47 protein-coding genes (2 of these 47 running past the window's edge) are annotated in these 57,671 nt (G+C 63.6%); 12 read left to right on the top strand and 35 right to left on the bottom strand.

Going from position 1 to position 57,671, the window contains the following annotated elements; genetic code table 11:
* From H2O77_RS05645 to H2O77_RS05565, 16 genes are all read right to left on the bottom strand, one after another.
* Positions 1-242, bottom strand: the start of a protein-coding gene (locus H2O77_RS05645) for a cysteine desulfurase (RefSeq protein WP_153635361.1). It extends 1,003 nt beyond the left edge of the window; only the first 242 of its 1,245 coding nucleotides appear in the window; the start codon lies at positions 240-242; its stop codon lies off the left edge, out of view.
* On the bottom strand, positions 239-1,651 hold the full coding sequence (sufD, locus tag H2O77_RS05640; protein ID WP_131431594.1) for a Fe-S cluster assembly protein SufD: 1,413 nt from the start codon (positions 1,649-1,651) through the stop codon (positions 239-241). Before sufD ends, H2O77_RS05645 begins: the two co-directional genes overlap by 4 nt.
* The gene (gene sufC / locus H2O77_RS05635; protein ID WP_043335213.1) at positions 1,651-2,400 is read right to left on the bottom strand and encodes a Fe-S cluster assembly ATPase SufC; all 750 of its coding nucleotides are present in this window, start codon (positions 2,398-2,400) and stop codon (positions 1,651-1,653) included. The genes sufD and sufC overlap by 1 nt, the downstream gene beginning before the upstream one ends.
* 74 nt (positions 2,401-2,474) lie before the next feature.
* A complete protein-coding gene (gene sufB / locus H2O77_RS05630) occupies positions 2,475-3,917 on the bottom strand; it encodes a Fe-S cluster assembly protein SufB (protein WP_054557094.1) in 1,443 nt (480 codons plus the stop codon).
* Between the two features lie 135 nt (positions 3,918-4,052).
* On the bottom strand, positions 4,053-4,559 hold the full coding sequence (locus H2O77_RS05625) for an SUF system Fe-S cluster assembly regulator (protein WP_215824126.1): 507 nt from the start codon (positions 4,557-4,559) through the stop codon (positions 4,053-4,055).
* A gap of 350 nt (positions 4,560-4,909) precedes the next feature.
* Positions 4,910-6,205, bottom strand: a complete 1,296-nt coding sequence (locus H2O77_RS05620) for an adenylosuccinate synthase (RefSeq protein WP_043335209.1) — start codon at positions 6,203-6,205, stop codon at positions 4,910-4,912.
* Between the two features lie 188 nt (positions 6,206-6,393).
* Complete coding sequence (locus H2O77_RS05615) at positions 6,394-7,578, bottom strand: ATP phosphoribosyltransferase regulatory subunit (protein WP_131431591.1); 1,185 nt, start codon at positions 7,576-7,578, stop codon at positions 6,394-6,396.
* A 348-nt stretch (positions 7,579-7,926) separates the two neighbouring features.
* Positions 7,927-8,808 carry a protease modulator HflC gene (hflC, locus tag H2O77_RS05610; protein ID WP_043335206.1) on the bottom strand — a complete coding sequence of 294 codons (882 nt, stop codon included), beginning with the start codon at positions 8,806-8,808 and terminating at the stop codon, positions 7,927-7,929.
* Positions 8,808-10,028, bottom strand: coding sequence for an FtsH protease activity modulator HflK (gene hflK / locus H2O77_RS05605; protein WP_043335204.1), 1,221 nt, complete (start codon positions 10,026-10,028; stop codon positions 8,808-8,810). Before hflK ends, hflC begins: the two co-directional genes overlap by 1 nt.
* A gap of 387 nt (positions 10,029-10,415) precedes the next feature.
* Positions 10,416-11,786 carry a ribosome rescue GTPase HflX gene (hflX, locus tag H2O77_RS05600; protein WP_052384759.1) on the bottom strand — a complete coding sequence of 457 codons (1,371 nt, stop codon included), beginning with the start codon at positions 11,784-11,786 and terminating at the stop codon, positions 10,416-10,418.
* Between the two features lie 15 nt (positions 11,787-11,801).
* The gene (hfq, locus tag H2O77_RS05595) at positions 11,802-12,050 is read right to left on the bottom strand and encodes an RNA chaperone Hfq (protein ID WP_043335203.1); all 249 of its coding nucleotides are present in this window, start codon (positions 12,048-12,050) and stop codon (positions 11,802-11,804) included.
* Between the two features lie 114 nt (positions 12,051-12,164).
* Positions 12,165-13,148 (bottom strand): tRNA (adenosine(37)-N6)-dimethylallyltransferase MiaA, encoded by a 984-nt coding sequence (miaA, locus tag H2O77_RS05590; protein ID WP_082388890.1) that lies wholly within the window; start codon positions 13,146-13,148, stop codon positions 12,165-12,167.
* A gap of 60 nt (positions 13,149-13,208) precedes the next feature.
* Positions 13,209-15,569, bottom strand: a complete 2,361-nt coding sequence (mutL, locus tag H2O77_RS17855) for a DNA mismatch repair endonuclease MutL (RefSeq protein WP_240548724.1) — start codon at positions 15,567-15,569, stop codon at positions 13,209-13,211.
* Between the two features lie 163 nt (positions 15,570-15,732).
* A complete protein-coding gene (locus tag H2O77_RS05575) occupies positions 15,733-17,187 on the bottom strand; it encodes an N-acetylmuramoyl-L-alanine amidase (protein WP_215824125.1) in 1,455 nt (484 codons plus the stop codon).
* A gap of 121 nt (positions 17,188-17,308) precedes the next feature.
* A complete protein-coding gene (tsaE, locus tag H2O77_RS05570) occupies positions 17,309-17,794 on the bottom strand; it encodes a tRNA (adenosine(37)-N6)-threonylcarbamoyltransferase complex ATPase subunit type 1 TsaE (protein WP_043335197.1) in 486 nt (161 codons plus the stop codon).
* On the bottom strand, positions 17,775-19,580 hold the full coding sequence (locus H2O77_RS05565) for an NAD(P)H-hydrate dehydratase (protein WP_215824124.1): 1,806 nt from the start codon (positions 19,578-19,580) through the stop codon (positions 17,775-17,777). Before H2O77_RS05565 ends, tsaE begins: the two co-directional genes overlap by 20 nt.
* Positions 19,581-19,887: 307 nt before the next feature.
* On the opposite strand from H2O77_RS05565, the gene queG reads away from it, so the two are divergent.
* Positions 19,888-20,958 (top strand): tRNA epoxyqueuosine(34) reductase QueG, encoded by a 1,071-nt coding sequence (queG, locus tag H2O77_RS05560; RefSeq protein WP_225996436.1) that lies wholly within the window; start codon positions 19,888-19,890, stop codon positions 20,956-20,958.
* Positions 20,959-21,003: 45 nt separating this feature from the next.
* Here queG and orn read toward each other — a convergent pair whose 3' ends face one another.
* Positions 21,004-21,576 carry an oligoribonuclease gene (gene orn / locus H2O77_RS05555; RefSeq protein ID WP_107335235.1) on the bottom strand — a complete coding sequence of 191 codons (573 nt, stop codon included), beginning with the start codon at positions 21,574-21,576 and terminating at the stop codon, positions 21,004-21,006.
* Between the two features lie 183 nt (positions 21,577-21,759).
* Between orn and rsgA the strand changes: the two genes are divergently transcribed.
* Positions 21,760-22,770: a small ribosomal subunit biogenesis GTPase RsgA gene (gene rsgA, locus H2O77_RS05550; RefSeq protein WP_215824123.1), complete on the top strand. Its 1,011-nt coding sequence runs from the start codon at positions 21,760-21,762 to the stop codon at positions 22,768-22,770.
* 145 nt (positions 22,771-22,915) lie between these two features.
* On the opposite strand, the gene H2O77_RS05545 is transcribed toward rsgA, so the two are convergent.
* Positions 22,916-24,250, bottom strand: a complete 1,335-nt coding sequence (locus H2O77_RS05545; RefSeq protein ID WP_215824122.1) for an NCS2 family permease — start codon at positions 24,248-24,250, stop codon at positions 22,916-22,918.
* A 611-nt stretch (positions 24,251-24,861) separates the two neighbouring features.
* Here H2O77_RS05545 and H2O77_RS05540 point away from each other — a divergent pair.
* Together H2O77_RS05540 and asd are read left to right on the top strand one after the other, a co-directional pair.
* On the top strand, positions 24,862-25,725 hold the full coding sequence (locus tag H2O77_RS05540) for a rhodanese-like domain-containing protein (protein WP_215824121.1): 864 nt from the start codon (positions 24,862-24,864) through the stop codon (positions 25,723-25,725).
* A gap of 252 nt (positions 25,726-25,977) precedes the next feature.
* Positions 25,978-26,895, top strand: coding sequence for an archaetidylserine decarboxylase (gene asd / locus H2O77_RS05535; protein WP_215824120.1), 918 nt, complete (start codon positions 25,978-25,980; stop codon positions 26,893-26,895).
* Between the two features lie 487 nt (positions 26,896-27,382).
* Here the strand turns inward: asd and epmA are convergent, their stop codons facing one another.
* Positions 27,383-28,438 (bottom strand): EF-P lysine aminoacylase EpmA, encoded by a 1,056-nt coding sequence (gene epmA, locus H2O77_RS05530; protein WP_215824498.1) that lies wholly within the window; start codon positions 28,436-28,438, stop codon positions 27,383-27,385.
* 239 nt (positions 28,439-28,677) lie between these two features.
* Positions 28,678-29,244 (bottom strand): elongation factor P, encoded by a 567-nt coding sequence (gene efp / locus H2O77_RS05525; protein ID WP_175089738.1) that lies wholly within the window; start codon positions 29,242-29,244, stop codon positions 28,678-28,680.
* Between the two features lie 91 nt (positions 29,245-29,335).
* Between efp and epmB the strand changes: the two genes are divergently transcribed.
* Positions 29,336-30,568: an EF-P beta-lysylation protein EpmB gene (gene epmB, locus H2O77_RS05520; RefSeq protein WP_215824119.1), complete on the top strand. Its 1,233-nt coding sequence runs from the start codon at positions 29,336-29,338 to the stop codon at positions 30,566-30,568.
* A 125-nt stretch (positions 30,569-30,693) separates the two neighbouring features.
* Positions 30,694-31,053, top strand: coding sequence for a 5-carboxymethyl-2-hydroxymuconate Delta-isomerase (locus tag H2O77_RS05515; RefSeq protein WP_043335180.1), 360 nt, complete (start codon positions 30,694-30,696; stop codon positions 31,051-31,053).
* A gap of 109 nt (positions 31,054-31,162) precedes the next feature.
* On the opposite strand, the gene H2O77_RS05510 is transcribed toward H2O77_RS05515, so the two are convergent.
* The 6 genes from H2O77_RS05510 to pgi form a co-directional block, all read right to left on the bottom strand.
* The gene (locus H2O77_RS05510; protein ID WP_043335179.1) at positions 31,163-31,411 is read right to left on the bottom strand and encodes a TIGR02647 family protein; all 249 of its coding nucleotides are present in this window, start codon (positions 31,409-31,411) and stop codon (positions 31,163-31,165) included.
* Between the two features lie 239 nt (positions 31,412-31,650).
* Positions 31,651-32,862: a phosphoserine phosphatase SerB gene (gene serB / locus H2O77_RS05505; protein ID WP_131431580.1), complete on the bottom strand. Its 1,212-nt coding sequence runs from the start codon at positions 32,860-32,862 to the stop codon at positions 31,651-31,653.
* A 106-nt stretch (positions 32,863-32,968) separates the two neighbouring features.
* The gene (parC, locus tag H2O77_RS05500) at positions 32,969-35,245 is read right to left on the bottom strand and encodes a DNA topoisomerase IV subunit A (protein WP_215824118.1); all 2,277 of its coding nucleotides are present in this window, start codon (positions 35,243-35,245) and stop codon (positions 32,969-32,971) included.
* Between the two features lie 123 nt (positions 35,246-35,368).
* A complete protein-coding gene (gene parE / locus H2O77_RS05495) occupies positions 35,369-37,249 on the bottom strand; it encodes a DNA topoisomerase IV subunit B (RefSeq protein ID WP_215824117.1) in 1,881 nt (626 codons plus the stop codon).
* A 214-nt stretch (positions 37,250-37,463) separates the two neighbouring features.
* Complete coding sequence (locus tag H2O77_RS05490; RefSeq protein ID WP_240548723.1) at positions 37,464-38,216, bottom strand: YqiA/YcfP family alpha/beta fold hydrolase; 753 nt, start codon at positions 38,214-38,216, stop codon at positions 37,464-37,466.
* Between the two features lie 265 nt (positions 38,217-38,481).
* Positions 38,482-40,185, bottom strand: a complete 1,704-nt coding sequence (pgi, locus tag H2O77_RS05485) for a glucose-6-phosphate isomerase (RefSeq protein WP_215824116.1) — start codon at positions 40,183-40,185, stop codon at positions 38,482-38,484.
* Positions 40,186-40,389: 204 nt separating this feature from the next.
* Between pgi and cmoA the strand changes: the two genes are divergently transcribed.
* Both cmoA and cmoB read left to right on the top strand, forming a co-directional pair.
* On the top strand, positions 40,390-41,136 hold the full coding sequence (gene cmoA, locus H2O77_RS05480; protein WP_215824115.1) for a carboxy-S-adenosyl-L-methionine synthase CmoA: 747 nt from the start codon (positions 40,390-40,392) through the stop codon (positions 41,134-41,136).
* Between the two features lie 31 nt (positions 41,137-41,167).
* Entirely contained in the window at positions 41,168-42,196 is a 1,029-nt protein-coding gene (gene cmoB / locus H2O77_RS05475) for a tRNA 5-methoxyuridine(34)/uridine 5-oxyacetic acid(34) synthase CmoB (RefSeq protein WP_215824114.1), read from the top strand.
* A gap of 164 nt (positions 42,197-42,360) precedes the next feature.
* Here the strand turns inward: cmoB and norR are convergent, their stop codons facing one another.
* Entirely contained in the window at positions 42,361-44,142 is a 1,782-nt protein-coding gene (gene norR / locus H2O77_RS05470; protein WP_215824113.1) for a nitric oxide reductase transcriptional regulator NorR, read from the bottom strand.
* 193 nt (positions 44,143-44,335) lie between these two features.
* Between norR and H2O77_RS05465 the strand changes: the two genes are divergently transcribed.
* On the top strand, positions 44,336-45,553 hold the full coding sequence (locus H2O77_RS05465; RefSeq protein WP_215824112.1) for a globin domain-containing protein: 1,218 nt from the start codon (positions 44,336-44,338) through the stop codon (positions 45,551-45,553).
* 165 nt (positions 45,554-45,718) lie between these two features.
* Here the strand turns inward: H2O77_RS05465 and cysN are convergent, their stop codons facing one another.
* The 6 genes from cysN to H2O77_RS05435 form a co-directional block, all read right to left on the bottom strand.
* Positions 45,719-47,170 (bottom strand): sulfate adenylyltransferase subunit CysN, encoded by a 1,452-nt coding sequence (gene cysN / locus H2O77_RS05460; protein ID WP_054557075.1) that lies wholly within the window; start codon positions 47,168-47,170, stop codon positions 45,719-45,721.
* A 171-nt stretch (positions 47,171-47,341) separates the two neighbouring features.
* Positions 47,342-48,253 carry a sulfate adenylyltransferase subunit CysD gene (gene cysD, locus H2O77_RS05455; protein WP_054557074.1) on the bottom strand — a complete coding sequence of 304 codons (912 nt, stop codon included), beginning with the start codon at positions 48,251-48,253 and terminating at the stop codon, positions 47,342-47,344.
* Between the two features lie 316 nt (positions 48,254-48,569).
* Positions 48,570-49,316 (bottom strand): metallophosphoesterase, encoded by a 747-nt coding sequence (locus H2O77_RS05450; protein WP_192838500.1) that lies wholly within the window; start codon positions 49,314-49,316, stop codon positions 48,570-48,572.
* A gap of 120 nt (positions 49,317-49,436) precedes the next feature.
* The gene (locus H2O77_RS05445; protein WP_043337025.1) at positions 49,437-49,883 is read right to left on the bottom strand and encodes a DUF1249 domain-containing protein; all 447 of its coding nucleotides are present in this window, start codon (positions 49,881-49,883) and stop codon (positions 49,437-49,439) included.
* Positions 49,884-50,214: 331 nt separating this feature from the next.
* Complete coding sequence (locus H2O77_RS05440) at positions 50,215-50,853, bottom strand: NUDIX domain-containing protein (protein WP_043337028.1); 639 nt, start codon at positions 50,851-50,853, stop codon at positions 50,215-50,217.
* Positions 50,854-51,183: 330 nt separating this feature from the next.
* Positions 51,184-51,867, bottom strand: a complete 684-nt coding sequence (locus tag H2O77_RS05435; protein ID WP_215824111.1) for a hypothetical protein — start codon at positions 51,865-51,867, stop codon at positions 51,184-51,186.
* Between the two features lie 196 nt (positions 51,868-52,063).
* On the opposite strand from H2O77_RS05435, the gene H2O77_RS05430 reads away from it, so the two are divergent.
* Positions 52,064-52,603, top strand: a complete 540-nt coding sequence (locus H2O77_RS05430) for a GreA/GreB family elongation factor (protein ID WP_175088083.1) — start codon at positions 52,064-52,066, stop codon at positions 52,601-52,603.
* A 60-nt stretch (positions 52,604-52,663) separates the two neighbouring features.
* On the opposite strand, the gene H2O77_RS05425 is transcribed toward H2O77_RS05430, so the two are convergent.
* Complete coding sequence (locus H2O77_RS05425; protein ID WP_215824110.1) at positions 52,664-53,719, bottom strand: methyltransferase; 1,056 nt, start codon at positions 53,717-53,719, stop codon at positions 52,664-52,666.
* An 81-nt stretch (positions 53,720-53,800) separates the two neighbouring features.
* The gene (locus H2O77_RS05420; RefSeq protein WP_215824109.1) at positions 53,801-54,742 is read right to left on the bottom strand and encodes a methyltransferase domain-containing protein; all 942 of its coding nucleotides are present in this window, start codon (positions 54,740-54,742) and stop codon (positions 53,801-53,803) included.
* A 312-nt stretch (positions 54,743-55,054) separates the two neighbouring features.
* Between H2O77_RS05420 and H2O77_RS05415 the strand changes: the two genes are divergently transcribed.
* Positions 55,055-56,224, top strand: coding sequence for a glycosyltransferase (locus H2O77_RS05415; RefSeq protein ID WP_215824108.1), 1,170 nt, complete (start codon positions 55,055-55,057; stop codon positions 56,222-56,224).
* A 603-nt stretch (positions 56,225-56,827) separates the two neighbouring features.
* Positions 56,828-57,671, top strand: partial view of an ATP-binding protein gene (locus tag H2O77_RS05410; protein ID WP_215824107.1) — the 5' portion only. The gene runs 146 nt beyond the window's last position; only the first 844 of its 990 coding nucleotides appear in the window; the start codon lies at positions 56,828-56,830; the stop codon falls past the right edge of the window.

Genomic DNA, 57,671 nt, shown 5'->3' with positions numbered 1-57,671 from the left:
TCACGCGTACCTTCGAAGGCCGCCGTCGCCTCATCCGCCAGGGTATGCAGGCCGCGGTGGATGTTGGCATTTGTCTTGCGATAATAGTCGCTCATCGCGTCGATGACGGCGGTCGGCGTCTGGCTGGTGGCGGCGCTGTCCAGATAGATCAGCGGCACATCACCATGCACGCGACGCTCGAGGATCGGAAAATCCTCGCGTACCCGCACGACGTCGAGCATCAGGTTGTCGAGTGCGCTCATGCAAAGTCCTCATCACGTGCCACCGCCACGGCGCCACCGCCCAGCTCGACGCTGAGATCGACCAGCTCATCGAGGTGGAAGCGTGACGGCAGGCGTCCCGCGACACTGCGCTCGATGCGCTCGGCGATGGCGTCGATGCCCAGGCCCGTCATGACTTCGTTGGCGAAGGCCAGGGTCAAAAGGCCACGGGCGGTCTGCTCATCGATGCCACGGGCGCGCAACGCGAACACGGCGGTCTCGTCGAGCTGACCGGTCGTGGTGCCGTGGGAGCACTTGACGTCGTCGGCGTAGATCTCGAGTTCCGGCTTGGTGTTGATCTCGGCGCGGTCCGACAGCAGCAGGTTGGCGTTGTTCTGATGCGCCTCGATCTGCTGACTGTCGCGCTTGACCAGCACGCGGCCATTGAAGACGCCGCGGGCGCGGTCGGCCAGGATACCCTTGTAGTTCTCGTCGGAGAACGTCAGTGCCTCGTTGTGATTGACCAGCGAGTGGGTGTCCACGTGCTGGCGATCACGACCGAAGAACAGGCCATCGAGGCGTGCATGGGCGTTGTTGCCGTTCAGGTCGCAGACGATGTCGTTGCGCACCAGACCACCACCGGTGTTCAGGTTGATGGAGCGATACTGGCTGTCACGCGGCTGCTCGACCTGCAGCGAGGCGATATGCGTCTCGCCGATGGCGGCTTCGCCCAGCTTGTAGTGATTGAGCACGGCGCCGCGCTCCAGCATCACTTCGCTGACCATGTTGGTGAAGTTGGTCGCGCCGCTTTCACCGATGTGATGCTCGATCACGCTGGCTTCGGCGCGGCTGCCCAGCTGCACCAGCAGACGCGGGTGGCTCATGGTCACGGGCTGGCCTTCGACGGCGGCACGCGACAGGAACAGCACGTAGACCGGCTTGTCGAGCACCGTGCGCGGACCGACCTGAATCACCGCACCCTCTTCGGTGAAGGCGGAGTTCAGCGCCACGAACGGCGTGAAATCGATGCCGGTCAGGCGGTTCAGCGAGCCGCCGATGACTTCCGGCTGATTGACGATGGCGTCAGACAGCGGCACGACACGCACGGTGTCGGGCAGACCTGCCACATCGGAAAGCTCGGCATTGTAGAGGCCATCGACGAACACCAGACGGTAGGCGTCGACGTCGAGAGCCAGCGCATCCTTCACGGCCGGCGCGAGGCTTGCATCGTCGGCGAGACGATATTGCTGACGACCCAGTGCCTGGGTGTCGGTGTACTTCCAGGCCTCGACCTTGCGGGTCGGCAGGCCGAGGGCTTCAAAGCGGGCGATGCCGGCCTGACGGCGGGCGGCCATCCAGCTCGGATCGGCCGCAAAGCGAGCCTTGCGGGCAGCGAATTCGCTGGCGAAGGCTTCGCTGCCGGGGACGGACGCGGTAGCAAGTGCTGTCATTACGCGGTTTCCTCCTGCAGCCAGTCATAGCCCTGGGCTTCGAGTTCGAGTGCCAGCGACTTGTCACCGGACTTGACGATGCGGCCATCCATCAACACGTGGATCTGGTCCGGCACGATGTGCTCGAGCAGACGCTGGTAGTGGGTGACCATCAGCACGGCGCGGTCTTCGTTGCGCAGCGAGTTGACGCCCTTGGCGACGACCTTGAGGGCATCGATGTCGAGGCCGGAGTCGATCTCGTCGAGCATGGCGAGCTTCGGTTCCAGCACCAGCATCTGCAGGATCTCGTTGCGCTTCTTCTCACCGCCGGAGAAGCCTTCGTTGACGGCGCGCTGCAGGAAGCTGGCGTCCATCTGCATGAAGGCCAGTTTCTCGCGGATCAGCTTCATGAATTCCGGGGCCGGAATCTCGCCCAGGCCTTCGGCTTCACGCTTGGCATTCAGCGCCGCCTTGAGCAGGTAGACGTTCTTGACCCCCGGAATTTCCACCGGGTACTGGAAGCCCAGCAGCATGCCGGCACGCGCACGCTCTTCGACTTCCATCTCCAGCACATCCTCACCTTCATAGGTAATGGTGCCCGAGGTCACTTCATAGCCGTCCTTGCCGGCGATCACGGAAGACAGCGTGGACTTGCCTGCGCCGTTCGGGCCCATGATGGCGTGGACTTCACCCTTGTTGATGGTCAGATCGAGACCCTTGAGGATTTCCTTGCCTTCCACCGAAACGTGCAGATCTTTGACTACGAGCATGTTGATACCTTTTGCTGACAGGCCGCCCGCGAGCGGCCCTCAAGAATGGGGTGAATGCGAAGGGGACGGCGGGATCAGCCGACGGCGCCTTCAAGGGTGACGTTGAGCAGCGCCTCGGCCTCGACGGCGAACTCCATCGGCAGCTCCTGGAAAACGTCCTTGCAGAAGCCATTGACGATCATGTTGACCGCATCTTCCTCGCTGATGCCGCGCTGACGGCAGTAGAACAGCTGATCTTCGCCGATCTTGGAGGTCGTGGCCTCGTGCTCGACGGTGGCCGTCGCGTTGCCGATTTCCTGATACGGGAAGGTGTGCGCGCCACAGCGGTCGCCGATCAACAGCGAGTCACACTGAGTGAAGTTGCGCGCGCCCTTGGCCCGCGGGCCGATCTTGACCAGACCACGATAGGATTGCTCGGAGTTACCGGCCGAGATGCCCTTGGAGACGATGGTGGACTTGGTGCCCTCACCGATGTGGATCATCTTGGTGCCGGTGTCCGCCTGCTGCCGGCCATTGGTGACGGCGACGGAGTAGAACTCCCCGACACTGTCCTTGCCGCGCAGGATGCACGACGGGTACTTCCAGGTGATCGCGGAGCCGGTCTCGACCTGGGTCCAGGAGACCTTGGAGCGGTCACCACGGCAGTCGGCACGCTTGGTGACGAAGTTGTAGATGCCGCCCTTGCCGTCTTCATCGCCCGGATACCAGTTCTGGACGGTGGAGTACTTGATGTAGGCGTCTTCCAGGGCCACCAGCTCGACCACGGCGGCGTGCAGCTGGTTGTCATCACGCTGTGGCGCGGTACAGCCTTCCAGATACGAGACCTGAGCCTGCTTCTCGCAGATGATCAGGGTACGCTCGAACTGGCCGGTGTTGGCGGCGTTGATGCGGAAGTAGGTGGAAAGCTCCATCGGGCAGGTCACGCCTTCCGGCACGAACACGAAGGAGCCATCGGTGAAGACGGCCGCGTTCAGCGCGGTGAAGTAGTTGTCTGCCTTGGGCACCACGGTACCGAGATACTGCTTGATCAGCTCCGGGTAGTCCTGGATGGCTTCCGAGATGGAGCAGAAGATGACGCCCGCCTCGGACAGCTCCTTCTTGAAGGTGGTGGTCACGGACACGGAGTCGAAGACCGCGTCGACCGCGACACCGGCCAATGCGGCACGCTCGTGCAGCGGGATACCCAGCTTCTCGTAGGTCTCGAGCAGCTTGGGGTCGACCTCATCCAGACTCTGCGGGCGGTCTTCCGGCTTCTTCGGGGCGCTGAAGTAGGAAATCGCCTGGTAGTCGATCTCCGGATAATCCAGGTGGGCCCAGGACGGCGCCTTCATCTTCAGCCACTGCTGATACGCATCCAGACGCCACTCCAGCATCCACTCCGGCTCACCCTTCTTGGCCGAGATGAAGCGAATCACGCTTTCATCCAGTCCCGGCGGAATGGTGTCGCTCTCGATATCGGTCACGAAGCCCTGCTTGTACTCGCGCTGTACAAGCTGCTCCATCTCCTGGCTCGCCATGCTGGTCTCCTCTCCCGGAGAGCTCCGGGTCTGTTCAGATGCCTGATCACCCCGCCCGAATCGCAGCGAAGTTCGAATGTTCGTGTTGCCACGGCGACGTGTGTCGCGCGGCAACGGATTCAGCGTTTGCCGGTTCTAGCGTTTGCCAGTGCCGTTGGCTGCCGTGGCCACGGGGGGCGGTTCGTCATCCCCGTACAGGCTGATGGCCTGAATCGGCAGTTGCACCGGCATGCGCAGTGGCGCGGATGACGCCAGATGCGCCAGCGTCACGCTGCCCAGCAGCTCACTGATGGCGTACGAGACGCGCTGCCAGTTGTCGGCCACCCCGCAGGTGTTGACCAGCTCGCAATCGCCATCGGCGTGGCTGCACTCGGTCACGGCCACCGGGCCTTCGATGGCGCTGATGATGTCGCTGGCCGTGATCTGGCTGGCCGGGCGTGCCAGGCGATAACCGCCCAGCGCACCGCGCCGCGACTCAAGCAGCCCTGCCCGCACCAGCGCCTTGAGCGTCTTGCTCACGGTGGGATGCGGCAGCTGCACGCTTTCGGCCAGATCGATCGCCGCATGGGCCGAGTCCGGCTCGCGGGCGATGCGCGCCATCACGACAGCGGCATAATCGGTCATCTTGGAAAGCTTCAGCATGCTGGCCTCCACCACGGGAAGATTAATTGGGGACCATTTTAGTCCTGTATCAGAACGATGTGAAGCGGGGACCCCACCGAAAACGTCGAATTGCGACCTGGGCAACCAGTTTGCCGACAAGATAGCCGCCGATCACAACAAAAATAACAATCATTCCCATTTAAAATATCTACCAGCCACGCCCGAAGCCTCAGGCGCTCTGTACAACAATCCCGTGCGCGCCAGGTGATCGATGATGGCAGCCCCACCCTCTCTACAATGCAAGACACCCCGCCGGGAGAATCCCGACGGGGTGTCTTGGTCACGCCATCATGCCGTCATGCAAGTCTCATCTGAGCCATGCGTGATGATCAGCCGTGGAACGGGTTGCGCAGCACGATGGTCTCGTTGCGGTCCGGGCCAGTGGAGATGATGTCGATCGGCACGCCGACCTGCTCTTCCAGGAAGCTGATGTAAGCGCGGGCGTTGGCCGGCAGCTTGTCGACTTCGCGCACGCCGATGGTGGAATCGCTCCAGCCTGGCAGGTCCTGGTACAGCGGTTCGATGGCTTCGTAGCCTTCGGAATCCACCGGGTTGTCCAGCACGTCGCCATCCTTGCTGCGATAGCCAATGCAGACACGGATGTTCTCGAGACCATCCAGCACGTCCAGCTTGGTCAGGCAGATGCCGCTGACCGAGTTGATCTGCACGGCGTGACGCAGGGCGACGGCATCGAACCAACCGCAACGACGCGCACGACCGGTGGTGGCACCGAATTCGTGGCCACGCTCAGCCAGGTGACGGCCGAACTCATCGAACAGCTCGGTCGGGAACGGACCGGAGCCGACACGCGTGGTGTAGGCCTTGGTGATGCCCAGCACGTAGTCGAGATACAGCGGACCGACGCCGGAACCGGTGGCGGTGCCGCCGGCAGTGGTGTTGGAGCTGGTGACGTACGGGTAGGTACCGTGGTCGATGTCGAGCAGTGAGCCCTGAGCACCTTCGAAGAGGATGTTCTCGTTGGCCTTGCGCACGGAGTGGACCAGATCCACGGTGTCGCAGACCATCGGACGCAGCTCTTCGGCCATTTCCATGGCTTCGTCCAGCACCTGCTGGAAGTCGACCGGCGCTTCACCGTGATAGTGCTGCAGCACGAAGTTGTGGTAATCCAGCACTTCGCCCAGCTTGGAGGCGAAACGCTCACGGTGGAGCATGTCACCCAGACGCAGGCCACGACGCGCGACCTTGTCTTCGTAGGCCGGACCGATGCCGCGACCGGTAGTACCGATCTTGGCGACGCCACGGGCCTTCTCGCGCGCCTGGTCCAGACGCACGTGGTAGGACAGGATCAGCGGGCAGGCCGGCGACAGACGCAGGCGATCACGCACCGGCACGTCGTTGGCTTCAAGCTCACGGATTTCCTTGATCAGCGCTTCCGGAGACAGCACGACACCGTTGCCGATGACGCAGGTCTTGCCCGGGTGGAGGATGCCGGACGGGATCAGGTGGAGGACGGTCTTCTTGCCGTCCAGCACCAGGGTGTGACCCGCGTTGTGGCCACCCTGGAAACGCACGACGGCGCTGGCGGATTCGGTCAGCAGGTCGACGACCTTGCCCTTGCCTTCATCACCCCATTGGGTGCCGAGCACGACTACATTCTTGCCCATGGTTCCTATCTCTTTCGGTGAATAACCGTCGGTGAAAACCCACTCACAAGTGCAGCTGCCCTGTCGGCAGCTGCACCTCGGGACCCAGTGGCCCCAGCTGTTCTGCTATCTGTCACTCGCTGCCATCGCTCTCGGATCACCGAAGCTAAGTCATCCAAGCTCAGGCATCCAGGCTCAGCCATACAAGCTCAGGCATCGAGTGTGACGACCTGCCAGCCGCCGTCGCCATTGACCAGCTCACGATTGCAACGGTGTGCATCCGCGCCGGTGGTCTGGCCCGGCAGCGCTTCGATGACACGCTCGCCAGCGGCACGCAGCTGATCGACACACTCACGCAGCGCGCTGTCGTTGAGTGCCGGCGCCCAGATGCCGTCGCAGGCCGGAGCCTGCACGGCCAGCGAGGCCAGTTGCTTGAGGTCCATCGAGAAGCCGGTGGCAGGACGCGCACGACCGAAGGCACGTCCAGTATCGTCGTAGCGACCACCCTTGGCCAGCGCCTGACCGTAACCCGGGACGTAGGCCGCGAACACCATGCCGGTGTGATACTCGTAACCGCGCAGCTCGGCGAGATCGAAATAGAGCGTGACCTGCGGATGACGCTCGCGGACCGCGCAGCTCAGCGCCGTCAGCTGATCCAGAGCGCTGGCGACTGCCGCCGGTGCGCCGGCGAAGGCGGTACGCGCCTGGGCAAGAATCTCGTCATCACCGTGCAGGTGCGGCAGCGCCTTGAGCATGCCCGCCACTACCTTGTCACCCACCACGCGATCGATCAATGCATCGAGTGCGGAATACTGTTTGCGCTCGATGGCAGCGAACAGCTCACGCTCGTGCTCGTCATTCATGCCGGCTTCGGCGATCAAGGCACGATAGATGCCGATATGCCCCAGTGCCAGGTGCAATTCACCGGCGCCAGCCTGCTCGAGACTGGTCAGCGCCAGATGCAGGATCTCGTGGTCGGCCTCGAGGCCGGCGTGACCGAACAGCTCAGCACCGACCTGCACCGGGCTGCGACCGCCCTGGTGCTTGTCCGCCTTGGTGCGCAGCACGTTGGCGCAGTAGCACAGACGTACCGGGCCTTCGCGGTGCAGGGAGTGAGCATCCATGCGCGCCACCTGCGGGGTGACGTCGGCACTGGCGCCCATCATGCGACCGGTCATCTGGTCGGTCAGCTTGAAGGTCTGCAGATCAAGCTCTGTACCGGTGCCGGTCAGCAGCGAATCGAGAAATTCGACGGGTGGCGGCAGCACCAGGTCATAGCCGAAGCGATGATAGAGGTCGAGCAGCGCGCGGCGCAGCGCCTCCATACGGGTTGCCTGAGGGGGCAATACCTCATCCATGCCATCCGGGAGGAGCCAGCGATCTGCGATGGTCATTGCGCTATCCTGCGAGAGATTTATGACAAGGGGTGACTCGTGACGCGAGGAAATTCACCCGGCTGGCGTGCGTGACGAACGCGACGCCTGCGGGGGATTTCACCGCAGCCGACCGAGACCCGTGAAGCAAGGTCCTGCTCGACGCTTTCCTGTCGGCCTTGCGCCTGTGCATGAAAAGCGGCCACAAAAAAACCGGGCGGTGCCCGGTTGCAGGAGTCTAGCATGAATCCTTGTGGGATGAACCCCGCGAACCTCTCGAGCGAGGTTCATCCACTGCGCGGCCTCTGATGCTGCCAGAGGCCGCGCGCAACATCCCCGAAGGCGAGCCTTCGGGCTTGATGATGCTGCTTACTTGCTGCCACCCTGCGGGTCCTTGAAGAAGCGGAAGAACTCGCTGTCCGGCTGCATGACCATCATGTTGCCATCGCCCTTGAAGCTGTCGCGATAGGCCTGCAGTGAGCGGTAGAAGCGGAAGAACTCGGTATCCGCCCCGTACGCACCGGCATAGATGGCAGCGGCGGAGGCATCGCCCTCACCGCGCAGGGTCTGCGCCTGTTCTTCAGCCTGCGCGAGCAGGACGGAACGGCGACGATCGGCATTGGCCTGGATCTTCTCGGCCTGTTCCTGACCCTGGGCACGATACTCACGCGCCTCACGCTGACGCTCGGTCTTCATGCGCTCATAGACCGCCTGGGAGACTTCGTCCGGCAGGTCGATACGCTTGACGCGGATATCGAGAATCGACACCCCCAGTTCCTTGCGCATCACCTCGTCGAGCTCTTCGGTGGGCTTCTTCATCAGCGCGTCACGCTGCTCGGAGATGATCTGCACCAGTTCGAGCTTGCCGAACTCGTTACGCAGACTCTCGTCGACACGCGGCGCGATCAGGCGCTCGGCCATCTGCTCGTCGCCGGAGGTCGCTTCGTAGTAGCGCTTCGGATCGACGATCTTCCACTTGACGAAGGAGTCGACGATGACGGCCTTCTTCTCGCGGGTCAGATAACGGCTTGCCTGGGCATCCAGCGTCAACACGCGCGTATCGAAGGTACGGATCGTGTTGTAGACCGGCAGCTTGAAATGCAGACCGGGCTGGATGTTGTCTTCCACCACTTCACCAAACTTGAGCTTGATGGCGCGCTGGGTCTCATCAACCGTGTAGAGGCTGTTGCTACCAAGCCAGGCCACTACGGCCAGACCGGCGACGGCCATCAGTGAGCGATTGTTGATCATTAACGACCCTCCCGACGGATGCTGTTGCTGCTGTCAGTGCTCTGGCTGCGGCTCAGGGCATCACTCGCCTGTCGGGACACACGGTCCAGCTCGCTACGACTCATGCCACTGCTGTCTTCGGCGGCAGCACTGGACTTGTTGGCCAGCTTGTCCAACGGCAGGTACATGAGGGAGTTGCCGTTCTCGACATCCACCAGCACCTTGTTGGTCTTGCCGAGCACTTCACCCATGGTTTCCAGATACATGCGCTCGCGGATGATTTCCGGCGCCTTCTGGTACTCGGTCAGCAGGGACGTGAAGCGGTTGGCCTCACCCTGGGACTTCGCGACCACGGATTCCTTGTAACCCTCGGCTTCCTCGATGATGCGCTGCGCCTGACCCTGGGCTTCCGGGAGAATCGAGTTCTCGTAGGCCAGTGCCTGGTTGATCGTGCGCTGACGATCCTCACGCGCCTTGATGACGTCATCGAAGGAATCCTGGACCGCTGCCGGCGCAGAGGTGGACTCGACGTTGATGGTCTGCAGCGTCAGGCCGACACCGTAGTTGTCCAGATAGGACTGCAGGCGCGACTTGACGTTGCTGGCCAGCAGTTCACGACCGGAGGTCAGGATGTCGTTCATGTCGGCACTGCCGACTTCGTGACGCAGCGCAGAGTCCATGGCGTTCTCGAGACTGATCTCGGGCGCACGGACGTTGAGCAGGAAGTCACGCGGGTTGGACACCTGATACTGCACGGACATCTGGACTTCGACGATGTTCTCGTCCTGGGTCAGCATCGACTTGGTCTGGGAGAGCGAACGCACCTTGGTGACGTTGACCTCACGCACATCGTCGATGATCGGCGGATTCCAGTGCAGGCCCGGACCGACGATGTCGTTGTACTTGCCGAAACGCAGCACGACGCCACGCTCTGACTGATCGACCAGATAGAAACCGGAAGCCGCCCAGATGGCGACCAGGATGACACCGATGATACCCGGCAGTGCGAAGGCATTGGTGCTGCCACCGTTGCCGCCATTGCCACCGGCACCGCCACGACGCTTGCGGCCATTGCCGAGCATGCCGTTGAGCTTGTCCTGGAATTTCTTCAGCGCTTCGTCGAGGTCGGGCGGTCCACCATTGCCACCGCCGTTACCCCCGCCCCCCTTCTTGTCCCCGTTGCGACCACCGCCGCTCCACGGGTCATGCTGGTTGCCGCCACCCGGCTCATTCCAAGCCATACGTCGTCTCCACTCAGTCGATGTTCCGCTCGTCATTATGATGACGCCGCCCTGCCAGCTGCGACCGGTTCCGTGCCTTGAGCCTGATGGCCTCCGGCGACCGATTCTCTCGTACGGCATGGCGACGCGTCCCTTGCGGGAGAAGGCCATGGCCCTGCCCGACGGCCATCGTCCGTCGGACGGCATCCAGCCCATCCTGCTGAATGCCCGCTGCTCTGACGCGCAGGTCATGCCCTGCGCGAGGGCATCCATCGTCATTCGTGCGCGGCGATGGATGCCGGGTAGTGCTTGCCACTGCGTTGCGACAACGGTGCGCTGCTGCCTCGTGCGCCACTTCTCATCGAGTGCTGCGCAGCGCACCGGCGCAAGTCTCGCTACCAGACGGTATCAGGACTTGTGCGTGACCGACACGCGATGCTTTTCCGCGCGTTCGGCGGACAGCTCACGCTGCCAGGCTTCGCGGTCGTCATGTTCACCGCCGAGATAATCTTCAGGCGATTCACCAAGATGCGACAACAACTGCAGAAAGTCGCGTTTCTCGAGACGAATGTCCAGCAGCGCATTGCCCTGCTCGTCATATTGCTCGTCCTTGACCGCGTCCAGCTCATGCAGGCCTGCCCGCAGACGGGACTTGGCAGGCCCCAGCGTCAGCTGCATGGAGATGACGTTGTCCGACAGCAGCTCGGCGAAGGCCTGCATCAACAGATCCAGCCCCTTGCCGTCGCGTGCCGACAGCCACACCGCCAGCGGACGACCGAAGCCATCACGCTCGATGCGCGGCGCCATGTCGAGTCGGTCGATCTTGTTCATGACCAACAGACGCGGCACATCACCGGCATCGATCTCGCTCAGGACGTGATTGACCTGCTCGGTATTGCGGTCATTCTCCGGATCTGCGGCGTCGATGACATGTACCAGCAGATCCGCTTCCGCCGCTTCCTGCAGGGTCGCCTGGAAGGCTTCCACCAGCTTGTGCGGCAGATGACGAATGAAGCCGACGGTATCGGCCAGGACTGCCGGGCCGACATCCTCGAGTTCCAGACGACGCAGCGTCGGGTCCAGCGTCGCGAACAGCTGATCGGCGGCGTACACCTCGGAGGTGGTCAGCGCGTTGAACAGCGTCGACTTGCCGGCGTTGGTATAGCCGACCAGCGACAGACTCGGGATCTCGGCACGCGCACGGGCACGGCGGTTCTGATCGCGCTGCTTGTGCACCTTCTCGAGTCGCTTGTGGATCGACTTGATACGGGCCCGCAACAGGCGACGGTCAGTCTCGAGCTGGGTTTCCCCCGGGCCTCGCAGACCGATACCGCCTTTCTGACGCTCAAGGTGGGTCCAACCCCGCACCAGGCGGGTGGACATGTACTCGAGCTGTGCGAGTTCCACCTGCAGCTTGCCCTCATGGGTCCGCGCACGCTGGGCAAAGATGTCGAGAATCAGACCGGTACGGTCGATGACGCGACACTTGAGCGTGGCTTCGAGGTTACGCTGCTGGGAAGGACTCAATGAATGGTTGAAAATGACCAGCTCGGCTTCGTGCACGGCCAGGGCCTCTTGCACTTCCTCAAGCTTGCCTTCTCCGATGAACGTACGGGAGTCGGGGCGGGGCCGGCTACCCTCGATGAGGGTCGCCGGCACGGCGCCTGCCGAACGTACGAGTTCGAGGAGCTCACCGGCATCCTCGCGTTCTTTTTCGTCCCGGAAATTGACATGCACCAGGACGGCCGTTTCACCGGCTTCGGGTCGTTCGAAGAACAATCAGCGCCTCTAACTTCAGCTTTCTGTGGACGGCACGCTCGGATCCTGGGCCGGCAGGCGCACATTGCGCGACGGCACCACGGTCGAGATAGCGTGCTTGTAAACCATCTGGGAGACAGTATTGCGCAGCAGGATCACGAACTGATCGAAGGATTCGATCTGGCCCTGCAGCTTGATGCCGTTGACCAGGAAGATCGAGACCGGGATACGTTCCTTGCGCAGGATGTTCAGGTACGGGTCCTGGAGTGATTGACCTTTGGACATGTGACTCTCCGTAAAAATGTCTCGTTCGAGGTAAGTATGGTTATGTTCGCCAGCGCTCCGGGTTGCCCTCTTGAGGGGGCTTCACGGGCGCGGGTCGTGACCGCTCATGTTACGCTAAGTGCAGGTCTGGCGCACGATTTTCAAGGTTTCACTGTAAGGATCTACACCCATGGAATCCACCGGGTGAATCCCCTGCCAGCTCCGCAACCAGGTCAACTGTCGCTTGGCGAGTTGACGCGTCGCGATGATGCCGCGTTCGCGCATCTCATCCCGGCTCAGATGGCCATCGAGAAAATCCCACACCTGACGGTAGCCGACACAACGTATCGAGGGCAGGCCCGCATGCAGCTCCGGACGTGCCTTCAGCGCTTCGACCTCGGCAATGAAGCCCTGTTCCAACATCTGATCAAAACGCGTCTCGATACGTTCATGTAACACGGCTCTATCGTGGGGCGCCAGTGCGATCGCTATCGGCCGGAACGGAAGTTCCGCCTCTGGCTGCTCCGCGAGCAGCTCGCTCATCGGGCGCCCGCTGATCAGACAGACCTCCAGCGCGCGTGTCAGCCGCTGGGGGTCGGTGGCCCGAATGCGCTGTGCCGTGGCCGGATCAAGCCGCGCCAGCTGCGCATGCAGCGCCGGCAGACCCTCGGACTGGATACGCGCCTCGAGCTCCGCGCGCAGCTCGGCATCCGCCGCCGGCAGCTCCGCCACGCCTTCCAACAGACGCTTGAAATACATCATGGTGCCGCCGACCAGCAGCGGCATCTTGCCGCGGGACTGGATCTCGGCGATATGCGCCAGCGCATCGCGACGAAACTCGGCGGCGGAATAGCTCTCCAGCGGGTCGAGAAAGTCGATCAGGCGGTGTGGCGCTCGGGCCAGCTCTGCCGCGCTCGGCTTGGCCGTGCCGATATCCATGCCGCGATAGATCAGCGCCGAATCGACACTGACCAGCTCCGCGCCCTGCTCCTCATGCCAGCGAATGGCGAGGTCGGTCTTGCCGGAGGCCGTCGGCCCCATCAACAACACGACAGGCGGCTTGTCAGCCACCTCAGGCGCGTGGTGTCGGGAATCTTCAGGGGGTTGAATCTGGGTCATGGCCTATTGTCTGGGCTGGGAGGTGAATCAGGGGTGAACCGCGACGACACGGGGCGTCATCTACTGGCCACGCAGGAACAGCTTGTCGAGCTCATGCATCGAAAGCTCGGTCCAGGTCGGTCGGCCATGATTGCATTGCCCGGAGCGCTCAGTGCGCTCCATGTCACGCAGCAGGGCATTCATTTCCGGAATCGTCAGACGGCGGTTGGCGCGCACGCTGCCGCGACACGCCATGTCGGCGAGCAGTTCATTCATGTGCGCCTCCATGCGGTCACTGCGCCCATAGCGCTCGAGGTCTTCCAGCATGCCGCGCACCAGGGGTTCCACATCGGCATTGCCGAGCACGACCGGCACCTGACGCACCAGCAGCGTTTCCGGCCCGGCAGCGTCCAGCTCGACGCCCAGACGCGTGAACGCCTCGGACTCGCGCTCGAAGGTGCCCATCTCGCGCGCACTGACCGCCAGCGACACCGGCACCAGCAGCGGCTGGGCCTCCAGATGGCCGCCACCATGCACATGCTGCTTCATGCGCTCATAGGTGATGCGCTCGTGAGCGGCATGCATGTCGACCATCACCAGCCCTCGCGAGGTCTGCGACAGGATATAAACGCCATGCAACTGCGCCACGGCGTAGCCCAGCGGCGGGGTGTCATCGTCGTCACTCTGCGCCGGCAGACCACGCATCACCACTGCCGAGCTGCCTGAGACCGAACTGCCTGAGACCGAACCACCCGAGACCGAACTGCCTGAGCCCGAGCCACTAGAGACAGACGGCGCCGACAGGCCAGACACGCCGTCGCTGGAAGGCGCGCCACCGGACGGCCCACCCACCTGAGGCGTGTCGACCCGCCAGCCGGGCGCAGACTCCCCGACACCGGCCTGCGCACTCCCCTGTCCTGCGCCCTGCCCTGGCCCGTCACCCTCGCGACCACCTTCGCCCAGCGTGACACGTGGTGCACGCCGCGCCTCACGTTCGGCACTGGCGATCGCCGCCGGATCATTGGCCACGCCCGCACCGCCTGCGCCGCCACCCGGCGTCAGCAGATGATCTTCGCTGGGGTGCAGTGCCCGATAGCCGGCCATGAACTGACGCACACGCTCGGCGCTCAGGCGTTCGCTGGAGCGACCATCACCGGCAGGCGGCAACTGCGAGGAAGGCTGCCAGGGGGCCGCAGCGCCGGCAGGCGCGCTCGGCGAGACTGACGAGTCGCCCCCGGCCTGCGGACCGGCCGATGTCGATTGCTGTTCGGAGGCGGCATTTGGCTGGGCATCCTGCTCCTGACGGCCAAGACGCATGCCCTGCTGCTGCCAGCCGGGGTCCTCCTCCTTCTCCTGCCCGTCGATGCCGGTAGGCGCGGCGCTGTTGTCACCGGGGCGCACCTCGGCCAGCGCCTTGTGCAGGCTCGAGAACAGGAAGTCATGCACCAGTCGTCCGTCCCGGAAGCGCACTTCGTGCTTGGTCGGGTGAACGTTGACATCCACCACCGTCGGGTCGAGCTCCAGATAGAGCACGAACACCGGATGCCGACCATGGAACAGCACATCGCGATAGGCCTGACGCACGGCATGCGCGACCAGCCGGTCGCGCACCACGCGGCCATTGACGAAGAAATACTGCTGATCGGCCTGGGCACGCGAATGCGTCGGCAAGCCCACCCAACCGGACAGACGCAGGCCGGAGGCCTCGATATCCAGATGCAGCGCATGCTCGAGGAAGTTGCGCCCGAGCAGCGCACCGATGCGCCGCTCCACCGTCAGGGTGTCTTCACCGGCGCGCAGCTGATGCACCACCTTCTGGTTGTGACGCAGCGTCCAGCCGATGTCGTGGCGTGACAATGCCAGCCGCCGGAAGCTTTCCTCGACATGACCGAACTCGGTCTTCTCGGTGCGCATGAACTTGCGGCGCGCCGGCGTATTGAAGAACAGATCACGCACCGCGACGCTGGTGCCACGCGGATGCGGCGCCGGGGAGACGCGCGGCGCCATCTCGCGCCCTTCCGCCACCACGCGCCAGCCATTGGCCGGTTCCTCCGAGACATTCGAGAACAGCTCCAGCCGCGAGACCGAACTGATCGAAGCCAGTGCCTCGCCCCGGAAACCGAGGCTCGCCACGCCCTCGAGGTCATCCAGGCTCTCGATCTTGCTGGTCGCATGCCGTGACAGCGCCAGCGGCAGGTCTTCCTCGGTGATGCCGCAGCCGTTGTCGCGCACGCGAATCAACCGCGCACCGCCACCTTCCAGCTCCAGCTCGATGCGGGTGCTGCCGGCATCGATGGCGTTCTCGACCAGCTCCTTGACCACGGAAGCCGGCCGCTCCACGACCTCACCCGCCGCGATCTGGTTGGCGAGGCGCGGATTGAGGATACGGATCCGTCGCTCGCCAGGGCGAGCGGGCTGCATGTCGGTCAGCTCGTCAGACATCGATAGACTCCTGGATACACGAGCGAAAAATGCTGCTTCTCTGAAAACGATACTGTCCGCCGACCCAGCCACGGCAAGCAACGCATGCCGGAACTGCATCAGCGGACAGTGTCTGCGCCCCGCCAACGCAAGGCGCGGTCAGGGCGACTTCATGACGTCAGGTTCAGCTGCGCGGGATCTTGAGCAGCTGGCCCACGCGTACCGTGTCGCCACTCATGTTGTTGGCCTGCTTGAGGGCCGCCATGCTCACGTTGTGGCGCTGGGCCACTTCCGACAGCGTATCGCCACTCTTGACGCGATATTCGCCGCCGTTGCCACCGCGTGCCTGGCTGCGCTGCCATGCCAGCAGACTCGCGGGCGGCGGATTGCGCTCGAAGTGGCTCTGGATTCCCGAGAAGATCGAGCGCGCCAGCTTCTCCTGATAGGGGCCGCTGTTGAGGTTGCGCTCTTCCTGGGGGTTGGAGATGAAGCCCGTCTCCACCAGCAGCGAGGGGATATCCGGCGACTTGAGCACCACGAAGCCCGCCTGCTCCACCTGACGCTTGTGCAGGGAATTCATGCGCCCGAGGTTGGCCAGCACGCCGCTACCCGCCGCCAGCGAATCGTTGAGCGTCGCGGTCATGGTCAGGTCGAGCAAGACGCCACGCAGCATCTCATCCTTGTCATTCAGGCTGAGATTGCCATCCACGCCCCCGATCAGGTCAGCACGGTTTTCGGTGGCGGCCAGCCAGCGTGCGGTCTCGGACGTCGCCCCGCGGCTTGAGAGCGCAAAGACCGAGCTGCCGTGCGGGCGCGGGCTGTTGAAGGCATCGGCGTGAATCGAGACGAAGAAGTCCGCCTTCTGCTCACGCGCGATCTCGGTGCGCTTGCGCAGCGGAATGTAGTAATCGCTGTTGCGGGTCAGGATGGCCTTGAAGCCGGGCTGGGCATCGAACATGCGCTTGAGGCGCTTGCCGATCTTGAGCACCACATCCTTCTCTCGAGTCCCGCTGGGGCCGCTGGCGCCCGGGTCTTCCCCGCCGTGGCCAGGGTCGATCGCGATGATGATGTCACGTTTGGGATGTGCCGCCGCCTGGGTATTGACCACAGGTTCCGCCGGCTCGCCCTTCAGCTTGCGCTTGGCCGCGGCCTGTTCCTGCTCGCGGATACGAGCCTCGATGGGGTCGATGGGATTCTCGACCGCCGACTCGCCGGGGAACTCGAGATCCACCACCAGGCGATTGCCGTATTTGGCATTCGGCGCCAGCGTGAAGTCCTTGGGATTGACCGGGCGCGTCAGGTCGAGCACCACACGTAGGGCGTCCCCCTGGCGGCCGCTGCGGATCGACTTGATGGCGCTGCCTTCGAGATTCAGCGCGGCGAACTTGCGCTCGACCGCGGCACTGGCCACTTCGCTGCCGGCAAGGTCTATCACCAGACGGCGCGGATTGTCGAGGCCGAAGACCTTGGCCTTGGCGGCACTGTCGAGATCGAACACCAGCCGCGTGTGGTCCGGTGCGGTCCACAGGCGCAGGTTCTCGACCTTGGCGGCCAGCGCCTGCGGCGCCAGCATCAGACTGGCAAGCGAGCAGACGACGCCACCCGCCAGCCAGCGACGGAAGCTGCGCGCCAGACGCATACGGGGGATTTTGGACGCTATTTCAGGCATCAGACAGGATGACCCAGACAGAAAGAACATGAATGAAGATAACGAATGATCGGACACTGCGCCGCCAGACATCGCAAGCGGAAAGGCGTCATCATGCCTGAGAGGTTCGGCGCTCGGCCAGTGTTGCCAACCAACCCTCACCTCGCGGTGTCAGGGCAGTCAATTCGGCCTCGCGTCCTTCGTCGGCGACGAACAGCGTGATGCGCAGATCCGGCGTGGGCAGAAAGCCCTGACCACAGCTCGGCCACTCGATCAGCGCCAGGCTGTCGGCGGCGAGCAGATCGCGCCCCCCGATGAACTCGAGCTCTTCAGGGTCGGCGAGGCGGTAGAGGTCGAAGTGGTTGATGTGCCACTCGCCACCCTCGGCCCGTGGCAGCACGTAGGGCTCCACCAGGGTGTAGGTCGGGCTCTTGACCGCGCCCTGGTGACCATAGGCGCGCAGCACGCCGCGGGTCAGGGTCGTCTTGCCCGCCCCCAGCTCGCCCTCCAGGAACACCAGCCCGCGGCCGGCAAGGATATTTCCCAATTGAGTGCCGAAGGCAACCTGGGCGTTTTCATCAGACAGAAGTATGCGCATCTCGGGCCCGTGGATTGAGCAATAAATGCATATAGGATGCCAGATCACCCGCGAGCAGGCCACGTTCACCACGCTCCTGCACCGCCCGGTCGGCCGCCAGGGCATGCACCAGCACCCCAAGCCGCGCCGCCTGCGCCATGGCGCGCGTGACACGCCGGGCCTGCGCCGCCTCATCCTGGGAGGAACGCGGCTGGCGTGCATCGAAGCCGCCGTTGAGCGCCTGCGCCGCCAGCCCCGCGATGATGCCACCCAGCACATCGCCCATGCCGCCACTGGCCATACCCGGATTGCCATAGGGGCAGAGCGCCACCGCCGGCCCCTCGAGTACCCCCGCAGGGCTCGCCACCAGACTGCCCGCGCCCTTGAGCACCACGCTGCCGCCGAAACGCTGCTGGAGTGCTCTTGCGGCTGCGATCCGGTCGTGTTCGACGTCCGCCACACTGCAATCGAGCAAACGCGCGGCCTCGCCGGGATGCGGCGTCAGCACCCAGTCGTCGCGACGGATGATGTCGCCTTCGCTCGCGCGCCAGGCCAGCAGGCTCAGGCCATCGGCATCGACGACCAGCGGCTGCCCCGCCGCCAGCACCCGCGACATGCCGCCCCAGCCCCACAGCATGCTCTCGAGACTCTCGGTACCCATGCCGGGACCGACCAGCGTCACGCTGGCCTGTGCCAGCTGTGATTCCAGCACGGCGAAGCCATCATGACTGCTGCCCTCCGGGCCACTCTTGAGGCCGCGCGCCATGACCTCGGGGCAGCGCGTCAGGCTGGCGCTGATATGCGCGGGCGCCGTCAGCAGCGCAACCTTGCCGGCACCGGCCCGCGCCGCCGCCTCACTGGCCAGCAATACCGAGCCCCCCAGCCCCGGCCCGCCGCCGAAGACCAGCACGCTGCCGGTATCGCCCTTGTGGGCCAGCGGCGAGCGCGGCACCAGCTCAGACTCCAGCCAGCGCGGTGTCAGCCGCTGCACGGCGTCCTCTGCCAACAAGGCCGCGGTTCGCGACTGCGCGACCACCTCCGGCAACACGCGCGCCGCGCCCAGGCGCGCCAGACTGACGTGCCCGGCGTGCAGCTCGGCGCGCCCGGTGTGCAGGCCCGGCTTGTCGACCAGAAACGTCAGCGTCACATCCGCTTCCACGGCGACACCCGCGACCGCGCCCGTCGCGGCGTTCAAGCCTGAGGGCACATCCAGCGCCATGACATGCATGCCCTGCTGATGAGCGTGATTGATGCGTTCGATGGCTTCGACCACGCTGCCGCGCGGCGCATCGCGCAGGCCGATGCCGGTCAGCGCATCCACCAGCAAGGGCCAGCCCTTGAGCAGCGCATCCGCCGCCTCCTCATCGGCCTTCGGCCATGCCAGCGTCTCGACGCCAGCCTCGCGCGCCGCGATCGCGGCCAGCTGCGCATCACCGGTCAAGGCATCCTCCGGCGTCAAGGCGATGACCCGCACCTCGAAGCCCGCCAGCAATGCCAGACGCGCCAGCAGATAGCCATCGCCGCCATTGTTACCGCCGCCACACAGCACACAAAGCCTGCGCGTCTCAGGCCAACGCTGACGCAGCAGATCGAACGCCGATTGCGCGGCGCGCCCCATCAGGCGCTTCTCCACCGGCGCCTCGCTCTGACCACTGTCGGCGGCGACGGTCTCCTCCGCGAGCATCCAATGCTCGAGATCACGCAGCGCCGCCAACGGCCACAGACAGTTGACCGAACGCCACAGCGTCATGGTCGCCGAAGATGCCGGGAGGCAGGTCTGGTCAGAGGTCGATTCGTGCGCTGTCATGCCTACACTCCTTGTCTGGATATCCATTGCCTGGCTGGATGTTCGTTGCCTGTCTGGACGCTCGGTGCCTGCCTGGACGTGCGTTGCCTATCGTGAGGCATGGCGCTGCATGCCGCCTTCCTTTCTACTGCACCTTACCTGCCGTGCTCACGCCGTCAGGCAGCACGCTTGGGCTGACCGGCAAGTTGCGCTAAGGTGGCGCGCCTCTGCCCTCGATCTCGCTGGAACCCCCATGTCTGCTCCGCACTCATCCACCGCCGCCGCTTCACCTGCCGACACCGGGAGCCCCGCCGCCGATGAACAGGCCATGGCGGAACTGGCGACGCGCATCAAGACATGGGGGCGCGAGCTGGGTTTTCAGCAGGTCGGCATCACCGATGTCGACCTCTCGGCCCACGAGGCCTATCTGGAGCGCTGGCTGGCCAATGGCCATCACGGCGAGATGAACTTCATGGCCAAGCACGGCACCAAGCGCACTCGTCCTGAGGAGCTGGTGCCCGGGACACTGCGCGTCATCAGCGTGCGCCTCGATTACCTGCCGCCTGAGGTCGAGACCACTCAGGTGCTCAGCCAACCTGAACGCGCCTATGTGTCACGCTACGCGCTGGGGCGTGATTACCACAAGCTGATGCGCAAGCGACTGGCCAACCTGGCCAAGCAGATCGAGAAGGAAGTCGGCAAGTTCGGCTATCGCGCCTTCGTCGATTCCGCCCCGGTGATGGAGCGCGCCCTGGCACAGAAGGCCGGCATCGGCTGGTTCGGCAAGAACGCCATGTTGATGAATCAGCAGGCCGGCTGCCTGTTCTTTCTGGGCGAACTCTACACCGACCTGCCCCTGCCGGTGGACGCCCCCTTTGAAAAGGAACACTGCGGCAGCTGCAACGCCTGCAAGGTCGCCTGCCCGACGGATGCCATCGTCGAGGACAAGGTCGTCGATGCGCGGCGCTGCATCTCCTACCTGACCATCGAGCTCGATGGCGCCATCCCCGAGGAATTCCGTCGCCCGATGGGCAACCGCATCTACGGCTGCGATGACTGTCAGCTGTTCTGCCCCTTCACACGCTTCGCCAAGGCGACCCAGGAGACGGACTTCTCGCCGCGTCATGATCTGGATCGCATCGAGCTGATCCGCCTGTTCTGCTGGGGGGAGCAGGAATTCCTCAGCAAGACGGAAGGCAGCCCGATTCGGCGCATCGGCTACGAGAAGTGGCTCTCCAACATCGCCATCGGGCTGGGCAACGCGCCCTGGTCGGAGCAGGTCGAGCATGTGCTGCGCGCCCGTCTGGCCTACCCCAGCGAGCCACTGCGCGAGCATGTGCGCTGGGCGCTGAAGGAGCAGGCCATCAAGCGCGGCGCCCGTCTGGCCACCGCGCTTTGAGAGCCGTTGCCTCGTGGGCTATCGATTTGAGTTGAGGAGCGATACTTAGACGATGCCCTGCTGGGTCAGCTTGAGGAAGGTCTTGCGGTAATGCGCAAGCTCCGCCAGTGACTCACGGATATCGTCCATCGCCTGGTGGGTCGCACGCTTCTTGAAGCCGTCGAGCGCGGCCGGATTCCAGCGCTTGGCCAGCTCCTTCAGGGTCGAGACATCGATATTGCGGTAGTGGAAGAATTCTTCCAGCAACGGCATCTCGTGCTGCAGGAAGCGGCGGTCCTGATGCACGCTGTTGCCACACATCGGCGAGGCGCCTGCCGCCACGTGCCGGGCCAGGAACTCGAGGGTCTGGCGTTCGGCTTCGGCGGTATCTATCTGACTTTCCTTGACGCGTTTCACCAGCCCGGATTCACCATGGGTGCGCGTGTTCCACTCATCCATCGCCTCCAGCAGGCTGTCCGGCTGATGCACGGCCAGCACCGGGCCTTCGGCGATCAGGTTGAGGTCGCCGTCGGTGACCAGCGTGGCCACCTCGATGATGCGCTCACGCGCCGGGTCGAGACCGGTCATTTCCAGGTCGATCCAGATGAGGCGGTCGGCCTGCGCGGTGGGATTTGCCATGGGTCACTCCTTGCTGAGCAGATGATGGAATGGCGCGGGACGCCAGTCGATGACAGCAGTATCACACGCCATCCCGGGGCGTCGCACGACACCCGAGGGCGCAAAGGGTACAATCGCGCCGCAAATGGGGGAAGACTCTCCCATCCCTGGCGAACGAACGGCGACCGGAGTCACCAGCCAAGCATGAGTAAACGCAAGCTAAGCCGCCAGCAGCAATGGCGAATCGAGAAGGTGCAGGCCGAGCGTACCAAGCGCGCCGAGAAGCGCGAGACGCAGGACCGCGACAAGCTCGACGCCGGCGAATATGGCCCGGAGCAGCATGGCCGTGTCATCGCCCACTACGGGCGCAGCCTGGAAGTCGAGAGCGAATCCGGCAGCCTGCACCGCTGCCACCTGCGCGCCAACCTCGAGACGCTGGTCACCGGTGACCGGGTCATCTGGCGCGAAGCCAGCGATGCCAGCGGCGTCGTCGTCGCGCGTGGCGCACGCACCACCGAGCTTGAACGCCCCGACATGCGCGGCGTGCTCAAGCCGGTGGCGGCCAACATCGACCAGATCCTGATCGTGTTCGCCGCCGAACCCGCCCCGCAGCCCAACCTGATCGACCGCTATCTGATCGCCGCGGAAGCCACCGGCATCACGCCGGTGCTGGTGCTCAACAAGGTCGACCTGCTGCCGGAAAGCGGCGGTGAGCTGCGCGACCTGCTGGCGCGCTATGAAGCGCTCGGCTACGAAGTCGTCGCCTGCACCACGCGTGGCGAGTCGGGGCTTGACGCCCTCAAGGCCCAGCTCAGCGACCGCACCTCGGTCTTCGTCGGCCAGAGTGGCGTCGGCAAGTCATCCCTGATCGGCATGCTGCTGCCCAGGGAAGAGGTTCGTGTCGGCCCGCTGTCAACCGAATCACGCCAAGGCATGCACACCACCACCACCGCCTGGCTCTATCACATGCCGGATGGCGGTGACCTGATCGACTCGCCTGGCATTCGTGAATTCGGCCTGGTACACCTGACTCCCGAGCAGGTCACCGACGGCTTCCGCGAGTTCCACGACTATCTCGGCTATTGCCGCTTCCGCGACTGCAAGCATGAGAAGGAGCCGGGCTGCGCCCTGCTTCAGGCCGTGGACAACGGTGAGATCGGCCGCGTGCGCTTCGAGAGCTACAAGAAGATTCTGCTCTCGCTGACCGAGAGCTGATCAGGCGCTATCAAAAGCCGTCAACAAAAAGCCCCGCCAGGCAGTCACTGCCTGGCGGGGCTTTTTCATGCTCGACACTCTCGAGATACATCACATCATCGAGACACATCACAGCCTCGAGACACATCACTGCCGCTTTCGAAGCCTAGCCTTCCAGCAACAACAGCAGTGACAGCGCGAACAGCACCCACATGGTCGGGCGAATCTCGCGCGCCTTGCCGACGCCGAGCTTGATGACCACGAAACTCAGGAAGCCGAACACGATACCGTGGGTGATGGAATAGGTCAGCGGAATCATCACCATGGCGATGAAGGCCGGAATCGCATCATCGAACTGGTGCCAGTGGATCTTGCCTATCGGCTCCATCATGAACACGCCGACCAGAATCAGCGCCGGGGCAGTCGCGATGGACGGTACCAGCGACAGCAACGGTGCCAGGAACAGGAACGGCAGGAAGCAGAGCGCCACCACCACCGCGACCAGCCCGGTGCGTCCGCCCTGACTGATACCGGCCGCCGATTCGATGTAGGCATTCGCCGGGCTGGTACCCAGTGGCGCGGACACCAGCGCCGAGAAGGCATCGACCATCATCGAGCGACGGATATTGCGCGGGTCACCATTCTCGTCCTTCAGATTGCCCGCCTCGGCCACCGCCATGAAGGTCGAGAGCGCATCGAAGAACACCGTGAACAGGATGACGAAGATGAACGGCGCATAGGCCACCTTGAGCGAGCCGAGCAAATCCAGCGCCAGCAGGCCGCTGAAATCAGGCGCAGCGAAGATACCGGTGAAGTTGACCAGCGTCGGCTGAGCGATCTCCGGCGGGAAGTAGGCACTGCCATCCCCCCACAGACGCCCGATGGTGGTCGCCATCAGGGTCGTGATGATGATGCCGATGATCAGAGCGCCGTGGATGCGCTTCGCGACCAGGATGGCGGTCAGCGCCAGCCCCAGCAGGAAGACCACCAGCGAGGGCGTCATCGGCGCGACACTGACCACGGTGACAGGGTTGGAGACGATCAGCTTGGCATTCACCAGACCGATCAAGGTGATGAACAGGCCGATACCACAGGCGATGGCGTAGCGAAGCTGGGCGGGAATCGCATCGATCACCAGGCGGCGCACGTTGAACATGGCCAGTACCGCGAAGATGACGCCGGCCCAGAACACGCAGCCCAGCGCGACCTCCCAGCTCATGCCACCGCCCAGTACCATGGTGTAGGCGAACAGGGCATTGATGCCCATGCCCGGCGCGACCAGGATCGGGTTGCGCGCGTACAGGCCCATCATCAGGCTGCCGAAGAAGCTGACCAGCACGGTCGCCGTGAGGGCGGCACTGAATGGCACGCCGGCGGCTGACAGGATGCCGGGATTGACCACGATGATGTACATCGACGCCATGAAGGTGGCGATGCCCGCCAGCACTTCCGTGCGCGTCGTGGTGCCTTCGGCACGCAGTGAGAATAGGCGCTCGAGCAAGATGATGACTCCCGTTCAGGATGAAGCGATTGAGTAGCAGCTCAGCGTCGACGGGTCGCCGACACGCTGCACCGAAATGACACACGTTGAGCGCCCGTACCGCACTCGAAGAGTGCAGCAGCGCCACTGGCTATAGACAGTGTATTGCCTGGGGCCGCGAAGAGGGTGCTCCCGAGGGCCAGAATGTGGCATTCGCCCCAGGCCCGCTGCACTGAAACAAGCGCTTCTTTCGACAAGACCTACTGGATCTACTGGCTGCTAGGGCTACTGGCTGGCCTCGCCAGTTGATCAGAAGCCTGCCCAGAAGGTCAGGTCATGGCGCGCACTGTGCCCTGCTGGCACACGCGTCGTCCACGTCTGTACCGTTATGCGTGCGCACTGGGCATTCACACGTTCGCCCCGGAATGTGACGCGCGGCATTATACTGAAAACATGTCGTTTCAGGGGACAAGATGGCAAGGAATCTGGCGCGGTGACACTTCGCCTCGCCGCAGTCACTTGATTGCATGTCTTGATCGTAGTGACTTGACCACAGTGACTTGACCACAGTGCCAGCCGACGTGCCATGATGCCGGAAGGATCACTCTCTTCGTAGAAGCAAGGATTACGCCATGTCTCACGATTCTTCACACCCTTCCCCCTCGGAAGCCGACCTGCTGCCCTTGATCGTCGAACCGCAGCAGCTCGCGGAGATGCTCGACCATCCTGATATCGTGATCGTCGACGTGCCACTCAAAGCCGAGAGCCATGCGCGTCATGTGCCCGGCGCTCGCCTGCTCGACTTCAAGCAGCTGGTCGGCAGCAATGATGACGACATTCCCGGCGTGCCGAGCCCCGAGGCACTGTCTGACGTGATGTCAGCCCTTGGCATCACCCGCGACAGCCATGTGGTGGCCTATGACGATGAAGGCGGCGGCTGGGCCGGACGCCTGCTGTGGACCCTGGCGCTGCTCGGCCATACCCGCTATAGCTACCTCAATGGTGGCCTGCACGCATGGCAAGGCGATGGCCTCCCGTTGAGCGACACCGCCAGCGACTGGAGCCCCAGCGAGTATCACGCCGCTTACATGGACACCAGCGTGATGGCGACGCGGGAAGACATTCTCGATCGGCTGGCGGCCGAGGACCCGCAGGAAAGCGTCGTGGTCTGGGATGCGCGCTCCGCGGAGGAATATCGCGGCGAGAAGGGCCAGAACGCTCGCCTCGGCCATATTCCGGGCGCCGTGCATTTCGAGTGGGCCGAGGCCATGGACCGTGAGCGCAACCTGCGTATCCGCGACTATGCGGAGCTGTTGACCGAACTGGGCGCTCGCGGCCTCAACCCCGAACAGCACATCGTGACGCACTGCCAGAGCCATCACCGCTCCGGCCTGACCTGGCTGGTGGGTCAGGCGCTGGGCTTCAGCGATGTGCGCGCCTATCCGGGCTCCTGGAAGGAATGGGGCAACCGTGACGACACGCCCATCGAACGCTGAAGGCGCTTGATCGCAGACTGGAATGCCTCTTTCGAGCGCCAGCACGCCAATGCAGGCCATGCCGGGATGACACGCATGGCCTGCCTGGCAACTGTCGCCAGGCCCGCTGCTGCGGCAATTCGCAGGCTTGAGCCGTTATTGACGATGGGCTAAGGTGCAGCCCAACTGCTGGCCGCCGCTGTTGCCGGCCAACGCCCGCCCTCTCGAGGAGCGGGCTTTTCATTCCTGAAAGTGCCTGCAAGGATCGCCATCGTGGATCGCGCCAAGCTGTTTTCCCTGAGCCAGTACCCACTGCCCCAGCACCTGATCTCACGCCTCATCGGCCGTGTCGCCGCCTGCACCAATCCGTGGGTCAAGAACACCTTCATCGAGCGCTTCATCAAGGCCTACGGCGTCAACATGAACGAGGCGCTCGAGGAGAATCCGCGGGCCTACGCCTGCTTCAATGACTTCTTCACCCGCGCCCTGAAGGCGGACGCCCGCCCCATCGGCGAAGGCCTGGTGTCACCGGCCGATGGCGTACTGTCCCAGTTCGGCAACATCGACCACGGCACCCTGGTACAGGCCAAGGGTCAGGCGTTCTCGCTGACCCAGCTGCTGGGTGGCAGTGAAGAGCGTGCCGCGCCCTTCCGCAACGGTCGCTTCGCCACCGTCTATCTGTCACCGAAGGACTACCATCGCGTCCATATGCCGGTGGCCGGTCGTCTGGTTGAGATGGCCTATGTTCCGGGGCGTCTGTTCTCGGTCAACGAAGCCACCGCCAAGCACGTGCCGGGCCTCTTCGCCCGCAACGAGCGACTGGTGTGCATCTTCGAGACCGAACACGGCCCGATGGCCATGGTGCTGGTGGGCGCGATGATCGTCGCGGCGATCAAGACCGTCTGGAGCGGTCAGGTCACGCCGCTTTCCGGTGATGTCGAGACGACCCGTTTCGATCAGCTCATCGAGCTGGCACATGGCGCCGAGATGGGCCGCTTCCAGCTCGGCTCCACCGTGGTGATGTGCTTCCCGGACAGCGTCGAGTTCGATGACGCCCTGACACCGGGCCAGAAGGTCAGCATGGGTCAGTCACTCGGCATGCGCCCGTCTGCGACAGCGCCGGCCCCGACCGAGTCAGAAGAGCATGCGGCAGAGACGGTGCAGGACACGCCGGCCACAGACGAGAAATAAGGTCAGGCATGGCGCAGCGCGAGCACGACACTCGCGCATAAAGCCCGCACATGAAATCCGGGCATAAAAAAAGGGAAGCCTCTGGCTTCCCTTTTTAACGACAGGAGCCTGACCGCGCCCCTCGCCTTCTTGCCTTGCCCCGCGATGAACGCTGCCATCGGGGTGATCACTACCTTCAGTGCCCAAACAGATCAGAGTCCTCCATGACGGGCGTCACGCTCTCACGACGCGACTGCCGGATGATGCCTCGAAGGCTCCGAGGGTTCGAGACATCATCTGTCGCCTTCTTTCACCATGCCCGATAAAAGAAGACCCGCTGCGACCATTGCCCTGGTCCTGCCATCACCTTGCCTGCGGGCTTCGCCGGCAAGCGCCAACCCTCCATGCTGACCTCTCCAGTCTAGTCGACGCACGCTCGGCAAGCGTGTTGGCAATAAACGCTGGGATTCACGCAAATCACATCAAAATCTGCCTCTCATGCCGGCTCTCAAGCACGTGATGCCGGAAAAGCGATGACCGCCGAGATATCGCGCTCTCCCAGCGCCAGCATGATCAGGCGATCCAGCCCCAGCGCCACCCCGCTCCCCGCGGGCATTCCCGCCTGCAATGCCGCCACCAGACGCTGGTCCGCCGCCACTTCGGGCAGACCCTGGGCGACTCGCGCGGCATTGTCTTCGGCAAAGCGCGCCGCCTGCTCGCTGGCATCGGTCAGCTCGTCATAGCCGTTGGCCAGTTCGATGCCCGCCACGTAGGCCTCGAAGCGCGACGCCACCCAATCGCCCTCACTGTCCTGATGCTTGCGCGCCAAGGCAGCCTGCGCGGCCGGATACTCGGTGACCAGCTCCACGGTGGCTCGTCCCTGTGCTTCTGCTCCCTGTGACCCTGAGCCAAGGGTCGGCTCGATCACCAGGCTCATCAGCGCATCCAGGCATGTCTCATGCGACCAGTCGTCAGCCGCGACCTCACATTCTCGCGCACAGGCGGCTCGCAGCTCCTCGAGCGAGGCCGTGAAGGGGTCCAGCGCCAGCAGACGGCGAAACAGTGCACGGTAAGGCGTGATGGCAGGCCTGGCCTGGGCGTCTTGAGACTCACTGAGCAGCGACGGCTGTCCGGTCAACTGTGCCCCGAGCGCCATCACGCGCCGGATCAGCTCGCAGGTCTCCGCCATCAGCGCCTCAAGGCTCATGCCGGGGCAATACCACTCCAGCATGCAGAACTCGGGATTGTGGCGGCGGCTGACCTCGCCATCACGGAAGGCACGCGCGATCTGGAAGATCGGCCCGCTGCCGGCTGCCAGCAGGCGCTTCATGTGAAATTCCGGCGATGTCTGCAGCCACATCGGCACGCGCTCACGCTCGCCCGGCAACTGCGCGGTCAGTGACAATGACGCGAGACCGACATCCGTCGACCCGGCCTGCCCCAGCACCGGCGTTTCCACCTCCAGCACCTCACGCTCGGCGAAGAAGGTGCGCACCTCACTGATCAGACGCGCGCGCTGAACGAGCCGCTCGCGCGTGACAGTGGGCGCCCAGTCCTCTGCCAGGGCAGCGCCTGGCGCGGCAGCGGCTGAGAGAGGTGAAGCAGCGGCGGAAGAATCGGCATCAGACATGGACAGGCTCGAGGAAGGGATCAGCGGGAGGCATTGGCCAACCGCGAGGGCTGATCGACACGATCACCCTGCACGACTGACCAGCAGAAATGAGGAGCACGAATGAGCAGCACAAACGATGATGCCCCGCACGAGGCGAGGCATCAGGGTGTTCACGACGTGAGCGAAAGGGCTCAGGCGCGAGACACGTACTCGGCGCTGCGGGTGTCAACCTTGAGGACTTCGCCCTGGTTGATGAACAGCGGCACACGCACCACGGCACCGGAAGACAGGGTCGCCGGCTTGGAGCCACCGTTGGCGGTATCGCCCTTGAGGCCCGGGTCCGTCTCGACGACTTCCAGTTCGATGAAGTTCGGCGGCGTCACGGCAATCGCGTTGTCGTTCCACAGCGTGATGGTGTAGACGACCTGCTCCTTCAGCCATTTGACGTTGTCGCCCAGTGCCTTGCCATCGACAGCATACTGCTCGAAGGAGCCATCGGTACGCATGAAGTGCCACATCTCACCGTCGGTGTAGAGGTATTCCATGTCGACTTCCATGACATCGGCGGCTTCGATGCTCTCGCCGGACTTGAAAGTACGCTCCCATACACGACCGGTCTTCAGGTTGCGCAGCTTGACGCGGTTGAAGGCCTGGCCCTTGCCCGGCTTGACCAGTTCGTTATCGACGATGGCACAGGGATCATTGTCCAGCATCACTTTCAGACCGGACTTGAATTCGTTGGTAGAATAGTTGGCCATCTTGCTCGCTCTCGACTCGTTAACGGGTCTTGCCCGCCATGAATTCCAGATTGCAGTCAATTGGCTGCAATCATGACTAGAAGTGATGCGCATGATAACCCGAACCCCTGCATCCTTGCATACCATCCCGCACACCAGCCACGAAAGTCGTGCCTCAGAGGCCTTCTCATCTGCCGCTGAAGCCCCGTCTGCCCCGAATGACTGGCGTGCACAGCTACGCGACGTGATCCGCTCTCCACAGGCTCTGCTGGAGCGCCTGGGACTGGAGCGCGAATGGCTGCCGGGCGCCCGTGACGGCCATGAACTGTTCGCGATCCGCGTGCCCGAGGCCTATGCCAGCCGCATCCGCGCCAATGACCCCGACGACCCGCTATTGCGCCAGGTGCTGCCGCTGGACGCCGAGACCGATGTGCTCGACGGCTACGTCACCGATCCGCTGGAAGAGGCCGAGCATACGCCGCTGCCGGGGCTGATCCACAAGTACACCAATCGGGTGCTGCTGATGGCCAGCGGCGGCTGCGCGATCAACTGCCGCTACTGCTTCCGCCGTCACTTCCCCTATGACGACCATCAGCCCAGCCGCGCGCAGTGGCAGGATATCCTCGACTACCTGCGCGCCGACGAGCGCATCCACGAGGTGATCCTGTCCGGCGGCGACCCGCTGGTCTCGCCCGACAAGCGCCTGGCGTGGCTGGTGGAGTCGCTGGGCGAGATCCCGCATCTCAAGCGCCTGCGCATCCACACGCGCCTGCCGGTGGTGATTCCGGACCGCGTCAATGACGAGCTGCTCGGCTGGCTGGGTGCCACGCGCCTGCAGAAGGTGCTGGTCATTCACACCAACCATGCCAACGAGCTGGACGACGCCGTCGCTGCCGCGATGACTCGCCTCAAGAGCGCCGGCGTCACCCTGCTCAACCAGGGCGTCATCCTGCGCGGCGTCAATGACAGCGTGGAAGTGCAGACGGCCCTCGCCGAGCGCCTCTTCGAGTGCGGCGTACTGCCCTACTACCTGCATGCCTTCGACCCCGTACAGGGCGCCGCACACTTCGCGGTCAGTGATGAAGAGGCCTGCAACCTGATGGAAGCGCTGCTTGAGCACCTGCCCGGCTTCCTGATGCCGCGCCTGGTACGTGAAGTGCCCGGACGACGCTCCAAGACACCTCTATCCAAGCCCCCTGTGTCCAAGCCCACAGTGTCCAAGCCCACGGTGTCCAAGACACATCCGGGAGTCGACGCCGCCACTGGCCCTTCGGCGTCTTCCCCTGCGGGCGACGAGCGCGAGCCATCTTCGCTCAACCTGACGGGTATCATCGCCAGCGCGTGAATGGCGCACTGGCAGCGTGAGGCAACAACAGGCGGCGTGCTGCACAAAATTTGCTACTATCGCTGGCCAATTTCATCACCGGCACACGCCCCGAGAGGCGTGGCCTCGCTCAAGGAGCCCATCACATGCCTCATCTCGTCATTGATTATGCCGACAGTCTGGCCCCCAGCCTCGACATGGACGCGATCATGGATGACCTGCATGCCGCTGCCATGCAAAGTGGCCTGTTCAAGGAAACCGACATCAAGGTGCGCGCGGAAAGCTGGCGCCACTGGCGTCTGGCCGGCAATCAGGCACCGCTGGCGCACAAGCACGGCTTCGTCAATCTGCACTGCCACCAGCTGGAAGGCCGCAGCGATGACGACAAGTCGCGCCTGGCGGATATCCTGATGGAGGCCCTCAAGCCTCACTGCGAGGCGGCCCGCGAAGTCAGCGTGGAGATCGTCGAGATCACCCGCGCGACCTATCGCAAGCACAAGGCCTGAGCGCACAGGTGACTCAGCGCCCCTGAGCCCGCAGACGAAAACGCCCCGTGGCCGAAAGCCACGGGGCGTTTTTCCTTCTCGCGATCAGCGATTCAGCCAACGGGCTAACTCAGGTGCCCGTCATGGCCATCGGGACGTGAAGCAGGTCATTGAGACGATGGGCGTGTTCGGCGGCCTCACGGCCCACCGATGTCAGATAGCCGCCATCCGGCAGCGTGGTCAATCCCTTGGCATGCAGACGCTCGGCGGCGGCCACCATGTCGGGACTGGCATCGTGGCGAATCTTCAAACCCTTGAGGGCGGCATCATGCGGAAACAGGCACAGCAGGTGCAGTTCATCGTCATAGGGTGACGGCATGGGCAAACTCCTGACGGCGTGGCGAGTGGCGTTTCAGTATGGCGTCAACTGACGAGCGACGAGTCGTCGGCGCTTCCCCTCCAGTCTAGCCCTCACACCCGAAAGCGCATTGCTGCTTTGGGACTATTCTGCGGCCAGATGACCAGACGACAACGCCCCCATCGCGGCGGCGATGGGGGCGTTGCCACTCACACACTGACTTGTCACTCAGCGCAGGGGTTCAGCGGCTGAATCACGGATCAGTGCTCGAGATCCTGCTGGCGATAGCCCATCAGGTAGAGCACGGCATCCAGGCCCAGGGTCGAGATCGACTGGCGCGCCTGCTCACGCACCAGCGGCTTGGCGCGGAAGGCGATGCCCAGCCCCGCCTCGGCCAGCATCTTGAGGTCATTGGCACCGTCACCGACGGCGATGGTCTGCTCCATGCGCAGGCCATGACGCTCGGCGATCTCGCGCAGCAGCAGCGCCTTGCGCTCGGCATCGACGATCGGCTCGCGCACTTCACCGGTGACCTTGCCATTGACGATCACCAGCTCATTGGCGTGGATCTCATCGAAACCCAGCAGCTGCTGAAGATGACGCGCGAAGTAGGTGAAGCCGCCGGACAGGATCGCGGTGCGATAGCCCAGCGCCTTGAGGTTGGCCATCAGGCGCTCGACCCCATCCATCAGCGGCAGATTGGCGGCGATATCGGCCAGCACCGACTCATCCAGGCCTTCCAGCTTGCTCATGCGTTCGCGGAAGCTTTCCTTGAAGTCCAGCTCGCCCCGCATGGCACGCTCGGTGACTTCCGAGACTTCCTCGCCGACACCGTGACGACGCGCCAGCTCGTCGATCACCTCGGTCTGGATCAGCGTCGAATCCATGTCGAAGCAGATCAGGCGACGATGGCGACGCCAGATATCGTCTTCCTGGATCGCGATGTCGACACCGTGCAGCGCGCCCAGCGCCAGCGCCTTCTCGCGCAGGGCGTTGATGTCGGTGCCACTCTCCGGCAGGCGCAGCCAGCACTCGACACAGGCGCCTTCGGCCGGTGACTCGCCATCCAGCGGCTCACGCCCCGACAGACGATGCATCAGCTCGACGGTGATGCCGAATTCGGCCGTCAGGCCGCCGACCTCGGCCAGAATGCCGGCCGGCAGACACGGCGCCAGCAGCGTCAGAATCCAGCGTGGGCGCTCCGCCTGATGGCTCCAGCGCGCATATTCTTCAGCACCGACCTGCACGGCCTGCACATCCAGCCCCAGCTGTTCACCGGCGGCGGCCAGCGCGGCCTCCAGATCGGACTCCGCGCCGAGAGCCACCAGCGCTTCCAGCGACACCAGCCCGAAGGTCACGCTCTGATTGATGTCCAGCAGTCGTGCGCCGCTGCGCGCCAGCGCCTGACCAAGCCCTGCCAGCTGTCCTGGACGAGCCGTACCGGTGGCACGGATCAAGATACGTTGTGTCATTGGAAAATCATTCCTGAGCAATGAATCATCAAGGTGTCGCCCACGGGGCATGTCGGCGTCAACGCCGACGCACCTCAGCTAACAAGCCAGGCCATCCGGCCCGGATTCAACTATCGACGGCCAGACGGTCGACCTTCTGGAAGCCCTTGGGCAGCTTGCTGCCGCGGCGGCCACGCTCGCCACGATAATAATCGAGATCCGCCCCCTTGAGCAGGGTCTTGCGCTTGCCGGCATGCACCACCAGGGTCGCGCCGGCGGGCAAGACCACCAGCGAGCGTACGAACTCCTCGCGGTTGGCGGCGCGTTCGCCCGGAATCGACAGCATCTTGTTGCCCTTGCCCTTGGACATCTCGGGCAGTTCGGAGAGCGGGAAGACCAGTAAGCGCCCTTCATTGGACACCACCGCCACTTCCAAGGCCGCGGGCGTGCCATCGGCAGCCTCCGGCACTGTCGGCACCTCGACCGGCGGCAGCACCGCACAGCCGCGCGGCAAGGTCAGCGCCGCCTTGCCGGACTTGTTCTTGCCGGTCAGCTGTTCGAGCGTGGTCACGAAGCCATAGCCACCATCGGAGGCCAGCAGATAGCGCGCGGAAGGCGCATCGAGCAGCAGCCCGACCATCGCCGCCCCCGCCGCCGGATTCATGCGCCCGGTAATCGGCTCGCCCTGCCCGCGCGCACTGGGCAGATTGTGCGCGGCCAGGGTGTAGGCACGCCCGGTGTCATCCAGCAGCACCAGCGGCTGATTGGTCTTGCCGCGCGCCGCCAGATGGAAGCGGTCGCCGGCCTTGTAGGACAGGCCCTCGGGGTCGATATCATGCCCCTTGGCGGCGCGGATCCAGCCCTTCTCGGACAGCGCGACGGTGATCGGGTCGGCGCCCATCAGCTCGACTTCCGACAGCGCCTTGGCTTCGCCGCGCTCGACCAGCGGCGAGCGGCGTGGATCGCCGAAGTCGGTGGCGGCCTGCTCAAGCTCACTGTCGATCAGGTCTGTCAGCGCCTCGTCATTGCCCAGCAGATGCTTGAGGTGCTTGCGCTCGCGCTTGAGCTCGTCCTGCTCGCCACGCAGCTTCATCTCTTCAAGACGTGCCAGGTGACGCAGACGCAGCTCGAGGATCGCCTCGGCCTGACGCTCGGAGAGCTGGAAGGTCTCGATCAGGCTGGCCTTGGGGTCTTCCTCCTCGCGGATGATGCGAATCACCTCGTCGAGATTCAGATAAGCCGTCAGCAGACCCTCAAGGATATGCAGACGGTCCTCGACCTTGGCCAGACGATGCTCGAGGCGACGACGCACGGTGGCGCGACGATAGCGCAGCCACTCGGCGAGCATCTCGTGCAGCGCCATCACCCGCGGGCGCCCATTGAGGTCGATGACGTTCATGTTGACGCGTGCGTTCTTCTCGAGGTCCGTGGTGGCGAACAGGTGCGCCATCAGGCCTTCGATATCGACACGATTGGAGCGCGGCTGAATCAGTAGGCGCGTCGGGTTCTCGTGGTCGGACTCATCACGCAGGTCCGCGACCATCGGCAGCTTCTTGGCCTGCATCTGGGCGGCGATCTGCTCGATCACCTTGGCGCCGGAGACCTGATACGGCAGCGCAGTGATCACGATATCGCCCTCCTCCAGCACATAACGGGCGCGCATCTTCACGCTGCCACGACCGGTGCGGTAGAGCTTGGCGAGGTCGGTGCGCGGCGTGATGATCTCCGCCTCGGTGGGGAAGTCCGGTGCCGGCAGGTACTCCATCAACTGATCGCTGTCGGAGTCCGGATGACGCAGCAGATGGCGGGTGGCGGCCACGACTTCATGCACGTTGTGCGGCGGGATGTCGGTCGCCATGCCCACCGCGATACCGGTAGTGCCGTTGAGCAGCACATTGGGCAGACGCGCCGGCAGCACCTTGGGCTCGTTCATGGTGCCATCGAAGTTGGGCACCCAGTCGACGGTACCCTGGGAGAGCTCGGACAGCAGCACCTCGGAGTACTTCGACAGCCGCGATTCGGTGTAACGCATGGCCGCGAAGGACTTGGGGTCATCCTGACTACCCCAGTTGCCCTGACCATCCACCAGCGGATAGCGATAGCTGAACGGCTGCGCCATCAGCACCATCGCCTCGTAACAGGCGCTGTCGCCGTGGGGGTGGAACTTGCCCAGCACGTCGCCGACGGTACGCGCCGACTTCTTGTACTTGGCGTTGGCCGTCAGGGACAGTTCGCGCATGGCGTAGACGATGCGGCGCTGCACCGGCTTCATGCCATCGCCGACATGCGGCAGGGCGCGGTCGAGAATCACGTACATCGAGTAGTCGAGGTACGCCTTTTCGGTGTAGTCGCGCAGGGCCAGACGTTCGACGTCACCCTCCGCGACCTGGATATCCATGCTCATGGGCGCTTGACCTTGATTACGAGCGTAAAACCGGGGAGCGCCTGACTGTGGCGCTCCCGAAAGAATGCTGTCGCGCAGCTTGTCTGGCTTTCGAAGCTCAGCTGCGCTCGAAGCTCACGATGATCAGACCTCGATGTCGGCCATGTTGCCGTAGTCCTCGAGCCAGCTCTTGCGATCACTGGCGCGCTTCTTGGCCAGCAGCATGTCGAGCATCTCGTGGGTGCCGTCATCCGCACTGCGCGTCAGCTGCACCAGACGGCGGGTGTCCGGCGCCATGGTCGTTTCCCGCAGCTGCAGCGGATTCATCTCACCCAGACCCTTGAAGCGCTGCACATTGGGCGTGCCACGCTTGCTCTCGAGCTGCTTGAGGATGTGCGCCTTCTCGCTCTCGTCCAGGGCGTAATGCACTTCCTTGCCCAGATCGATGCGGTACAGCGGCGGCATGGCGACGAAGACGCGCCCGGCATCCACCAGCGCCGGGAAGTGACGCACGAACAGCGCGCACAGCAGCGTGGCGATGTGCAGACCATCGGAGTCGGCATCCGCCAGGATGCAGACCTTGTGATAGCGCAGCTTGGTGAGGTCATCCGAGCCCGGGTCCAGGCCGATGGCGACCGCGATGTCGTGGACTTCCTGGGAGGAGTAGATGTCATGCGACTCGACTTCCCAGGTATTGAGGATCTTGCCGCGCAGCGGCAGGATCGCCTGGGTCTCGCGGTTGCGGCCCTGCTTGGCGCTGCCGCCGGCGGAGTCACCCTCGACCAGAAACAGCTCACTGTCGGCAGGGTCGGAGCTTGAGCAGTCCGAGAGCTTGCCCGGCAGCGCAGGCCCGGAGGTGACCTTCTTGCGCGCGACCTTCTTGGCGCTCTTCAGGCGGCGCTGGGCCGCCGAGATCACCAGTTCCGCCAGCGCTTCGGCCTGATCGACATGGTGGTTGAGCCACAGCGAGAAGGCGTCCTTGACCACGCCGGAGACGAAGGCGGCGACGCTGCGCGAGGACAGGCGCTCCTTGGTCTGGCCGGCGAACTGCGGATCGAGCATCTTCACCGACAGCACGAAGGCGGCGCGCTCCCACAGGTCATCCGCGCTCAGCTTGACGCCACGCGGCAGCAGGCTGCGGTAGTCGCAGAATTCCTTGAGTGCCTCGAGCAGACCGGAGCGCAGGCCATTGACGTGGGTGCCACCCAGCGGCGTGGGGATCAGGTTGACGTAGGGTTCCTGCACCAGCTCGCCGCCTTCGGGCAGCCACTGGATCGCCCAGTCGACCCCGTGCTCCTCGTCCTCGAAATGGCCGACGAAGGGCGATTCCGGCAGGCGTTCGAAGCCATCGGTGGCACCGAGCAGGTAATCGCGCAGGCCATCCTCGTAGTACCAGGTCGTCTCGCTGCCATCGGTCTCGATGAGCATGACCTTGAGGCCCGGACACAGCACGGCCTTGGCACGCAGCAGGTGGCGCAGACGCGGCATCGCCAGGCGCGGGCTGTCGAAGTAGCTCTCGTCCGGCCAGAAGCGCACCAGGGTGCCGGTATTGCGCTTGCCGACGGTGCCGATCTGGGTCAGCTCCTCGGCCTTCTCGCCATTCTCGAAGGCGATGCGCTGACGCAGGCCATCGCGGCACACTTCCACTTCCAGACGCGTCGACAGCGCATTGACCACCGAGACGCCCACGCCGTGCAGGCCGCCGGAGAAGCGATAGCTGTCCTGGGAGAACTTGCCCCCCGCGTGCAGCTTGGTGAGGATCAGCTCGATGCCGGTCACGCCATGCTCGGGGTGGATGTCGGTGGGCATGCCACGACCGTCATCGCCGACCTCGATACCGCCATTCTCGAGCAGGCGCACGCGGATTTCCTTCGCGTGCCCCGCCAGCGCCTCATCGACGGAGTTGTCGATGACTTCCTGCGCCAGATGGTTGGGCCGAGAAGTGTCGGTATACATGCCGGGCCGCTTGCGGACCGGTTCGAGGCCGGAGAGGACCTCAATGGAACTGGCGCTGTACTGACTCATCGCAGCCTTGTGTCCTTGGTGTTGACGTCCGCCATCCGACTCGCCATTTCACGTGCGCGAGACGGACAACGGATTCCTGAAAAATGAGAGACCGGCGCCTGGCGTTCAGCATCGAACGCCCTGCCAAGTCGTGCCAATCCATGTCGTGCCAAGAGGTGCCGTGCCCAGCCAGGTCGTGGTGTGTCGTAGCAGAAAGCACCACGCGCATGACCTGCTAGTCCGGCGCGACATGCATCGCCGCTGCGGTGGCGGGGGCCAGCCGGTGCCCGCCATGCGCCATGATCGCCGGCAGGTATTCCGCCAGCTGCGCAAAGCCGTGATCGCCACCCGGCGTGATGATCAAGCGACTTCCCTGATAGAGCCCTGCGGCATCATTGACATCCAATGTCTCATCGGCCGTCGCCAACAGCACCAGGGTGCGCTGCGCCGTGACCGGTTCCGCTTCCAATGCGAGCAGTCCGGGCCCGAAATCCTCGGTGACGGTGAACGTCACGCCGGTATAGGGGTTGGCATGCACCGAGCCGAGCCATTCGCTGACCAGTCGCGCGGGACGCACGGCCGGATTGATCAGCACACTGCGCGGCCCCTGACGCCAGACGCTCTGTGAGGGACCTGCCGGCCCCTCGAGGCGTGCGGCCTCACGCGCGACCAGCCAGGTGGCCAGAAAGCCGCCCATGGAGCTGCCGATCACCATGATGGCGTCATCACAGGCAGGGTCTGCGGCGTCCAGCGCCAGGCGCTCACACAACGTGAGATAGGCCGCGTTGACCGCCGCCTGACCCGCGCCGGGCTCCGGGGGGATGTCCGGCATCACGCACGGCAGGCCGAACTGCTCTGCCGCGCGCTGCATCAAGCGTGCCTTGGGCGAACAACTGGCCGAATTGAAGCCGTGCAGATACAGCAGACCCTTGACGGGCGCGGTGGCGTGCATCGCTGCCGTATCTGACGGAAAGGGGGAATTGGCCATCAGCACTCCCGACAACACGTCAGACCGCGAAACCTCCCCTCCCACGCCTCAAGATGGCTGGGCATCTCTCAAGCGTTCATCCGCTGGAAGCAGGGTTTTCGACGGTCCGCGTCGTGCTGTCTAGTGTAAACGATTGATTCGCTTATAGGATAGCGAGAATACTGTATAAATCAACAGAGAGCGACGACTGACGTCGCCGCTCGTCTTGCATGGCATATCAGCATGCCCTCACTCACACACACACTCACTCACATCCGTCTTGGGCTCAGCGCGGGTCCTGATCCTGGGCTGCCCACACCGCTTCGATCAGCGCACGGCTGGAGGCATCCAGCGTCTCGAAGCCTTCGCCGGTGGTCATGGTCGCTTCGGTGGCGGTGGCGATCTGCTTGCCCAGTTCCACGCCCCACTGATCGAACGGGTTGATATCCCAGATGGTGGCCTGAACGAAGACCTTCTGCTCGTAGAGCGCAATCAACGCACCCAGCGTTTCCGGTGTCAGCGTCTCCAGCAGCAGCGTGGTCGACGGCTGATTGCCACGGTAGCGCTTGTGGTTCGGCTGCGCCTCATCACCGGGGATGGCGTCATCGCCCAGCATCAGCACACGTGACTGGGCGAAGCAGTTGGCCAGCGTCAAGCGGTGCTGTGCCTTGAGGTGGGCGCGTGTCTCGGCGTCCTCGACGTGATCATAACGGCACATCGGCGCGATGAAGTCACACTCGACCGCCTGGGTGCCCTGATGCAGCAGCTGATAGAAGGCGTGCTGGGCGTTCGGCCCCAGCTGGCCCCACAGCACCGGACAGGTCGAGTAATCGATCATCTCGCCATCGTTGGTCACCGACTTGCCATTGGATTCCATCTCCAGCTGCTCGAGGTAGCTTGCGAAATACTCCAGGCGACCGTCGTAGGGCAGGATGGAGTGGGCGCGGATATCGAGGAAGTTGTTGTTCCAGATTCCGGCCAGCGCCAGCAGCACCGGCAGATTGTCTTCCAGCGGCGCGGTGCGGAAGTGCTCATCCAGCTCATGCGCCCCGGCCAGCAGGCGACGGAAGTTGTCCATGCCGACATTGAGCGCGATGGGCAGACCGATGGTGCCCCACAGCGAATAGCGCCCGCCGACCCAATCCCAGAACAGCAGCTGGTGTTCCGGCGCGATGCCCCACTCGGTCATCTTTTCCGGCTTGGCGGAAGCGCCGATGAAGTGCTGACGGTTGATCAGCGCTTCCAGGCGCCCTTCCGGGTCGAGGCGTGACTTCAGCCAGTCGCGGGCAGTGCGGGCATTGGACAGCGTGTCGATGGTCGAGAATGACTTGGAGGACAGGATGAACAGCGTGGTTTCCGGGCTGAAGGATTCCAGATAATCCGCCAGCTGGGAGCCATCCATGGTCGAGGCGAAGTGAACGCCGATCTCGTGGATGTCCTTGGGACGGCAATCGCTCAGGGCGCTGGAGACCATCAACGGGCCCAGGTCCGAGCCACCGACACCGAGGTTGACCACGTCGGTGATCGGCTTGCCGGTGGCGCCGCGCCACTGGCCGCTGTGGAAGGTGTCGACCATCTCGGCCAGGTGCTCGAGGCTCTCGTGGATGGCCGGCACGATATCCTCGCCGTCCACCACCAGGCTGGCGGAGCGCGGCAGACGCAGCGCGGCGTGCAGCGCCGGACGGTCTTCGGAGCGATTGACATGCTCACCGGCCAGCAGGCGCTTGATGCCCTGCTCGACGCCGGTTTCGCGCGCCAGATCCAGCAGCAGCTCCAGGGTTTCGCCCTTGAAGCGCTGCTTGGAGAGATCCAGACGCAGTCCCGCGGCAGAGCGCGTGAAGGTCGCCACTCGGTCACGCCCTTGCGCCGCATCCTCGGCGAACAGATCCTTCAGATGCACATTGGCCATCTGCTCTTGATGATGGCGCGCGAGAGCCTGCCAGGCCTGGGTATTACGACGCGCAGAACGTGCCGCTGATTGAGTGGACATGGCCACCTCTCTCCTTGAAGTGTAATGACCGGCCCTGCATGGCCCGGCCTGAAATCGATTGATGGAGGCATCACCCGCCGGCCGTGACGGGTGCGTCACGGGCGCCGAATGCGTAGAATGGCGGGCCCGACGGGGCGCTCTGCCCGGCCGGTCCTCGGCCACAGGCATGTCGCCCTGGCCCACTGCCCGATGAAGCCTTGATCCATGAGTGATGCATCTTACCGTGACGCGATATTTACGACACCCCTTGACCGTGTCGCCAGCTTCTCCTTCGACGAGCAGGTCGTCAGCTGCTTTCCGGACATGCTGCGCCGCTCGGTGCCGGGTTACGGTCAGATCATCGCCATGCTGGGCCTGATGGCCCGCGCTCACCTGCGCCCCGGCGCGCGGGTCTATGATCTGGGCTGTTCACTGGGCGCTGCCAGCATGGCGCTGGCCCGCGAGATGGCCGCCGAGGATATCGAGATCGAAGCCGTCGATCTGTCCAGACCGATGGTCGAGCGCGCCAGCCGCGAACTCGCCGAGGCCTTCCCCGACCACCGCATCAACGTCACCGAAGCTGATATTCGCACCCTCGACTATCAGCCGGCCGGCATGATCGTGGTCAATTTGACGTTGCAGTTCCTGCCGCCGGAAGACCGCGACGCCGTGATCGACAAGCTGTTCGCGGCGCTGGAACCCGGCGGCGTGCTGATCCTCTCCGAGAAGATCATCAGCGATGATCCGATCGAGAATGCCTGGCTGATCGAACGGTATCATGACTTCAAACGTGCCAACGGCTACTCCGATCTGGAAATCTCCCAGAAACGTGAGGCCCTCGAGGACGTGATGAAGCCCGACAGCCTGAACACGCATCACGAGCGCCTGGCGCGCGCCGGCTTCCAGCGCAGCCATACCTGGCTGCAATATCTGAATTTCGCATCGATGGTCGCCTTCAAAGCCGCCGAATGACCGCTACGCCTGCACGGACCCGACCCAGCGCATGAGCATTTCCCCGTATGACCGCGACCTTTACCGCGCCTTCACCGAGCTTGCCTGTGAGCCAGGCGCCGTCGGCGACGGCTTCGCCCGCTGGCTGGGCGCCCTGCCCGAGCAACTGGCCAATGGCCTGGACCGCAAGCGTCACGCCGACCTCAAGGCCTGGCATGGCGCGCTGGAAAAGCTGCCCGCCCTGCCCGACGCGCGCGATGTGCAGCTGGATGCCGACCGGGTCGGTGCACGCTTTCCCACTGGCCTGACTAGCGGCCAGCTGCGCCAGAGCGAGAACCTGCTGCGTGCGATGATGCCGTGGCGCAAGGGCCCCTATCAGCTCGACGGGATCCATATCGACACCGAATGGCGCTCCGACTGGAAGTGGCAGCGTCTCGCGCCGCACCTGTCGGACCTCACCCATCGCCGTGTGCTGGATGTCGGCGGCGGCAATGGCTACCACGGCTGGCGCATGGTCGGTGCAGGCGCGGCCTTCACGCTGGTGATCGACCCTTCGCCACGCTTCTACTGCCAGTTCCATGCCGTACGCCACTTCATCGGCGCGGACCACCCCCGGGGCCGCAATCTGCACTTCCTGCCGGTGGGCATCGAGGATGTGCCAGCGAAGATGGGCGCCTTCGATACCGTGTTCTCGATGGGCGTGCTCTATCATCGCCCCTCGCCGATGGACCACCTCTTCCAGCTGCGTGACACCCTGCGTCCCGGCGGCGAGCTGGTGCTGGAAACCCTGGTGGTGGAAGGTGACGTGACGACGGTACTGATGCCCGGCGAGCGCTACGCCGCGATGCCCAATGTCTACTTCCTGCCCTCCTCGCAGGCGCTGGCCCACTGGTGCGAGCGCGCCGGTTTCAAGGACGTGCGCATCGTCGATGAAGCCGTGACTACCCTGGACGAGCAGCGTGCCACCGACTGGATGACCTACCACTCGCTGAGCGACTTCCTCGATCCCGCTGACCCGAACCTGACCCGCGAAGGCCACCCGGCGCCGCGGCGTGCGGTGCTGATTGCCACTCGCGCCTGAACTGGCGTCTGAGCAGGCACCTGAACACGCGTTCGAGACACGGACTTCTCGTCGCGCCAGGGCCAGCGGCGGCAGAGATACAAGAACGGCGATGCTCCATGAGCATCGCCGTCTTCTTTTCTCTCCTCAGACACTGCCCCTCGTCTCAGGCACTGCAACTCGCCTCAGACAATCCCCAGACGCTGCGCCTGCCGGTACAGGTTGCCGCGATCGACCTTGAGCCTGCGCGCCGCCTCCGCCCAGTTGCGATCACTCGCCTGCCAGACCCGCGAGATGTGCTCACGCTGAAATGCCTCGGTGGCATCGCGCAGCCCCAGCGTCTCGTCGCCGTCCTGCCAGGCGGTGCGCGGTGCAGAGCTTGCTCCTCCTGTCTGACTCGCTTCCGCCGCCTGACTCGCTCTTCCCGCCTGCTCCACCAGCCCCACCTGCGCGACCTGAATCTCCTGCGCCGCGCCGGTGGCCCGTTCAAGTGACATCTCGGTATTGACCTCCAGCCCCAGCAGCTCCGGCGTGATCACCACCAGCTGGCGCCCATCGGCGCGCAGGCGAGTCGAGTGGGCACCATGCGCGAGCCGGGCATGCAGGGCGGCGCGGCTCAGGCAGTGCTCCAGTTCACGCACGTTGCCGGGCCAGGGGTACTCGCACAGCAGGCGCTCCGCCGCCGGCGTCAGGCGCAGATTGCCCAGTCCAAGGCGCGTGCGGTTGTGTTCCAGGAAGGTGCCGGCCAACGCCAGCAGATCCGCACGCCCGCGCTCACGCAGCGGCGGCACCCTGAGCGGATAGACGCTCAGGCGGTGATAGAGGTCTTCACGGAAATGCCCAGCGGCGACCTCCGCCTCGAGATCGCGATTGGTGGCCGCGATGACACGCACATTGACCTTGACCACGCGATCGCTGCCCAGCGGCTGCAGCTCGCCTTCCTGCAACACCCGCAGCAGCTTGGGCTGCAGCGCCAGCGGCAGCTCGCCGATCTCATCCAGCAGCAGGGTGCCGCCATCCGCCATCACGAAGTGGCCACGGTGATCATGGGTCGCGCCCGAGAAGGCGCCACGCCGATGCCCGAACAGCGCACTTTCCACCAGATCCGGCGACAAGGCGGCGCAGTTGATGCGTACCAGCGGCCGCGCAGCCCGCCGGGAAGCGTCGTGCAGGCGCTGGACCACGCCCTCCTTGCCCACGCCGGTCTCGCCCTGCACCAGCACCGTCATCTCGGTATCGGCAACCGCCTCCAGCTGCGCCTCGAGCCTGGCCATCGCCGGGCCACGCTGCGGGCAGGCCATGGCGCTCTGTGACGCCATGCCTGTCGGTGACACCACCATCGGCGCCGAACGCCCTGACCTGCCGTCCGTGGCCCCCGCAGCCCACTCCTGTCGCAGTGACAGCGACAGGCAATGCGCGGGGAGTGACAACCAGGCCTGCACCTCCTGAAGCGGAAGTGCCAGCTCGTCCGTACTCGCAGAGGCGCTCAGCGATTCCAGCGGGGCCAGCACCCCCGGCGTCAGTGCATCGAAGGTCATCACCCCCAGCAGGGTATCGCCATCGCGCAGCGCGATACCGGCGCAGTCATGCACCAGCAGATCCGGCCCATGCACGTCCCCCAGCAGGCCATCGAAAGGGTCCGGCAGGTCGCTGTCCAACGCGAAACGATGTACCCCCGTGTGCTCGACGATCGCCTTGAGCCGCGGATGCTCCGCCAGCGCGAAGCGTCGCCCACGCACTTCGGCAGGCAGGCCGTAGGTGGCCAGTGGCAACAGCTCGTCACGCTCGGGCAGGTAGCGCATCAGGGTCGCCGCCTCACCGGGCAGCTGCTGCATGATCGCGGCCAGCAGACGCGTCCATGGCAGCGCGCGCCGCTCGCCGCCCTCCTCGCGGGACAACCAGGCGGCGAGCCAGGCATTCACGGCCGCGACCGGCGTATCGTTCAGGGGCAAGTGGGCATCGGGCATGCGGTCATCCTTGCGGGTATCGGGAGTGAGGGGGCTGAAGATTGATGTCATAATGACACGCTTGATGTCATTAGAACACGCCATATGACCATGTCATTTTGACATCATAGCCCTGCAGAGTGCATGACGACTGGCCTCGAAAGTTGGCACGCCCCTTGCCATAGAGGGAGGGACATCAATCAGAGGTATCGTCATGCTGACCAACGCCCAGGAAGACCTGATCGCCGCCACCGCTCCCGTCGTCGCCGAGCATCTCAATGCCATCACGGCGCGCTTCTATCCGCTGATGTTCGAGCGCTATCCCGAGGTGAAGCCGCTGTTCAACCAGACCCACCAGGCCAGCGGCGGCCAGGCCCGTGCGCTGGCCGGCGCCGTACTCGCCTATGTCGGCGCACGCCACTCGCGTGAGGCGGTGGACCGCCTGCTGGCGCCCGTGGTCAGCAAGCATGTCTCGCTCAATATCCTGCCGGAACACTACCCCATCGTCGGCGAGTGCCTGATGGCCGCCATCGGTGAGGTGCTGGGGGACGCCGTCACACCGGAGATCGCCGATGCCTGGGGCGCCCTCTACGGGGAACTGGCCGCTGTGCTGATCGCCGCCGAGCAGGGCCGCTACGACAGCTTCGCCGCCACCCGCGGCGGCTGGCAGGGGCTGCGCCGCTTCCGCATCGTGCGCACGCAGGACGAGAGCCGCGAGATTCGCTCGCTGTACCTGGCGCCGGTGGAAGGCCCGATGTTCTCCTTCCTGCCGGGCCAGTACATCGGCATGCGCCTGACGACACCGCAGGGCGTGATCCACCGCCATTACAGCCTGTCCCACGCGCCGGACGAGCGCTTCTGCCGTATCTCGGTCAAGCGTGAGGCCCACGGCCAGTCCAGCCAGTACCTGCATGCGCTGAAGGCAGGTGACGAGATCGAACTGCTGCCGCCGGCCGGCGAGCTGACCTTCGAGCATGCTGCCCCGCAGAGCGCCGATGCCCCGGTGCTGTTGCTGTCGGCGGGTGTCGGCCAGACGCCGATGCTTTCGCTGCTGACGGCGGCGCTGGCGGCGGGCCGCCAGGTGATCTACCTGCATGCGGCGCGCAATCCCGAGGTTCATGCCTTCGACGCCACCCTCAAGGCACTGGTCGCGCAGTATCCAACGCAGCTGCATTATCAGGTCTGCTACGAACAGGCCGAGACGCTGCCGCCCCATGCGCAGCTGGGCATCATCGAGCGCGACTGGCTGGCGCAGCAGATCGCCGCGACCGGTGCCAGCGCCGAGTCGCTGCAGGCCTTCGTGATCGGCCCGCATGGCTTCATGCAGAGCATGATCCAGCACCTCAGCCGTATCGGCGTACCGCTCAGCCAGTGTCACCACGAGCATTTCGGCCCCTCCGCCCCGCTCGCCATCGACACTGCTGTCGCCTGATGCGCCAGAGGTGAGCCGCGCCATGCAAAAAGCCCCCATCGCCTTGCGGCCATGGGGGCTTTTGCGTTCTCCGGCTTCATTCCAGCAGGCCGTGTTGTTATTGCGTGTCCAGCGTTGTTGTTGGTATTTCGCTGACTTCCATTCTGCTGTCGCTACAGGACGGAATCAGTTGGTGCGGCCGAGCAGCTCACGCACGTCGCGGGCTTCCCAATGCGGGAAGTGCTTGCGCACCAGCGCGTTGAGGTCGGCTTCAAACGCGGCCCAGTCGGTCTGCTGGGTGGTGGCCTGGGTGCCGGAGCGACCCACGCCGCGAATCATGCCCGCGCCGACGGTCACGTTGCTCAGACGATCGATGACGATGAAGCTGCCGGTGCCCGGGCTTGAGCGATAGTCGTCCACCGGCACCGCCTGGGTCAGCTCGAGCTGGACGCGGCCGATGGCGTTCAGCGCCAGACTGTCGCCCTCGTGATGCTCCAGCGTGTTGACGTCGTAGAGGTAGTCGATGGCGCTGACCTGGCCGGTCAGGTCACGGGTCGCCAGCTTGATATCGTACTGACGGCCCGGCTGCAGCGGCTTCTCATGCATCCAGACGACATCCGCTTCCAGCGCATTGGAGAGCGGCAGTTCGGCATCCGCCGCCACCAGCCAGTCGCCACGCGAGATGTCGATCTCATCGTCGAGCGTCAGGGTGATGGCCTGACCCGGGTAGGCGATCTCGAGATCACCATCGAAGGTGACGATACGCTCGATGGTCGAGGTCTTGCCGGACGGCAGCACCTTGACGCTGTCACCCGGACGCACGACACCGGCCGCCAGGGTGCCGCAGTAACCGCGGAAATCGAGGTTGGGGCGATTGACGTACTGCACCGGGAAGCGCAGATCGCTGAGGTTCTGGTCGTGGGTCAGCTCGACGGTCTCCAGCACCTCCAGCAGTGACGGACCCGCTTCGCCATCGACGGTGTACCAGTCCAGTGACGGGCTGCGATTGACGACGTTGTCGCCCTTGAGCGCGGACATCGGCACGAAGCGGATGTCCGGCGCATTCAGCTTGTTGGCGAATTCCTGATACTCGGCGACGATCTCGTTGAAGCGCGTCTCGGAGTAATCGACCAGGTCCATCTTGTTGACCGCGATCACCAGGTGCTGGATGCCCAGCAGGTCGGCGATGAAGCTGTGACGACGGGTCTGGGTCTGCACGCCATAACGCGCGTCGATCAGGATGATCGCCAGACTCGCGGACGAGGCGCCGGTGGCCATGTTGCGGGTGTACTGCTCGTGCCCCGGCGTGTCGGCGATGATGAACTTGCGCTTGTCGGTCGAGAAGAAGCGATAGGCGACATCGATGGTGATGCCCTGCTCACGCTCGGACTGCAGGCCATCGACCAGCAGAGCCAGATCGACCTCGTCACCGGTGGTGCCGCTGGTCTTGGAGGCCTGGGTGATGGAGGCCAGCTGATCTTCATAGATCAGCTTGGAATCGAACAGCAGACGACCGATCAGGGTCGACTTGCCATCATCGACGCTACCGCAGGTGATGAAGCGCAGCAGGTCCTTGCGCTCGTGTTCTTGCAGGTAGGCTTCGATATCCGCGGAAATCTTGTCTGACGCGTGGGACACACTCTTCTCCTTGCCGCTGTCATGGGCCTGATGAGGTGGCGAGCCAGTGTCGCGAGCCATTGTCGCGAACCAGTGTCTCGTGAGGCTGCGAGCCGTCTCATCAGGCGAATTGTTCGTTCGGGTCATCAAGCGCCGCGTGGCGGCGCCTGCAGGCAATGTGCTGGGGCGATCCTAGAAATAACCTTCGCGCTTCTTCTTCTCCATCGAGCCTGCCTGGTCGTGATCGATCGCACGCCCGGAGCGCTCGCTGGTCCGCGTCAGCAGCATTTCCTGGATGATTTCCGGCAGGGTCGCGGCGGTGGATTCCACGGCACCGGTCAGCGGGTAGCAACCCAAGGTACGGAAACGCACGGACTTCATCTCCGGCACTTCGCCTTCCTTGAGCGGCAGACGGTCGTCGTCGACCATGATGTCGAGGCCGTCACGCTTCACCACCGGACGCACGGCGGAGTAGTACAGCGGCACGATCTTGATGGACTCGAGGTAGATGTACTGCCAGATGTCCAGCTCGGTCCAGTTGGAGAGCGGGAAGACGCGGATGGACTCACCCTTGTTGATCTTGGAGTTGTAGATGTTCCACAGCTCCGGACGCTGGTTCTTGGGGTCCCAACGGTGGTACTGGTCACGGAAAGAGTAGACGCGCTCCTTGGCCCGCGAGGCTTCCTCGTCACGACGTGCGCCACCGAAGGCGGCATCGAAGCCGTGCTTGTCGAGTGCCTGCTTGAGACCGGCGGTCTTCATGATGTCGGTGTACTTGGCGCTACCGTGATCGAACGGGTTGATGCCCGCCTCGACGCCTTCCTGGTTGATGTGCTCGATCAACTCCATGCCGACTTCCGCGGCCATCTCGTCGCGGAACTTGATCATTTCCTGGAATTTCCAGGTGGTGTTGACGTGCATCAGCGGGAACGGCGGGACGCCCGGCGCAAAGGCCTTGCGCGCCAGGTGCAACATGACAGCGGAATCCTTGCCGATGGAGTACAGCATGACCGGATTGGCAAATTCCGCTGCCACTTCACGGATGATGTGAATGGATTCGGCCTCAAGCTGCTTGAGGTGGGTCTGACGTTCGGGGGTAAGCATCGCGTGCGGCAACCTCGTGAGCGTTGGGACACGCCCCGAGAGGCGGCCCGTGAAGTCAGTGGCGCGCTCTGTCAGCGACAGATGGATGCCCCGAGGGAGCACGCCGAATGGTTACACGGTACTCGCCCCGCCTTGATAACGTCAAAGAATCAGAAACTATCTTTTAAGACCAAAAAGGCATACATGATACCTGTGGGTCATGCGCCACACTCATCAACACCGAGGGCATTCACGCTGACGCCCAGGGCATTCACGCTGACGCTGTGGCAGCGCCAGTGCATGAGGCGAGCTTGCCCGCCCCTCCTTTCAAGCCTGGCTAGAGCGTGACCCGCTCCACCCAGGTCTCGAGATGCTCGCCATCGAGATCCACCACGCGCAGGCCGGGGCGCGCCGCCTCATCCACGGCGAAATCATGGCTGAGCGGAGCGAACTGATCGGAGGTGGAGGGAACGCCATAGACGGCCACACTGCCCTGCCCACACGGCATGAGTTGCGTGAAGGCCTGATGGATATGCCCACACAGCACGGCCCGCACCTGCGGGTATGGACGCAACGTTTCCCACAGCGCATCGCGGTCGGCAAGGCCCAGCGCATCCATCCAGTCCGAGCCGATCGGCAGCGGATGATGATGCATGGCCAGCAGGATTGGACGTGGGTCCAGCTCGACGGACAGCGCCAGTGACTGCGCAAGCTCGCTCAACTGCTCCTCGCCAAGCTCCCCCCCGGCCTGCCCGGTGACGCGCGAATCCAGACACAGCAGTCGCCAGTCGCCCAGATCCAGCTCGTGATGGAAGGGACGCAGCTCCTGCATGAATTCAGGGTGATCGTGGTTGCCCGCGAACCAGAACCAGGGGCAGCCAAGGCCATCGAACAGCTCTGCCGCCATGCGATAGGAGGCAGGGCTCTCATCCTGACTGACATCACCGGTCACCAGCAGGATATCGGGGCGCAGGCGCGAGGCATGCGCCATCACCGCCTCCAGCTGACGCCAGGGGAAGCCCAGCCGTGAACGCGCATCAGGGTCGGCGCGCAGATGGCAATCACTTATCTGAATCAGTCGCATCGGTCTCTCGAGCAGCAGGAAAATGAACAGAACCGCGACGGCCGGGCCATCGCGGTTCTGTCAATCAAGACGGGAAATCCATCGGGTGTCAGCGCCTGTGCGCCATGCCAGCCCCAAACGTCACGGCAACTCCGGCACATCCGCCTGCCCGAAGGCGCGGGCATGGGTCAGCCATTCGCCGAGAAAGCGATTGAGCTGAAGCTTTTCGTCCGGCTGGTGCATACGCGGATTCGGGTAACGATTGCGCCCTGAGAAGTGACGCTGGCGCTGAAAGTCGGTGACCTCCGCCATGCGCACATCGTGGTACAGGTGCACACTCATGCGCGGCGAATCGATGATGTGGTCCAGCACGCCGGTCTGGGCGACCGTGACCATGGTGGTATAGGGCGCGCATTCGACCACCTCGAGCAGCAGCGTGCCGAAGTGGCCCTGATTGCCCGCCAGCGGGAAGGCGAAGCTGTCACCGGCCTCGGCCTTGCCGAGGATGCGCGTGAGGCGCAGATAATTGGACCCGCACTCGGCATGGAGTGCTTTTAGGTCAGCCACATAGGCTTTCTTGACCTGCATGGGCGATCTCCTTGCGAATCTCAGAACATTGGCATGTTGTCTGTCAAAGCACGCCCGCTATCGTGCGTGGCAAGATGCGGGCAACGTGCGATAAATCAAGCGCTGCGCCAGCGCTCAGGCTGTCGGCGATCAGCTCTCGGCTATCGACTCTCGAGTCCAGCTCTCGGGACTGAAGCTGAGACGAAAACCGAGACTGATACGGACACTGACGCAGACAGTGATCGTTGCTGGCTGCCGGTTTTCAGCAAGCCTCTAGAATAGCAGCTCTGACGCGCAGGTTGAGGAAGCCTGCGTGAGACACGGGGGATTGCCAAGCTTCGCCTTCACTGCCTCAGGCATGCATGACGCGCAACGAGGCACGTTCACGCAGCAGCCATTGCATGGCCATGATGGCCATCGCATTGCCCAACCGCCCTTGTTCCAGCAGCGTGAGGGCCGCCTGGAAATCGAGCACATGCACGCGGATGTCTTCATTCTCCTCGGCCAGACCATGCACGCCGCCCAGCCCACTGCTGTCACACAGACCGATGAACAGCGTGACCTCCTCGGTACAGGCGCCGGGGCTCGGATAGTAGCGGTAGAGTTCGATCAGGTCGGTCAGCTCACACCCCGCCTCTTCGATCGCCTCACGGCGCGCAACCTCATGGGCCTGTTCATCCTTGTCCACCAGCCCCGCAATCGGCTCCAGACTCCAGGGCGTGCGTGCATCTTCCAGCATACCGGCGCGAATCTGCTCGACGAAGACCACGCGGTCGTTGACCGGGTCATAAGGCAATACGCCTACCGCATCGTGACGGACATGTACCTCGCGATGGATCACATCGCTCCAGCCACCGTTGAAACGCTGGTGGCGGAATTCGCGCTGCTCGAGGCGAAAGAAGCCGTCCTGCAACACCCTGGCCTCGACCAGTTCGACATCATCATGTGCGAAGGCCTGTTGCCCTGCGACGTGCTCTTGTTGCTCGCTCATGCATCCTCCTTGGCTGAGCAGGCATTATCCTGTCCTGCCGCGAGACTGGCCAGCCCGTCACCTGCAAACTTGCTTGCCGCGCCGTACCGAGTCGGCCATCAGCGCCATTCAAGGCGCCGCCTGAAGACATCTGGGCGACTTCTCATCCACAGAGCGATAAACGACACGGCCCGAGCGGGATCTCCGCTCGGGCCGTGTCATGCAGGAATTCATTCGGGGTGTTACATCAGCGCCTGCCGCCAGCGCTGCCGTTCACTTGCAAGGCTCACTGATGTCGCTCCAGCCAGCCTTGCCTCTGGCAGCCATGCAAGTGAGGCGGGCACCAGAGGTTCACTGCAGGCGCTTGATCAGCGCGGCGATCTCTTTCTGCAATTCCTGATCGGCCAGCTCACGGTTAGGACGTGGCGGCCCGTCCTGAGCGAGACGCGCATGCTTGAGCGCTTCCTCATCACGGCCTTCGGAGGCCAGATAATCGGCGTAATAATAATTGGTATCCATGCCCGTCGGGTTGACCTCAAGCCCCTTGCGCAGCACTTCCCCCGCCTTCTCATCATCCCCGAAGCCCACCGGCCAGCCGGGCGCCTTGTCATAGAGCGCGCCAAGCGTCACATAGGCGGAGGCATTGTCGCCCTTGGGGTCGAGCGAGATCGCCTTCTCGAGCGTGGCCTTGGCTTCCTTGGCCAGATCCAGTGCTCCGAGGCCACCGCGCGCCTTGGCCCATGAGGCCAGGATGATGCCTTCCCATGTCAGCACATGGGCGTTGTCCGGATACTGATCCGCCAGCGCGCGTACCTCCTTGCCCAGGGCCTCCATGCCCTTTTCCTGAGCATCACCGGAGACCTGATAATTGATCTGTGCCCAGCGCTTGGAGAGAGGGAAGACGTCATCATCGCCCGGGGCAGCATGGACTCCGGTCATGCCGGCCAGCGTGATGCCCAGCGCCATGCCCCCGGAGAGCAATACGCGACAGCAACGGGGTATGACACGAAAAGACGGGTGTGAAGATGGCAGCATGGGCATGGACAGCTCCCTGATTTTCGTTATTGTTGGCAGATTCGGCATGGGTGACGCGCAAGTGTTCCGGCGAGCACACACTGACTGTAACGAACGTTTGAATCGGCCGCCAATCACCCTTGGTAGCAGGTCTCAACGCTAGCGAATATCGCACACGATGCCTTGAGCCTTACCCACAGAACCAGCGGAGCAGACCATGCAAGGTCGCAACATGACACGCTGGCGCGACCCCAAGACGGACCCGCGCCAGGAAAAGAAGAGCAACGTGATTACCCCGCAGGGCCACGCGAAGATGAAGGGGCTGGCCGACCACCTGAGGCGCGTGAGGCGCCCTGAGCTTTCACGCAAGACGGGCGAGGCCGCCGCCATGGGGGATCGCAGCGAGAATGCGGATTACACCTACAACAAGAAGGCGCTCAATCAGACCATCGCCAGGATCGCCTATCTGGAGAAACGCCTGGATGAGCTGACGGTCGTCGACCGCCTGCCCGCGGATCTGGAGCGCGTCTATTTCGCGGCCTTCGTGACGCTGGAGGACGAGCAGGGAGAGGAGATGGAGATTCGCATCGTAGGCCCTGACGAGACCGACAATCCGCGCCGCTGGATCAGCGTCGATGCGCCCCTGGCCCAGGCATTGCTGGGCAAGGGGCTGGATGACGAGGTGAGCGTGGCCGCGCCGGGTGGCGAGACGACCTACATCATCACGGCCATCCGCTATCAGTCGCCGGAGGCGTAAGCGGCGAGCTGGGCATCAGGCCGCGGGGAATCAGGCCGCAGGGGCTCAGGTCGCAGGGAATCAGCGCGCCTTGCGTGCACGATAGACCTTGAACTGGCGCGTTTCCGCGAGCACTTCAAACTCGCCGAAGGCCGCCTGCAGCAGATCGGGATACGGCAGGAAGGCGTTGGCGACCAGCGTCAGGGTGCCGCCGGGCATCAGGTGATCCAGTGCCTGGCTGATCAGGCGCGCCGCCGGTCCGTAATCGATATCGCGCTCATGATGGAACGGCGGATTGGCCACGATGGCCTCGAACCGCTCCCCCTCGAACGCCGCGAAGACATCACTCAGGCGTACGTCCGCCTCAAGCCCGTTGAGCGCCAGACTGCGACGGGTCGCCTCCACCGCGAAGGCACTGACATCGCCTGCCATCACGCGCGCACCGTGGCGCGCCAGCCAGCAGCTGATGATGCCATCACCCGCCCCGATATCCAGCGCACGCTTGTAGCCACGGGTCGGCAGGTTCTCCAGCAGCAGCGCGGTACCCGGGTCCAGCTTGGCATTGCCATACAGTCCCGGATGACTGGTCAGTCGCATCTCCAGCGCCTCGAATTCGCCCCAGCCTTCTGTCCATTGCCCAGCCACTGCCAGTGGCGATTCACTGTTGGCGGCCTGTTCGGCCGTCAACTCACGCGTGGCAGATGACCACAGCTGGCAACGGCGCGCGGTATCGTCCTTACGCGCCGTCATTCCCAGCGCCTTGAGGATGCGCTCAGCGCGCTTGATGCCACCGTTGACCTCACCCACCACCTTGATCGGCGTACCGGCCGGCAACACCTGACACAGCGCCACCAGCCACCATTCGCCCAGCGCGTGCGCCTTGGGCCAGAACACGATGGCGCCCGCGGCTTGCGCGATGGTGTCATCAGCTCGCGCATCGGCGAAGGACACCGCATGGCTGACCCGGTGCCCGGCTTCCCGCGCGGCATTCACGATGCCGGTGTCATGCCCCCAGACACGCCGCTGGCGGTCCGATGACAGCCACCAGTCATCACGCGGCGCAGCGACCCACAGCCAATCACGGAAATCACTGTCCTGACGCTCGAGCAGCTGACAGGCGGGGGTTTGAGCAGACATGAAGACTCCAACAGGGTAGGAAGATACGGACAACGGCGAGAGCGCCGGATATCGAAACAATGCGGTTGTGCGGGTGCCGCCTCAGGCCGGGCGCACCAGCTCATAGTGCAGATAGCGGCCCAGATAGACGAAGGGGGGCGTGCGCCAGTGCTGACACTCGAGCGCCAGCAATTTCTGCATGTCAGCCTCGCTCAGCGGGTCGCGTGAGCGCAGATAGTCGTGGAAGACGCGCAGCCCGGTCAGCTCACGTACCTCAAGCCCGGCCTCCGCGGCCCACTGGCGTATCTCGCCATCGCGCAGCGGCGAGATGGGCGTCAGGCGCTTGCCGGTGCCCCAGCCTGCCAGGCGCCCTTCCAGCACCTTGTCGAAATTGCCCTTGCTGACATTGGAAAACGCCAGCGCATCACGATTGAAGACACTCAGCGACATGACGCCACCGGGCGCCAGCAACTCCGCGAGCAATGCAAAACCCTCCCGGGGATCGACCAGCCACTCCAGCACGGCGTGGCACACCACCACCGGCCACCGCTGATCAGTCGCGGCGGCGAAGCCCTGCAGATCACGCCCCTCCCAGACCAGTCGCCCAGCGAACGGCTCATCATTCGACAGCGCGTCGGTTTGACCAGGCACTTGCGGATCTGACGCCGCCTGAGCCGCCCGGGATTGATCAGCCGTCGTACCAGCGGACAGCCCCTGGCCTTGCGGCGCGGCAGTGCTCAGGAAGCGTTTCGCGCGCTCACGCATCTCGCCAGAGGGTTCGACCAGCGTGAGATGGTGCCCACGCGTGAGCCACCAGTGGGCGGTCTGCCCGAGCCCCGCACCGATCTCCAATACCGGGGAAGGCGGCAGGTGCGAGAAACGCTCATCCATCAGGCGCTGGGTGAGCGCAAGACGAACACGGCCGCGCTCCGTGGTGTAGAAACCACGTTCGAACTTGTCGGCCAGACCGTCGAAATGACGATCAGCGGTGGCACGGCGAACGCGGGAAGCGCCAGCGCGGGACGAGGTTTTCGGCTCAGGCATGAAGAATATCTTGGCGAAGGAGAAAGAACTGACGAAGCAATGGTGCAGATAATGCCTCACTCACTCGCCAAAGGCACTTCTCGGTGCGGATGAACCGCCCACTGATGCCGCTGACGGCCCGCCGCCACGCATTTCCTCCGCCAAATGGATCGGCGTAGAATGGCGCCTGCATCGAGGGGCCAAGGAACGGCACATGGCGAGGAAAGAGGTCATGGGGCAGAGAAAGACCGACACTTGATCGACTTGAGCAGCCAAGGCTTCAACGTGACTGACTTGTGCACATCGACTCCACTTCCGACATAGACCTCAGCCATGAAACAACGCGTCCTGCTAATCGTCCGCAAGCTCAACATCGGCGGTATCCAACGCAATACCGTCAATCTCGCCAATGTCTTGCACCGCGAAGGGCATGAGGTCCATGTACTGGTACTGAAAGGCGAACTGGAACTCGTCCCGAATGCCGGCGTGCACCTTCACCAGGTCGACTTCGACAAGGCATTTCGCAAGACGGGCATCGGCCTGTTCTACGACCTGTTCACCCGCCTGCTGCTGGCTCCGTGGATCAAGGGCTCAGGATACGTCTGGCGGGGCTATTACGGCGGCCGCTATCTGCGCCGTTTCATCGCGCGCCTAGAGAAGGAACACGGCCCGATCGATCGGGTCATCACGCGCGGCCAGGGCGCCTTCGAGACCTTCTGGTCGTGGCGGGACCCTCGCCTGTGGCAGGTGGCGGTGTCATGGCCCGGCGACCTGAAAGAGGGCTGGCGGCAACGTTTCCTGCTGAGTCGCCTGTATAGCGGCAAACAGGTCGTGTGCAACACCGACAATGTGCGCCAGCAACTGGAAAGCCTGCTGGACCATCACGGGATCAAGGCGGCGAGACTCGCGACCATCGGCAATGTCTGTGATCTGGATGCCATCGCCGCCATGGCAGAGGAAGAGGTGGAACTGCCCTCCCGCCCCTACGTGGTGCAGGTGTGTCGCCTCTCGGACGTCAAGCGTCAGGATGTGCTGATCAAGGCATACCTCGCCTCAGGCATCGAGGAAGACCTCGTCATCGTCGGCGATGGCCCCAAGCGGGAAGCCACCGAAGCACTGATCCGCGAGCTGGGCGTCGGCGACAGAGTCCACCTGATCGGTAGCCGCCTGAACCCCTACCCGTGGATGAAGCACGCCCGTCTGTTCGTGCTCAGTTCGCGTAGTGAGGCCTTCGGCATCGTGCTGGTGGAGAGCATGTGCTGTGGCACGCCGTGCGTGGCACCGGATGTCCCCGGCGGCATTCGCAATGTCTTGATCCATGATCAGGCGCGCCTGATCTCCGAAGACTCCATCGAGGCGCTGGCAGCCAAGATTCGTGAAGGCCTCGCCAACCCGCCGGCACTCGACTCGGATCCGGAGCTGATCGAACGCTTCCGCGATACCCGCATCATGCAGGAGTTTCTGTCCCTGCCCACTGATGCCGTGACCTCAGATTCTCGCTGACACCCAAAGCCCTGCATTTATCGAGAGACTTTCCTGCAGGGCTTGTTCTAGAGCCTTCCTGCGACGCTGAACTGGCAGGACGATTGGCTGGTAAGACGAATGTCTGGCAAGACGATTGGTTGACAATCCGGTTGAGTGACAAAGCGATCGACAGACACGACGGTGCGATGTCCAGACCAAGAGTCAGGGCATTGTTGATCGAGTATCGGATAGGAAGATCAAGTGCGGCAATTCTTACTCCGGGCCTGAAGCCAGGACGGGCGCTGCTCACAGAGCAAGGGCCGAGCACGCAACGAACGGTGCAGAGAAGACGATAAGGCGATGACGCAGAAGGCAGGACAGATGACGTCGTCCAGAAGGTGGGATTGCTGGCGCCCCCTGCAGGAGTCGTATAGACACGTAACCACGGGGCTCAATAAGATTTTTAACTCACACCATACATGTCACCATACATGAAAACCGAGGCTAACTTTGAGAGTTTGGGCACTCCGGCTTAACCCGAGTGTCTTAGGATACGAGCAAAGCCCATCTAGAATTCAATGAGCAGGTGGACGGCCTCAGGTATACTTGAAACATTTATCGCCTTGTCTTAGGAGGCACCGCATGGCCAGCGCCAACCACATCAAAGCTCTGCTAAAGTCACATTTGGATGGCGACGATAGCCGTTTCTACTCGGTAGCCATGCAGCTAGCAGCCCATGAGGCAAAACTCGGCCATGGGAAGCTTGCCGAGGAACTCAGGATGCTTATAGATAAAGCCAAGCATCGCAAAGCACCGAGCCAACCTACCCCAATCGGCCAACCGAGGGGAGAGCTGGCTGAACTACTTAGTTTTTCCTATCCCAAGACACACCTTGGCGATATGGTGCTCGAGGAGTCCCTCAGACGACAAATTCAGAGAATTATTCGTGAACAGAAGCATGCCCCACGTCTTCTTGAACACGGCTTGTCACCACGCAGAAAGCTACTGCTAGTGGGCCCACCTGGAAACGGAAAAACCATGACGGGGTCAGTTCTTGCTGGCGAGCTTGGCCTCCCGCTAATTCAAGTCCGCTTAGATGGGCTTATTACAAAGTTCATGGGAGAAACTTCGGCAAAGCTTAGGCAGGTTTTTGACACTACCAGCCAGACACGTGGAATTTATTTCTTTGATGAATTTGATGCTATTGGTTCTCAACGTGGTCTCGCCAATGAAGTTGGTGAAACTAGGCGTATTTTGAATAGCTTCCTGCAGATGATTGAGCAAGATAAATCACATAGCTTGATAGTGGCTGCAACAAATCATCCAGAAATTCTTGATCGAGCTTTATTTCGTCGTTTTGACGACATATTAAGCTATGGCTTACCAGATATCGATCATGTAGCAGTTGTGCTTCAGTCAAGACTTAGCTGGATGACTAAAGAGTCAATATCATGGAAACATTTAGCAGAAACTGCTGATGGTTTAA

The organism is Cobetia sp. 4B (assembly GCF_018831605.1).
Classification (GTDB): Bacteria; Pseudomonadota; Gammaproteobacteria; order Pseudomonadales; family Halomonadaceae; genus Cobetia; species Cobetia amphilecti.
This window is presented reverse-complemented; position numbering and strand designations above follow the sequence as displayed.

Excerpts from the sequence above, each read along its gene's own strand:
- sufD (WP_131431594.1), bottom strand. The coding sequence starts at position 1,651 with ATGACAGCACTTGCTACCGCGTCCGTCCCCGGCAGCGAAGCCTTCGCC.
- pgi (WP_215824116.1), bottom strand. The coding sequence starts at position 40,185 with ATGTCCACTCAATCAGCGGCACGTTCTGCGCGTCGTAATACCCAGGCC.
- efp (WP_175089738.1), bottom strand. The coding sequence starts at position 29,244 with ATGGCCAACTATTCTACCAACGAATTCAAGTCCGGTCTGAAAGTGATG.
- H2O77_RS05465 (WP_215824112.1), top strand. The coding sequence starts at position 44,336 with ATGCTGACCAACGCCCAGGAAGACCTGATCGCCGCCACCGCTCCCGTC.
- hfq (WP_043335203.1), bottom strand. The coding sequence starts at position 12,050 with ATGTCCAAAGGTCAATCACTCCAGGACCCGTACCTGAACATCCTGCGC.
- H2O77_RS05415 (WP_215824108.1), top strand. The coding sequence starts at position 55,055 with ATGAAACAACGCGTCCTGCTAATCGTCCGCAAGCTCAACATCGGCGGT.
- cmoB (WP_215824114.1), top strand. The coding sequence starts at position 41,168 with ATGAGCATTTCCCCGTATGACCGCGACCTTTACCGCGCCTTCACCGAG.
- H2O77_RS05440 (WP_043337028.1), bottom strand. The coding sequence starts at position 50,853 with ATGAGCGAGCAACAAGAGCACGTCGCAGGGCAACAGGCCTTCGCACAT.
- miaA (WP_082388890.1), bottom strand. The coding sequence starts at position 13,148 with ATGACCCAGATTCAACCCCCTGAAGATTCCCGACACCACGCGCCTGAG.
- hflC (WP_043335206.1), bottom strand. The coding sequence starts at position 8,808 with ATGATCAACAATCGCTCACTGATGGCCGTCGCCGGTCTGGCCGTAGTG.
- tsaE (WP_043335197.1), bottom strand. The coding sequence starts at position 17,794 with ATGCGCATACTTCTGTCTGATGAAAACGCCCAGGTTGCCTTCGGCACT.
- cmoA (WP_215824115.1), top strand. The coding sequence starts at position 40,390 with ATGAGTGATGCATCTTACCGTGACGCGATATTTACGACACCCCTTGAC.
- H2O77_RS05540 (WP_215824121.1), top strand. The coding sequence starts at position 24,862 with ATGTCTCACGATTCTTCACACCCTTCCCCCTCGGAAGCCGACCTGCTG.
- H2O77_RS05620 (WP_043335209.1), bottom strand. The coding sequence starts at position 6,205 with ATGGGCAAGAATGTAGTCGTGCTCGGCACCCAATGGGGTGATGAAGGC.
- queG (WP_225996436.1), top strand. The coding sequence starts at position 19,888 with ATGGCGGAACTGGCGACGCGCATCAAGACATGGGGGCGCGAGCTGGGT.
- H2O77_RS05625 (WP_215824126.1), bottom strand. The coding sequence starts at position 4,559 with ATGCTGAAGCTTTCCAAGATGACCGATTATGCCGCTGTCGTGATGGCG.
- H2O77_RS05490 (WP_240548723.1), bottom strand. The coding sequence starts at position 38,216 with ATGGCCAATTCCCCCTTTCCGTCAGATACGGCAGCGATGCACGCCACC.
- H2O77_RS05420 (WP_215824109.1), bottom strand. The coding sequence starts at position 54,742 with ATGCCTGAGCCGAAAACCTCGTCCCGCGCTGGCGCTTCCCGCGTTCGC.
- H2O77_RS05430 (WP_175088083.1), top strand. The coding sequence starts at position 52,064 with ATGCAAGGTCGCAACATGACACGCTGGCGCGACCCCAAGACGGACCCG.
- hflK (WP_043335204.1), bottom strand. The coding sequence starts at position 10,028 with ATGGCTTGGAATGAGCCGGGTGGCGGCAACCAGCATGACCCGTGGAGC.
- sufB (WP_054557094.1), bottom strand. The coding sequence starts at position 3,917 with ATGGCGAGCCAGGAGATGGAGCAGCTTGTACAGCGCGAGTACAAGCAG.
- H2O77_RS05575 (WP_215824125.1), bottom strand. The coding sequence starts at position 17,187 with ATGCGTCTGGCGCGCAGCTTCCGTCGCTGGCTGGCGGGTGGCGTCGTC.
- H2O77_RS05510 (WP_043335179.1), bottom strand. The coding sequence starts at position 31,411 with ATGCCGTCACCCTATGACGATGAACTGCACCTGCTGTGCCTGTTTCCG.
- H2O77_RS05450 (WP_192838500.1), bottom strand. The coding sequence starts at position 49,316 with ATGCGACTGATTCAGATAAGTGATTGCCATCTGCGCGCCGACCCTGAT.
- norR (WP_215824113.1), bottom strand. The coding sequence starts at position 44,142 with ATGCCCGATGCCCACTTGCCCCTGAACGATACGCCGGTCGCGGCCGTG.
- epmB (WP_215824119.1), top strand. The coding sequence starts at position 29,336 with ATGATAACCCGAACCCCTGCATCCTTGCATACCATCCCGCACACCAGC.
- parC (WP_215824118.1), bottom strand. The coding sequence starts at position 35,245 with ATGAGCATGGATATCCAGGTCGCGGAGGGTGACGTCGAACGTCTGGCC.
- H2O77_RS05615 (WP_131431591.1), bottom strand. The coding sequence starts at position 7,578 with ATGACCATCGCAGATCGCTGGCTCCTCCCGGATGGCATGGATGAGGTA.
- orn (WP_107335235.1), bottom strand. The coding sequence starts at position 21,576 with ATGGCAAATCCCACCGCGCAGGCCGACCGCCTCATCTGGATCGACCTG.
- cysD (WP_054557074.1), bottom strand. The coding sequence starts at position 48,253 with ATGCTTACCCCCGAACGTCAGACCCACCTCAAGCAGCTTGAGGCCGAA.
- serB (WP_131431580.1), bottom strand. The coding sequence starts at position 32,862 with ATGACACAACGTATCTTGATCCGTGCCACCGGTACGGCTCGTCCAGGA.
- H2O77_RS05445 (WP_043337025.1), bottom strand. The coding sequence starts at position 49,883 with ATGCAGGTCAAGAAAGCCTATGTGGCTGACCTAAAAGCACTCCATGCC.
- H2O77_RS05515 (WP_043335180.1), top strand. The coding sequence starts at position 30,694 with ATGCCTCATCTCGTCATTGATTATGCCGACAGTCTGGCCCCCAGCCTC.
- H2O77_RS05565 (WP_215824124.1), bottom strand. The coding sequence starts at position 19,580 with ATGACAGCGCACGAATCGACCTCTGACCAGACCTGCCTCCCGGCATCT.
- rsgA (WP_215824123.1), top strand. The coding sequence starts at position 21,760 with ATGAGTAAACGCAAGCTAAGCCGCCAGCAGCAATGGCGAATCGAGAAG.
- sufC (WP_043335213.1), bottom strand. The coding sequence starts at position 2,400 with ATGCTCGTAGTCAAAGATCTGCACGTTTCGGTGGAAGGCAAGGAAATC.
- parE (WP_215824117.1), bottom strand. The coding sequence starts at position 37,249 with ATGAGTCAGTACAGCGCCAGTTCCATTGAGGTCCTCTCCGGCCTCGAA.
- H2O77_RS05435 (WP_215824111.1), bottom strand. The coding sequence starts at position 51,867 with ATGCTGCCATCTTCACACCCGTCTTTTCGTGTCATACCCCGTTGCTGT.
- mutL (WP_240548724.1), bottom strand. The coding sequence starts at position 15,569 with ATGTCTGACGAGCTGACCGACATGCAGCCCGCTCGCCCTGGCGAGCGA.
- H2O77_RS05425 (WP_215824110.1), bottom strand. The coding sequence starts at position 53,719 with ATGTCTGCTCAAACCCCCGCCTGTCAGCTGCTCGAGCGTCAGGACAGT.